We start from the raw sequence: 47,190 nt of genomic DNA, 5'->3' as shown, positions 1-47,190 counted from the left end.
GCTATTCTATCTATTGCTAGGTTGCCCAAGTTGTAATGACCTACTATCAGATTTCGCCCGTAGAGGACTTTCACCTCCTAGATCAACGCCATGCTCGGCGCACAACAAAAGCCCCGAGCAGCTAGGCTACTCGGGGCTTTCTTACTTATTCTAAAACGTATGGCTTGTTAGCTAGAAGCTAGTCAGCTGGCAATTAAGCCTTAGCTGGACGTGCTGCACGCTTACGTTCGTTTTCAGTAAGAAGCTTCTTACGGATACGAATGCTTACTGGCGTTACTTCTACTAGTTCGTCTTCGTCGATGAACTCAAGAGCTTGCTCTAGAGTGTGACGGATAGGTGGCGAAAGAACCTGTGCTTCATCAGTACCAGATGCACGAACGTTCGTTAGCTGCTTACCTTTCAGACAGTTTACTGTTAGGTCGTTTGAACGGTTGTGAATACCGATAATTTGACCTTCGTATACTTCATCCGCGTGCTCAGCAAATAGACGACCACGTTCTTGTAGGTTGAATAGTGCGTAAGTCAGAGCTTTACCAGTTGCGTTCGAGATTAGAACACCGTTGTTACGTTGACCGATTACGCCGCCTTTGTGAGGACCGTAGTGATCAAATGAGTGGTAAAGAAGACCAGAACCAGACGTTAGAGTTAGGAACTCAGTTTGGAAACCGATAAGACCACGAGAAGGCATCATGAAGTCCATGCGAACACGGCCTTTGCCATCTGGAGACATATCAGTTAGCTCACCTTTACGTAGACCGATGTTTTCCATGATGCCACCTTGGTGCTCTTCAAGCACGTCGATAGTCACAGTTTCAAACGGTTCAGTTAGGTTGCCATCTTCGTCTTTTTTGATGATAACTTCTGGACGAGATACAGCTAGCTCGAAACCTTCACGACGCATGTTTTCGATCAGGATAGATAGGTGAAGTTCACCACGACCTGAAACACGGAAACGATCTGGGTTATCAGTTTCTTCAACACGTAGTGCAACGTTGTGTACTAGTTCTTTCTCTAGACGCTCAAGGATGTTACGTGAAGTAACGAACTTACCTTCTTTACCCGCGAACGGAGAAGTGTTTACTTGGAACGTCATTGTTACTGTTGGTTCATCAACAGAAAGCGGAGTCATTGCTTCAACATTGTTTACGTCACAGATAGTGTCTGAAATTTTCAGCTCACCAAGACCAGTGATTGCAATGATGTCGCCAGCGTTAGCTTGCTCAACTTCGTGACGGTCAAGACCTAGGTAACCAAGAACTGTACCTACTTTACCGTTACGTTTTTTGCCTTCTGCATTCACGATAGTTACTTGTTGGTTTGGTTTAACTGAACCACGAGTAACACGAGCAACACCGATAACACCTACGTAAGAGCTGTAATCAAGTTGCGAAATTTGCATTTGTAGTGGACCGTCAAGGTCAACAGAAGGAGCATCTACTGTATCAACAACAGCTTGGAACAATGGTTCCATGTTCTCGCCAGTTTCGCCTTCAGTCATTGTTGCCCAACCGTTTAGAGCTGAAGCGTAAACAACTGTGAAGTCTAGTTGCTCATCAGTAGCACCTAGGTTGTCGAAAAGGTCGAATACTTGATCCATAACCCAATCAGGACGAGCGCCTGGGCGGTCAATCTTGTTGATTACAACGATTGGCTTAAGACCGTGTGCGAATGCTTTTTGCGTTACGAAACGAGTTTGAGGCATTGGGCCATCAACTGCGTCAACGATAAGCAGAACAGAGTCAACCATAGACATGATACGCTCAACTTCACCACCGAAGTCCGCGTGTCCCGGAGTATCTACGATGTTGATGCGGTAATCATTCCAGTTGATTGCTGTGTTCTTAGCAAGAATGGTAATGCCACGCTCTTTTTCGATGTCATTCGAATCCATGACACGCTCTTCAGCTTCACCACGAGACTCAAGAGTGCCTGACTGTTGTAGCAGTTTATCAACCAAAGTCGTTTTACCGTGGTCAACGTGCGCGATGATCGCGATATTTCTTAACTTATCAATCTGTGGAGTAGACATGGATTCTCGATTCACTCATAAAAGTAGCCGTCACTTATCTCAAAAGTTTGGATAATAACCGCTAGCTTGATTTAAAAAACGGTCAATAATATACCAGATTCTAGACAAAAACCCAGAAATATGTGATCTGAACCGGGGCTTTTTTCTTTATTAGCGATTCATATCCGCTTAACTTTGATTCAGTACAGTGTTGAACAGCCCAATTCGTAGGACTCTAAAAAAGTATCACCTGCGAGTGGCGAACCAAATCTCCCGCAAAATAACAAAAGTGGATTGACAACTTAGGCAATTCATTGCTGAATGGTGCTCGCTTATGTCTCATATTGGTGCACAGACAAACAATTGCACCAATAAGGTGCGCACGGAGATCATTTTGGTGCAAAAACCAAATTAAGCAAAACCGAAAAACAAGTAAATCATTGAAATTAATGGAATAATTTTTTTGGCACGTTTTTGGCTATAGATAAATCAGCATCGATTAATGCACTTATAGACATTAATCAATGCTAGTTTCAACCGAATCGAGCTAATACCGAATTAATAACACTGGAGGTTATCCAAGATGTCAGTAGAAAATGTACTATCCCTGATCCAAGAGAACGAAGTTAAATTTATCGACTTACGTTTTACTGATACAAAAGGTAAAGAGCAGCATATCTCTATCCCTTCTCACCAAGTTGATGCAGACTTCTTCGAAGAAGGCAAAATGTTTGACGGCTCTTCAGTAGCTGGTTGGAAAGGCATTAACGAATCTGACATGGTAATGATGCCAGACGCAGCATCTGCTGTACTGGACCCATTCACAGAAGACGCAACACTAAACATCCGTTGTGACATCCTTGAGCCTGCAACAATGCAAGGCTACGACCGTGACCCACGCTCTATCGCTAAACGTTCTGAAGAGTACCTACGTTCTACAGGTATCGCAGACACAGTTCTAGTTGGTCCAGAGCCAGAATTCTTCCTATTTGACGACGTTAAGTTCTCAAACGACATGTCTGGTTCTTTCTTCAAGATCGATGACGTAGAAGCAGCTTGGAACACAGGTTCTGACTTCGAAGGCGGTAACAAAGGTCACCGTCCTGGCGTTAAAGGCGGTTACTTCCCAGTAGCTCCAGTAGATTCATCTCAAGACATCCGTTCAGCAATGTGTCTAGTAATGGAAGAGATGGGCCTAGTTGTTGAAGCTCACCACCATGAAGTAGCAACTGCGGGTCAAAACGAAATCGCTACTCGCTTCAACACGCTAACAGCGAAAGCTGATGAAACTCAAATCTACAAGTACGTTGTACACAACGTTGCTCACGCATTTGGTAAAACAGCGACATTCATGCCTAAGCCACTAGTTGGTGACAACGGTTCTGGTATGCACGTTCACCAATCTCTAGCAAAAGACGGCGTTAACCTGTTTGCTGGTGATAAGTACGGCGGCCTATCTGAAATGGCTCTTTACTACATCGGTGGTGTAATCAAGCACGCTCGTGCAATCAACGCGTTTGCTAACCCATCAACTAACTCGTACAAGCGTCTTGTACCTGGTTTCGAAGCACCTGTAATGCTTGCTTACTCAGCACGTAACCGTTCTGCTTCTATCCGTATCCCAGTAGTACCAAGCCCTAAAGCACGTCGTATCGAGCTACGTTTTGGTGACCCAGCAGCTAACCCATACCTATGCTACTCAGCAATGCTTATGGCTGGCCTTGACGGCATCAAGAACAAGATTCACCCAGGCGAAGCTATGGATAAAGATCTATACGACCTTCCTGCAGAAGAAGCAGCTGAAATCCCAACAGTTGCAGAATCTCTACAAGAAGCTCTAGCAGCGCTTAGCGAAGACCGTGAGTTCCTAACAGCTGGCGGCGTATTCTCTGACGATTTCATCGATTCTTACATCACTCTGAAATCTGACGACGTACAACGCGTGAACATGGCTACACACCCACTTGAGTTTGAACTGTACTACTCAGTTTAATCTCCTGTAGAGATAAGCCATTTCTTACTGCAACCTTGTAAGAATCGCTGACTAAATATTAGGCTCGCCTCGCAGGCGGGCCTTTTTTATATTCTCCCTCCCCCCGCTTCCTCGTACCATACCTTAGACAAAAGCCCTCAGAGGCTGTCGCGCTAAATACAATAAAACCAACGCCAAACGTGAAATCACCTAGCGGTGAAAAGAGGCTAAAGATATGAAAAACATACTGTTCCTAATCGGGTTAACAGTCGCGCTCTCGTGCTCTGCTCAAACGGTGTATACCTGGATAGATGAAGATGGCGTGCTCCACTTTAGTGATAACCCTAGCGCTCAAGATGCCGAGGCTCTTCGCCTGCCAGATGTGCAAGCTTCAGCACCCGCCCCTAAATTTGAGGCCTCAACTCCGGTTGACGCTGCTGCTTCCTCTACAACTAAAACGGCAACGCCAGCCAAAACTCAGGCAGAAACCGAAACCACAAAGCGCGAGGTTCCTACTCAATTAGCCCTCACCATGTTGACTCCAGTTCATGATCAAACCATTCGTAGTAATCGCGGCTTAATCCCGATTCAGATAGAACTCAACCGAAAGCTTGGTATAGGTGAGCAATTACAATTGATGCTCGATGGCCGTCGATATGGCGCCCCACAGACCCAACCTATTTGGGAATTAAAAGGTATCGATCGAGGTACTCACACCATTGCAATTCAAGCACATAGAAGCGGCAAGCTTATTGCATCTACTAGTCCAGTCACCGTGTATTTACATCGAGCGACGCTCAAGTAGGCCAATGTGTTAAAAGAGGCCAAATAACCTCTACTTTTCACCTAATCGAAGCAGCTTTCAGCGACTCTAATGAATTATCTTTAGCTTCTGGTTGATATGCGCCATACTTGAACTTAGCTACGCACCAATTTGGTGCAGTGAGAAAAACACCAGTTCAAGGACGAAATAGTGAATCGATCAGCCAAAAGCGACAGCATAGATACACACCATCTTTCCAGCGCCATTCTCGACAATATGGTGACTTCGACATTAATGCTCGATGAGCAATTGTATGTCCGATACGCAAATCCGGCGGCTGAGCAGCTCTTTTCACAGAGCGCACGACGCATCGTTGATCATCCACTGAGCCAACTTATCCAACACGCTTCACTTGATTTGGCGCTTCTGACGCAACCGCTACAAAGTGGCCAGAGCATTACCGACAGTGACGTTACCTTCGTTGTTGATAACCGCCCACTGATGCTTGAAGTCACGGTTAGCCCAATATCTTGGCAGCGAGAGACGCTGTTATTGGTTGAGATGCGCAAGATAGACCAGCAAAGACGCCTTAGCCAAGAGCTCAACCAACATGCACAACAACAAGCGGCTAAGTTGCTGGTACGCGGGTTAGCACATGAGATCAAAAATCCACTCGGTGGCTTAAGAGGTGCGGCGCAGTTACTTGGGAAAATGCTTCCTGATCAGTCTCTTAATGAATATACGCAGATCATTATTGAGCAAGCCGACCGCTTAAGAGCATTAGTCGACCGCCTGCTTGGCCCTCAGAAACCGGGGACGAAGTCAGAAGAGAACCTACACCAGATACTTGAGAAAGTCAGACAGCTCGTGGAACTCGAGTCGGGTTCAACGCTCGCCATCGAACGAGATTACGACCCGAGCTTACCGGACATTCTGATGGACTCAGCACAAGTTGAACAAGCGATGCTCAATATCGTGAGTAACGCGGCACAGATTTTAAAGGCCCAAGAATCAGGGAAAATCACCATTCGCACCAGAACGGTGCATCAAGCCAATATTCATGGGCAGCGACACAAACTCGCAGCGCGCATTGAGATCAGCGATAACGGCCCCGGCATCCCCGATGATTTAAAAGATACGCTGTTTTACCCAATGGTCAGCGGACGAGAGGGTGGCACAGGGCTGGGGCTATCGATTTCTCAAAACCTGATCGATCAACACAATGGGAAAATTGATGTTGAAAGCTGGCCAGGCAACACCACATTCACGATTTATCTACCGATTTAGGTCATAAGAACCTCGCTATTGGACAGCGAGATGAAAGGCTTAGCTCGGTAACACAAAGATTAAGACATCATAAAAACAACAATGATTATCACAATAGATTTGGCTGCAAAGGAATTGAATTATGAGTAAGGGATACGTTTGGGTCGTCGATGACGACAGCTCTATCCGCTGGGTAGTAGAGAAAACACTTTCATCTGCGGATATTAAGTGTGAAACATTTGCTGATGCTGAGAGCGTGTTGCTTGCGCTTGAGCGCGAGACACCGGACGTATTGGTGTCTGACATTCGCATGCCCGGCATTGACGGGATTGAGCTGTTGCATCAGGTTCATCAACGCTCTCCCGACCTGCCCGTGATCATTATGACCGCGCACTCAGACCTTGATGCGGCGGTGAATGCTTATCAAAAAGGCGCCTTTGAATATCTTCCAAAGCCGTTCGATATTGATGAAACACTGACTCTAGTCGAACGAGCGATCGCGCACAGCCAAGAGCAGAAACGCGAACAAGCCAGTGAGGTCGCTGAAGACACCAACGCGCCAGAAATCATCGGTGAAGCACCGGCAATGCAGGAGGTTTTCCGAGCGATTGGCCGTTTGTCTCGCTCATCCATATCCGTGCTGATCAATGGTGAATCGGGTACCGGTAAAGAATTGGTCGCTCACGCTCTGCATCGTCACAGCCCAAGAGCTAAGAAGCCCTTCATTGCCTTGAACATGGCAGCAATCCCCAAAGATCTGATCGAGTCTGAACTGTTTGGCCACGAAAAAGGTGCCTTTACCGGTGCTAACAGCGTTCGCCAAGGACGCTTTGAACAAGCCAACGGCGGCACCCTATTTCTGGATGAGATCGGTGACATGCCACTCGATATCCAAACTCGCTTGTTGCGTGTACTTTCTGATGGTCAGTTCTATCGTGTCGGCGGTCACTCTGCAGTTAAGGTAGACGTTCGTATCGTTGCCGCAACCCACCAAGATCTTGAGCGCTTAGTGCATGAAGGCGACTTCCGTGAAGACCTTTTCCACCGACTCAACGTTATCCGAATCCATATCCCGGCACTTCGCGAACGTAAACAAGACATTGAAAAGCTGACTCATCACTTCCTAGCATCCGCCGCCGAAGAGCTCGGTGTTGAAGTGAAGACACTGCATCCTGAGACCATTTTGAAGCTCAACCAGCTCAATTGGCCTGGTAACGTACGTCAGCTTGAGAATATTTGTCGTTGGTTAACGGTGATGGCTAGCGGCAGCGAAATTCTTCCTTCAGACCTGCCACCAGAGCTGCTAGAAGAAAAAGTGGTGACCACCTCAGGAACTGGAGATAACTGGCAACAACTGCTCGCTAATTGGGCAAAGTGTGCGCTTGATTCAGGAGAAAAAGAGCTGCTAACTTATGCTCTGCCAGAATTTGAACGTATACTGCTAGAAGCTGCACTCCACCACACTAATGGTCATAAACAGGATGCAGCTAAGGTTTTGGGATGGGGAAGAAACACCCTAACTCGTAAACTCAAAGAACTGTACTAGACCTTATATGATTCTCGATGCAGCTACTTTTTAACCAAAAAAGTGTCGCTTGGTTTGAATAGTGTCGGTACAATTACAGTACACTATTCACCAAAGTTGTAGCTAAAGATGTCTTTGAAAACACAAATTACTTTGAGAACCGCAGTGGTTCTGCCATTCGTGATGATTTTTCTGTTCACTATGGGTGTAATGGTTTTCACTCAAAAGCTAAGCTACAAAGAGATGGTGAGTGATGTTAGTGCACGCCAGCTGACATCACTGACTGACAATGTTCATCAAAGCCTGTCTAATTTTTTAGAAAAGCCATTTCACGCCAACCTCTCGCTCAGCCATAACATCGGCTACCACCATCTTTATCAAGCAGGCAATCTTAGTAAGGTCCAAGACTATATTTTTTATACGTTTTCAGACCATTACACTGCTGTACCTCAACTCGATGCGATCGGCTTTGGTTCTGAAGATGGTAACTACGTCGGTTTCCGCAAAGAAGCCAACAAAGGCTACACCTTGATGGTGCAAGACGAACGCACCAATGATCAGCTGGTCATTTACCGTGGCAGCAAAATTAGTGAAGACATTCGATCGGTGATTTCAGGTTACGATCCTAGAATCCGTCCTTGGTACACACCCATTGCGACACAGAAAAAACCGTTATGGTCACCAATTTATGCCAATGCTGACGAACGTCAAGAAATCACCTTATCTGCTCTAGCGCCTATCTATGATGATAATGAATTCAAAGCCGTCGTAGTCAGCGACATCAAAATCAATACCTTCAATGCGTTTCTCAGAAAGCTCAAAGATAGAACGGATGCCTCTGTTTACATCATCGATAAGCAGCAACGCTTGGTCGCGCACTCAGGCGGAGGCAGTGTCGTTTCATGGGGCACAGGACAAACCAACAAAGGGCAACGCAAACTAGCAACAGAAAGTGCTAATCCAGTCATACGTGAGAGTGCTAGCTACGTAGAGCAATTCCACCTAATCGAGAATTTGGGTGAGCAGCGCTTTAGTTTTAGCCTAGACAACGAACGCTACTTCAACCAAATCACCCCATACGAAGATGAGCACGGGCTCACGTGGTTTATTGGGGTGTCGATCCCTGAAAGCAATCTGCTCGGTGAATTGCCAGAAAATCAAAGAAACAGTTGGTTGCTTGGGCTAGCACTGAGCTGCATTGGGGTCATTGCAGGATTAATTGCCTTTAATCGCGCAACCCAACCCATCACCTCGACAGCGGATGCGGCAAAACGCCTTGCTAAGGGCGATTGGGACGCGAGCATGCCAAAAACAGGGCATATATATGAAACCAGCATGTTGGTCGAGTCATTCAATGAAATGACCAACAACTTAAAGGCTTCGTTTCATGCATTACAGTCTCAACTTACCTATGACTCATTAACCAAGCTATACAGCCGTGAAGGCTTTATTGACGCTGCCAAGAAACACCCCGACAACGAAAAAGGCACACTGTATTTGATTGGTATTGATCGCTTCCGAGACATCAATGACAGCCTAGGTCATTACAATGGCGACCAGCTACTTATCATTGCGGCCGCTCGTTTAAGAGGCACACTGCCATCCGAATACCTACTAGCTCGCACTGGTGGTGATGAGTTTGCCATCTACGCGCCAAACGTAACGCAAAGCGATGATGTTCAGCTACTGACTAACCGCTTACTTCAAACCTTCGCTTCCCCATTTTCAATGGAATCGGAAAGCGTGGTGATTAAGGTATCGATGGGGATAGTGAATGTCTCGAATCTTCACGACATTACACTCCTGCTACGCAGCAGCAGCATTGCATTGAGCAATGCGAAACAAGACAAAACCAGTGTCTGTATTTATAGCCTTGAAATGGGCAAAGCATCGAGACATCGCACCAAGATGTTAGCGCGGATGAACCGAGCGATTGAGCTTCAACAGTTCGAACCGTTTTATCAGCCTATTATTGATCTGGAATCTGGCTCGACCATAGGAGCAGAAGCTTTAGCTCGCTGGATAACGGATGAAGGGGTGATCTCGCCACTCGAGTTCATTCCTCTCGCGGAAGAGAGCGGGCTCATTGACGATATCGGAAAACAAATTCTGCATAAGTCGTGTCGAGATACAGCCATCGCGATTGAGTCAGGAAAATGGAGCAAGGACTTCTCGATTCACGTCAACCTGTCGGTCGTTCAGCTAAGCGAAAGTGGCTTTGTGGAACAAGTAAAAGGCACGTTGCGAGACACAAATCTGCCAGCAAGCAACCTGACACTAGAGATCACCGAATCACGCATCGTCGACAACGACCCGACCATCATCGATAACATGCTGACTCTAAAAGCACTAGGGATATCAATTGCGATTGATGACTTTGGTACCGGCTATTCGTCACTGGCTTATTTACACAAACTGCCATTTGATTGCTTAAAGATCGATCGCAGCTTTGTCAGCAAACTTGATAAAGAGAACCTAGATAGCTCCATCGTCGCGGCCATCGTTAACATCACTAAGGGCTTCAAAGTAAGCTTGGTGGCAGAGGGCGTTGAAACACAGCAACAGGCTGAACTTCTCAAGCAGCTGCAGTGCCCGCTTGCTCAAGGCTTCTTATACAGTCGCCCAGTTCCGTTTGACCAATGGCCTACCGACCTCATCAACTCCAAGCAAAGTGCCAAGGTCAAACAAAATACCACTGAGAGTCTCACCTAAACCAGGCAGAAATCGAATGAGTCAGATACAAAAATGCCAGCATGATGCTGGCATTTTTTATTGTTCTATTCTCTATCGAGCGATTAGATAACGCGAGAGAATTGCTGCTGGCGAGCCTTTGCACGTAAGTATTTATCAAAACACATACAGATGTTACGGATCAGCAAGCGGCCACGCAGAGTAACGCGGATTTCTTTGTCATCGACTTCAACCAAATCATCGTTGATGAAGGTTTGTAGAAGCTCTAAATCTTCTTTGAAGTAGCGATTAAAGTTAACCGAGAACTCAGATTCGATCATTGTTTTATCAAGCTTGAAGTTACAAATCAGCTGCTTGATCACTTCACGACGTAGAAGGTCGTCACTGTCTAGAGCAACACCTTTCCAAAGTGCATGACGCAGGTCATTCACCTGAGCGTAGTACTTCTTCAGCTCTTTCTGATTTTGTGCGTAAGCATCACCAACCATAGAAATCGCAGAAACACCGAAACCAATTAAGTCAGCTTCACCTTGGGTGGTGTAGCCTTGGAAGTTACGATGCAGAATACCTTCACGCTGTGCTACGGCTAGCTCATCTTCAGGTAGTGCGAAGTGATCCATACCAATGAACTGGTAACCCGCTCCCGTTAGCGTCTCGATGGTATCTTGCAAGATAGCCATTTTCTCTTTCGCTTCAGGTAGATCTTCGTCTTTAATCTTACGCTGCGCCGCAAACAGCTGAGGCATGTGTGCGTAGTTAAATACCGATAAACGGCCCGGCTTCATTTCTAACACTTGCTTCAATGTTTCAGCGAACAAAGCTTGAGTCTGCTTTGGTAGGCCGTAGATCAAATCAAGGTTGGTTGAACGGAAGCCTAGCTCTTTCGCACGTTTAACCATCGCAATGATGAACTCTTCATCTTGCTCACGGTTAACCAGTTTCTGCACTTCTTTATTGAAGTCTTGCACACCAATGCTCAGGCGGTTGAAGCCTTCGTTACGCAGGTGGTCAAGTACGTCTAGCTCAATCTCACGCGGGTCAACTTCAATACTGATTTCAGCGTCAGCAGTGAAATTAAATTCCTCACGCAGAATCATCATCAAGCGAGTAATTTGTGTTTTGGTCAAGAACGTTGGCGTACCACCACCGAAGTGCAATTGCGTCACTTCACGGCCATTCAACAAAGAGGCGCGCTGGCGGATTTCATGTTCAATCACATCTAAGTACTCATCCGCTTTATGCGAGTGACGAGTAATGACTTTATTACAACCACAGTAGTAACAAAGCTTATGACAGAACGGGATATGCACGTAAAGAGAGAGTGGACGCTCAGGATATTGAGTACACGCCATGTCGTAATCAGCGACGGTAAACGCTTCATGAAACTCCAACGCTGTTGGATATGAAGTGTAACGAGGTCCCGAATAGTTGTACTTGTTTAAGATCTCTTGATCCCAAACGATTTGCTGATTCGTTGTTACTGGCTTGCTCGACATAGCGGTAATTCCAATTTAGATCCGCGAGAACCTAAGGTCTCTCAAATCATTTTACATACATTAAAATATAGACGGGTTATTTTGCCACACGACCAGTAAGGTCGTTCCAAGACAAAATCAATTTTTCAGACAAAAACTCAGAACTGCTAGCTTGATCACTAACAAAGCGTCGGGATTAACGAGACGCAAAAGGTAAGAAGGCTCATTTAACATTGTCTATTAAAAGATAAGGCGACTTAAAAACAAGATGCATTTAAGATGAAAAGTCTTAAATGCATAGGTATTAAAAGCAGCGCGTCTAAAAACGGAATGTTAAACAAGCCTCTATATTTAAAAGTCTTAGTGACTAGATCATCTGAATGTTGATTTGGTTGTTGAGAGGCTTAACCTTCTCATGCAACCTTTTCAAATCTTCAATGACCGCATCATTCAAGCGAGTCTCTGCCTTATGGCGCGTGAGATTCTGCTGCATGCGCTCTTTCTTCGTCAGTTCCTGTCTTGCCTCTCCGCGAGCCATATCTTTTACGATATGGTACAGCTCAGAAAGAGCAGGATACTCAGAATCAAAATCGACACGCTCATCACCCTGAACATTATCCATAATGATACACACTCGGATACTGATCTCAGGTAAGTCACATTGCCCTTGAATGCCCGCTAAGCACAAAGTATTTACGTTTTCGTAAATCGTCGCGTTGCGTTTTTCAATGGCTAGTGCTTGATGCTGCTTTTGCAACTCCGTCTGCTTCTTCACTTGAAGTAGAAGGTAACCTGCGTAAGAGCCCAAGCCGAGAATGATAATTCCACCAGCAATTGCTAATAAGGTTACGTTCACTGGCTATTAACCTTTAAAGCTGTCTAAATCGAAATCTTCGAATTGAGATAGCAAGTCTTCGTCAGAGCTCGCTTTCTTCTTAGAGGCAACCGGTGCTTCTTCGAAGATCTCTTCTTCATCGTCTTCTGGCTCTAGTAGACCTAAGCGGCCCATTAGGTGTTCGATACGATCAAGTTTCTCATCAACAAACTTCTGTAGACCAGCACCTAGGTTTTCACCATTTTCGATACGATCTAGGAGTGTGTTCAGTTGAGCGTCATTCTCAAGCATCTCTAACTCTTGTTCGTTAGATAGCTTGCGCTCTTGTTTAGTCGGCTTCTTCGCTGGTTCAACGATCAGCGGAATTTTTTTCTTGCTGCCTAAACGTGGATCACGAGCTTGTGCAGCTTTACGCTGTTTTGCTTCGCTACCATCTGAGTGACGGCTGCCAGACTTAAGGCCTTTACGCTTTTTAACACGCTTACGTTCACGACCTTCAACATCAGATTCACTACGGTTACGAGTAACCATAGGCTCCGGAGCGCCAAGTGCTCCCGGCTTTCTTGATTTCTTACTACGACCCATTACTGCACTTTCCTCAGTAAAATTACATCATTTCCAAAAAATTCTAGTTCGAGCTTATCCCGCTCTGCCAAAAACTGGAATGTTTGACGACTAAAGAAGACGACATGTGTCGGGTCATTCTTGTAGTGCCAACCAGCAAACGCGTCTACGTCTATTACTAGTTTAGTCATAAGACCAATCCAGCCCTTGGGTTTAACTAAATTCAACCATTGCTGCCACACTTTGTCTGGGTGATAAAGATGCTCTATCACCTCCGTGGCAGTCATAAAGTCATACGTTTTTTCCAACACAGAGGGTTCTGGGTGGTAATAGATATCGTACAACTCCATGGTGTGTCCGGCTTCTTCTAACATAATAGATAGCGTAGGGCCTGGGCCACAACCAAAATCCAACCCGTGTGAGTTAGATGAAATTTTGTCTGTTAGTGGATCCGCGATGCGAGATAAAAAGCGGCGATAGCCTGCATCACTAGGATCGTTCTCATGGAGATCATAGTGTGCTTTTTCTTCTTTTGCTTCTAACCTTTGTTCAGGTTTAACAAATACCAGTTCACATTGCTGACACTGCAGATAGGCTCTGCGTTTGTCTTCAAAATAGTGATTCACGCCTTGGTGATGGCATAAGGGACAAGTATACATAGCACATCCTTAAACAGGGATGCGAAACATACCAGAAACTGAGTTTATAGTGGAGAGGTATTGGGTGTTTTTTCATCAAATCAATAAAAAAAGCGATAGGAAAACCTATCGCTCTCTAAATCTGCCTATATCGGCCAAAATTTGCATACTCAACTTGGTACACAAATCTCCATTTGTTATTGGTGCTTTCCATGCCAAATTTGTTTGTTGTCCATCGTCCTGATGAGTTTTGGCTATCCTTTTCTAACACCTTGTTACTGGGCTGTCCTAGCCTGATCCATTTCTGTCTATACCGTTAGACTAGATGATCATCCATATCTAAGTCAGCTCCTAGCTGATGGCGGTTACTTTACCGTGTTACAAAAAGACTACAAGAGTGCGACTTCACACTTTTGTACACAAATCGATCACGCATTGATAAATCAGACATAAACACAAAACGCATTAATAAAACCAATACAAAAGAAAACGCCCCGACCATTACTGATCGGGGCGTCTCTTCAATCTCGCTCGAACGTACATTCCTTTACTCTGGCTAAGAGCAAGAAACCGACAAATTAGTGTAAACCACCAACGTACTTCGATAAGGTATCAATATCAGCGTCTGTTAACTTTTTAGCTACATCACGCATCATCGCATTCATGTCGTTATTACGGTCACCATCGCGGAATTTTTCAAGTTGAGCCTTGATGTAATCTGCGTGCTGACCTGAAATCTTAGGGAAACCAGAAAGTTCGGTACCATTACCACGAGGGCCATGACAAGCAATACACGCCGTTACGCCGCGTTCTGCGTTACCCGCTGTGTAAAGAACCTTACCTTCATCTACTACATTTTCAGGAGTAGAGTTACTAGAGATAGGTAGAGAGGCGTAGTATGCCGCTAGGTCAGCCATATCTTCTTCAGATAAAGGCATCGCCATTGCACCCATTACAGGTTCGTAACGACCTTGCTTACCACCACTTGTCATACCTAGCTTAAGCTCTTTTAACTGCTTCTCTAGATACTTCTCATGTTGACCAGCCAGCTTAGGGTACTGAGTGATCAGGCTGTTGCCGTCAGCACCGTGGCAGGCAACACATGTTTGTGATTTGGCTTTACCAGCTTCAATACTACCTTGAGCCCATACTGAGCAGCTGGCTAAAAGACTCAAAATTAGCGCTAATTTCTTCATGACATTCCATTATAATTATCAAGCTTCCAGTACCACTCTATGTTGCCACTCATGGTACAATAGGCGACCTTATGCCGAGCACGGTTATTTTACACAAATTCACAAAAAAGTAATCAATCGACTACACAAAGTCGAGATGGAGTTAACAGTGAGCGTAAAAATTCATTATCAAAACACGCATTTCATTACCAGTGCACCTGATATTCGTCATTTACCAGAAGACGAAGGGATCGAAATTGCGTTTGCAGGACGCTCCAATGCTGGTAAATCTAGCGCGCTAAATCGCGTTACAAACCAAAAAAGCTTGGCGAAAACCAGTAAAACACCCGGTCGAACTCAGCTAATCAACCTATTTAAGGTAACGGACGGTTGTCATATCGTCGATTTACCTGGATATGGCTTTGCTCAAGTACCACTTGAGATGAAGAAAAAATGGCAGAAGTCGCTAGGTGAATACCTACAACGACGTGAAAGCCTGAAAGGTTTAGTGGTATTGATGGATATCCGTCACCCAATGAAAGACCTTGACCAACAAATGATCTACTGGGCTATCGATAGCCGCATCCCAGTACAGGTTTTGTTAACAAAAGCAGACAAACTGAAAAGTGGTGCGCGTAAAGCACAGCTACTGAAAATCCGTAACGATGCAAAATCTTTCGGTGGTGATGTTGCGGTTGATGTCTTCTCTTCAATGAAGGGCATCGGCGTTGACCAACTGCGTGCCAAGATGGATGAGTGGTTTGCGCCTGCGCTTGCTGATCAAATCATTGATGAGTTAGCAGACGAAGAGCACAACGACTCAGAGTAGTTCCTCTACTTATCGCTATAGGTTAGAGCACTTACAACACGTGATTTAGCCTTATCAATGCCCCTCCTTATATAGGTGGGGTATTTTTTTGCCCAAAAATGAGTGAGTTAAGCCTAAGTTTTTAGTGTTAAAAATCGGATTTAGCCACTAAAACCAATAGAAGTGAACCATACTAAAAGACACATCTAAATAATCAGAACAATGAGAAAGGAATACTCATGTGGAAAATACCATTGGCCATCATTGCACTTATGTTGGTCTCACTGACAGGGTTTGCCTCTGAAGCAGAACAAGAACAAGCCCCACTGATCAATGTCGATATGACCTTAGACCTCGATGGCATGGAAAAGTACGCCCAAGACGCGAGTGAGTCTCTTGAGGTGATATCGCAATCTTTGCAAGCGATAGTCAACAACCCCAACCTAAGCGACGACCAGCAACAAGCCCTCAATCAAACCGTTGAAAGCATCAATAAGCTTGCGAGCTCCACCAAGACATCACTCAATCAACTACCACAAGCCTTAGACCAATCTCGACTCGCCTTTAAACAAACCAGTCAAATACTGTTGGATGATGTTCAGACCAAGATCATCATTGCGTTAGCGGCCGTTATCGCCGTCATTATTATCGCTTTGACCGCTATCTATCTGCTTATCCTGAAACCCATGCAGCAAACCTTGGTAAAAGCGACCAACAATATCTCTTCGATGGCACAATCCATCCAGATCACCGCCGAAGCACTGAAATACAGCACCGAGAAGCAACAGAAAATCATGGATTACATTGAGCATTCACCGACTCAATACACTGATAAATAAGGCGTGAGCCATCAATCCTTTATCGATAACTTGTAAAATAAAAGTTATTTCAAGTGATAAAACAATCGACTTAGAGACGGATTTAAATTACCAAAAGCTGATCGAATTCCAGATCTAAGGCAAATCAGGGGCTTATCACTGTGCTTGAGAAAGTGTAATAAAAGGCACTAAAAATGAGAGGTTTTACGGGGGAATGGTAGGTTGGAAATATTTTTCTTTCGCACAAGAAAAAACGCCCCAGTCAAATACTGACTGGGGCGGCTGAATCAGCCTAATCCAATAACGTGAAACAAAAGGTCTGAAAGATAGAACATCTTACCTCTGTACCCTACAAGATTTAATGTACAACAATTGCTCAGAAATGAAAACAATTTTTGTAGTTTTTTTTCATGAATGTTTTATTAAAACATCTAAGTTCTTTTCACAGCTTATCTTTATTCGAGACAAAAAAAAGCCAGTGTTTGTGCACTGGCTCATACTAATTTGCTTAATAAGGTCAAAAACTGATTAGTGGGCTTGATCCCAGTTATCACCGTGGCCAGCTTCCGCCACAAGCGGCACTTCTAGTTCTGCCGCGGATTCCATCAATTGTTGTACTTTACTTTCAATTTCGGCTAAAGCTGACTCTTCCACTTCAAACACCAATTCATCGTGTACTTGCATCAATAGCTTCACACGACCATCGCCTTCGGCTTGAATCCACTCATCGACTAACAACATCGCTTTCTTGATGATATCTGCCGCTGTACCTTGCATTGGCGCGTTGATCGCTGCGCGTTCAGCCGCTTTACGACGCATACCATTACGAGATTGAATTTCAGGAAGGTGCAAACGACGGCCGTAAATGGTTTCAACGAAGCCTTGCTCTGAAGCCGCGCTGCGTGTGTCTTCCATGTACTGCATTACGCCAGGGTAACGTTCAAAGTAAGTGTCCATGTAGTGCTGTGCTTCCCCACGAGGAATACCCAGTTGCTTAGCCAAACCAAAAGCACTCATACCGTAGATAAGACCGAAGTTAACGGCTTTAGCACGACGACGCTGCTCAGTCGTTACCTGCTCAATATCAACACCAATGATCTCAGCAGCCGTTGCCGCGTGAATATCTTTGCCTTGTTGGAATGCTTCCAGAAGCGCTTTATCACCCGACAGGTGCGCCATGATACGCAATTCAATTTGAGAGTAATCGACCGCTAGAATCTTCCAGCCATGTTGTGCAACGAATGCTTGGCGGATACGACGACCTTCTTCATTACGAATTGGGATGTTCTGTAGGTTTGGATCTGTTGAAGACAAACGACCCGTTGCTGTCACCGCTTGGTGATAAGACGTATGAACACGACCCGTTTCAGCGTTGATCATCTTCGGCAGTTTATCTGTGTAGGTCGACTTTAGTTTCGCAAGACCACGATACTCAATGATCAGCTTAGGTAGCGGGTAATCAAGAGCCAGTTCTTGCAGCACTTCTTCGTTGGTTGAAGGTGCACCTGATGGCGTTTTCTTAATAACTGGCAAACCCATTTTCTCAAACAAGATCGCTTGCAGCTGTTTTGGCGAGTTCATGTTGAACTCTTGCTCTGCAATCTCATAGGCTTTCTGTTCTAACTCATCCAGACGAACCGCAATCTCTTGCGATTGAGCGCCCAGCAGCATGTCATCGATGAATACACCAGTACGCTCAATGCGAGACATAACAGGGATCAGGGGTACTTCGATTTCTTCATAGATGGCTTTTAGCTTTTCATCTTGCTCAATATTTTCCATCAAACGGTTATGAAGACGTAAAGTCACGTCAGCATCTTCTGCCGCGTATGGAGACGCCTCACCCAGCTCAATCTGGTTGAAAGTAAGCTGCTTCTTACCTTTACCTGCGATTTGCTCAAATGAGATGCAGCTGTGCTGAAGGAAACGCAGCGCTAGGCTGTCCATATCATGCTTGCCACCTACGCTATTGAAAACGTAAGACGCCAACATGGTGTCGTGTTTGATGCCTTTCATCTCGATACCGTAGCGCGCTAGCACACTCATATCGAACTTAAGGTTCTGACCTACTTTCGCTTGTGCATCATCTTCAAGAATCGGCTTAAGCTGTTCAAGTACCCAATCGCGATCCAGCTGCTGAGGTGCATCTAGGTAATCATGGGCAACCGGCACGTACGCGGCAACGCCTTCTTCAGTCGCGAATGACAGGCCAACGAGGTTCGCCACCATGTAATCTAGGCTGTCGGTTTCAGTATCGAAAGCAAATACTTCAGCCGCTTTCAGTTTCTCTAGCCAAACATTGAATGACGCTTCATCGAGGATGGTTTCGTAGTTGCTGCGATCAATGGTCACGGCAGAGGTGTTCATTTCTACGGTAGAAGTGGTTGATGCCTCGCTGCTGCGCACTGCACCCGACTTCTCATCCGCCTCAACCACACCGCTGCCGCCTTCAAGTAGCTCGTTCAACCAAGATTTGAAGACCAGTTGACCGTATAGCTTAATCAGCTCATCCGTATTTGGTTGTGCTTTTACAAGCGACTCAGGTGTCTCTTCTAACTCGACGTCCAGTTTGATCGTTGCAAGCTGGTAAGACATCTCAGCGTTGTCTTTATTATCAATCAGCTTCTTAGCCATGGTTTTTGAACCACGGAAGCCAAGAGCGGCAATATCATCCAGGTTTTGATACAGCTTTTCGATGCTACCAATGCCTTGTAGTAGAGCAGTTGCTGTTTTGTCACCAACACCTGGAACGCCAGGAATGTTATCCACTTTATCGCCCATCAGTGCAAGGTAGTCGATAATCAGCTCAGGTGGGATGCCAAACTTCTCTATCACGCCTTCGCGATCCATAACCACGTTGGTCATGGTGTTGATCAAAGTAACGTTGTCATCAACCAGCTGCGCCATATCTTTATCGCCAGTACTGATCAAAACCGGCATGCCCGCTTTAGATGCTTGAGAAGCTAGCGTACCAATCACATCATCCGCTTCAACTCCGGGAATAGAGATAAGTGGCAAACCCATTGCACGAATCACATTGTGCAAAGGCTCAATCTGGCAACGAAGATCATCAGGCATAGGTGGACGATTTGCCTTGTACTCTGGGTACATGTCATCACGGAACGTCTTTCCTTTCGCATCAAAAATTACCGCAATACGATCAGAAGCAAATTGACGCATCATGCTGCGCAGCATGTTAACTACACCGTAAACCGCGTTAGTCGGGATATCACCATTGCTCATGGTGCCAGGGTAAGCATGAAACGCGCGATATAGGTAAGAAGAGCCATCGATCAGAATCAATGGATTATCAGGAATACGAGCCATAATGTTTGTGTATCCAGTAAGTACAGAAATTATCTGTTAAGAATGCCACGTCTGTTGGTTGGATTCCACGTTGTCGATCTGTATCCGTTCACTCGGTTGTGTTCGTTATAATCGATTTGTTGTTATTTTTTGTTCTTAGACGCAAGCGTTCTGTGGATAACTCTGTTTATATTATTTATCCACCCTGTTGAGAACTACGGTGAACAACTCAAAAAACACCAATAAACAACTGAAAATAAAGAATAATTTTACAGATCGAACAGATGATCAACGATCTTTTCTCGATCTTACGTTGTGGAAAAGAATGCTGATGGCGTTTTATTCATAAAAATACGTGCCACTAAATATGCATCTTGTTGAAATGGTAGGTATAAAAAAAAGCGACACCCGAAGATGTCGCCTAGCAAAAACCGGTAAAGCCATTCAAATTGAATACCACAGCTTTACCTAAAAGCTATAAATTACACTGGAAGCAATGTGAGCAATGTCGTGTCAAAAAGAACTTAGTACAAGTTCGCGAGAATTCTGTTGGGTAACCAAGTAGATACTTGAGTACTTAACATCCTTGTGAACATTTCCTCATTCCCTAAGACGAAGTTAATAATAATGATTCTCATTTAATAGTCAACAATTAAATGATAATAAATCTCATTTGATTTATAAACCGTTAACAGCAGTGCTTAAATTTGCTTCAAAAAATGGATTCTATGGTCATTAATGTCTTCTTTTTCTTCAAATCTTTCGATTAGGTAACCGTTTCTCAATAACAGGCGCAACATTGCAGGGAACTGGTTACGAGACTTAACCTTTAACTGTCTGTAGCCCTGCTCTTTCGCCCACTGTTCCTGAACGTCTAATTGCGCCTGTGCAACGCCTTTGTTCCTCGCGAGCGGTGACACGCCACCAAACCAGCTGTAAAAAGTATCTTGATCCAATTCATAGCCGATCTTAAAGCCAAGCAACACGCCAGCTTCTTCAGCCACTAAGATAAGGCTCTTTTTCCCTGCCAGCCGCTCTGACAGAGAAGCGACACTCTCTTTTTTAGCGAACTCAGAGATCTGCTCGACCACAGACACCACTTCTTCTAAAGAACCTTCACGTACGACAACTGACATCTTATTCATCCTTATAAACGAAAGGGCTGGCACAATGGCCAACCCTTTACTGATCACTTAAGTGAGATCTACACGATTACTTTTCTTTTAAATGCTCAGCAGCTTGTGCGTTATCTTCAGCAAGCCACTCTGCGACATCTTTAGCGAAGTAAGTAAGAATGCCATCAGCGCCAGCACGCTTAAAGCACAACAGTGATTCCATGACGGTTTCGCGCTCTTTCAGCCAGCCGTTTTGAATCGCCGCTTTGTGCATCGCGTATTCACCAGATACTTGGTAAGCAAACGTAGGCGCTTGCAGTTCGTGCTTAACACGACGAACAATATCAAGGTAAGGCATGCCTGGTTTCACCATCACCATGTCCGCACCTTCATTAAGATCCATCGCGACTTCATAAATCGCTTCATCGCTGTTGGCTGGATCCATCTGGTAGTTCTTCTTGTTACCACCTTTCAGGTTCGAAGCACTGCCAACTGCATCACGGAATGGGCCGTAGTAGCACGATGCATATTTTGCAGAGTACGCCATAATCTGAGTATGAATATGGCCCGCTTCTTCTAACGCTTCACGGATCTTACCAATGCGACCATCCATCATATCCGATGGGGCAACTACGTCAGCACCCGCTTCAGCGTGTGATAATGCTTGCTTGATCAAGACTTCAGTCGTCTCGTCATTCATCACGTAACCATCTTCATCGATGATGCCGTCTTGGCCGTGAGTGGTGAACGGGTCTAGTGCTACGTCAGTAATAACGCCAATGTTTGGCACATGCTCTTTTAGTAAACGTACAGCGCGCTGCACCAAACCTTCTGAGTTATGAGCTTCAGCTGCGCATAAACTTTTAGCATCTTGGTTCACGACTGGAAATAGAGCAATCGCAGGAACACCCAGCTTTGACAGGTAATCTGCTTCCTCAAGCATGTAGTCGATCGACAAGCGTTCAACACCTGGCATTGACTCGACAGGCTCGCGGCGGTCTTTACCCATCAGGATAAACATTGGGTAGATTAGATCATCCACAGACAATTGATTTTCTGCCATTAGGCGACGGCTAAAGTCGTGCTTACGCATACGGCGCATACGGCGACCTGGGAATTGACCTTGAATTGAAACAGACACTAGATTCTCCTTGCCTAGTCTAAGCACCGAAATACTTAGATATGAAAAGTGCTAAATACAGGCAAAAGCATATCACTGATGGCTCAGGACGCTAGCAGTAAAATATGAAACCCAATCAAAAATAGGGATAAATGGCAAAAAATGACCTTCTCCTCACACTGCCGTATACTCATGACAACTCAGTAAAGACCGCTTTCAGGACAAAACAATGATCGACACCCATGCTCATATTTACGCTAGTGAATTCGATGAAGACCGCGAACAAGTTGTGCAGCGCGCACTGGCTCAAGGGATTGATACCATTCTATTGCCGAACATCGATTTAGAATCTATCGAACCAATGTTAGCAACGGAAGCGCAGTTTCCTGATGTGTGCCGTTCAATGATGGGCTTACACCCTTGTTATGTGGATGCGAATATCGAGCAAACCCTCAAAACCATTCGAGCTTGGTTTGATAAGCATGACTTTATCGCCGTGGGTGAGATTGGTATCGACTTGTACTGGGATAAAACCTTTAAAGCCGAACAAGAGATGGCCTTCGTGACTCAACTGCAGTGGGCAAAAGAGCTTGATCTACCTGTGGTGATCCATACTCGTGATTCCATTGAAGAGACACTTGCCCTACTTCGTAAAGAACAAGATGGCAGCTTACGCGGGGTATTCCACTGTTTTGGCAGTAGCTTAGAGGAAGCTCAAGCGATCAACGAGCTAGGCTTTCATTTAGGTTTAGGCGGCGTATCGACCTTTAAGAACTCGGGGATGGATAAGGTGATTCCACATCTTGATATGAATTACGTCATCCTAGAGACAGATTGCCCATACTTAGCACCAACACCGAATCGCGGTAAACGCAATGAACCAGCCTACACAGAATTAGTAGCAAAACGCATCGCTGAATTGCGCGGCAAAAGCATCGAAGAGGTGAATGCAATCACCACAAAAAATGCAATCAGCTTATTCAACTTGTAAAAACCTATACAATTCAACAAAAAATGTAAGTTTTGTATATTTTGTTGAATGAACTATTAAACTAGTACAACATAAGCCGCCTGAATATCTCGACGGTAATTTATGTGTAAGCACCCCCACTTAAGGCGTAAACATCGAACTCTATGGCACAAAGTAATTGGCATCAAAGAGCTGTATAATTGCACTCAATGTGGATACCAATTGAAAGTAAGATAGATACGCAAAATCAAAGCGGCTAGCGTCGCTTTTTTGTTTGTTCAGTGGAAAGTTAGAATTTACAGTTTAGTTTGAGTTACTATCTCATTCAATATATAATCAACCGCCTGCATATGGAGGTAGTTGATTATGTGTGACCATTCACAACACTTACAACGTCAACATCGAACCCTATGGCATAAAATTTTGGGCATCAAAGAGCTCTATATATGTCAGAACTGTGGCTATCAGTTAAAGATTCGATAAACAGACATAATAAAAAAGCGGCTCTAGGCCGCTTTTTTATTATGTGATTTTTACTGAAGCATTCCGAATCAAGATTCAGCTTCTTCCTCTTCATCCGCATCTGGCTTACGCGTATAAAAACGTGCGAAGAACAGACCAATCTCAAACAGAATACACATTGGAATCGCCAACAGTGTTTGCGAGATCATATCTGGTGGTGTCAGCATCATACCGATGATGAAAGCACCCACAACAATGTAAGGACGCTTTTCAGATAGAGATTGAGGCGTTGTTGCACCTGTCCAACACAACAAGATAATCGCAACTGGCACTTCAAAGGCAATACCAAAAGCAAAGAACAGCGCGAGTACAAAATCAAGATAGCTTGAGATGTCGGTTGCGAACTCTACTCCCCCTAATGATATGGCCGTAAAAAAGCCAAATACTAACGGGAATACAATGAAGTAAGCGAACGCCACACCACAGTAAAACAGCAATGAACTTGAAGCCAATAGCGGCATGATCAAGCGTTTTTCATGCTTGTATAAACCCGGAGCAACAAAAGCCCACACCTGATACAAAATAAACGGAACCGCGAGGAATATAGACGCGATCAAGGTTAATTTCAGCGGTGTGAAAAATGGCGATGCAACATCGGTTGCGATCATCGTCGCCCCTTCCGGTAGACGATCTACCAAAGGTGCTGATACGAATTCATAAATATCATTAGCAAAATAAATTAGCCCGACAAATATCACTAGCACCGCGACAATCGCACGTAGTAGGCGATTACGTAGTTCTAGAAGGTGGCTAATTAAAGGCTGTGTCTGCTCAGTCGAAGACATGTCAAACCTCTTAAACAGGAAGATCGAAAAGGAGTCGCGCGTGTATCTATCCAGTTGGATTGGTATCCACTTGAATAGTTATTTACTTGAATAGCTATCTATTAAAACATCTAGCGACTCAAGTATCCGGCGACTCCTCCTTGCGAGACTATTCGGCTTTCTTATCTGACGGTGCTGAAGCTTCGCTGTTGACCTGAATGGTTTCAGATTCCACAGTTTCCGTGACACTAGGTTTAGTCTCACTTGGCTTATCAGACTCAGGCTTAGCATACGGACGTTGAACCTCAGCAGCGGCCTGCTTGAGTTCATCGACTGACGCTTTAAGGTCTGGAGATAAATCTTCCATACCCATTTTTTCCGCCTTGCGTAGGTTTTCTTGCAGCTCTTGCACCTTAAGCTCATGAGAAAGTTCATCTTTCACACTGTTTGCCATGCTTTTCGCTTGTCCAACAAACTTGGAAATACTGCGAATCGCCACGGGCAAACGCTCAGGCCCTAAAACCACTAACCCAACGACAGATATTAATACCAGTTCCCAAAAACCGATATCAAACACGATTTACGCCTGCTCTTTGTCTTTCTTTGTTTCAGCAGTTGTTTCAGCGTGAGCTTCTGTCTTCTGCTGTTCAATATTCTTTGGTTCGAAGTCTGCATCTTTCTTATCTGCAGGCTTGTCTTCATCGCTCATCGCTTTTTTGAAGCCTTTAACCGCTGAACCTAAGTCACCACCCATACCGCGCAGTTTCTTTGTTCCGAATAGCAAAATTACAATTACAGCAATGATTAGAAGTTGCCAAATACTGATACCACCCATTGTCATTGTCCTCGGGTCTGTCTACACATAAAAATATTAAGAGAGTCTACTGTCTAACGACGGTAAGCTCGCCAACTAAGCAACCAAAATGTGACACCTGCGATGCCACAGCCCATAGATAGCTGCTCATAAGGGCTTGAAACTAATATTGCGGAGCATACGACTAAAGTGGCTCCAACGCCAAACAAAAACTTTCCAGTTGCTTGCTGACGCTTACTATCTCGGTAACCTTGATAAAGCTGATCCATTCTGTGGTTCATCGCTTTACCTTGGCGCAAGCTGTCATAAAGTAGCTCTGGCAGCTCTGGCAGTTTTTCTGCCCAGAATGGCGCACGCTCTTTTACTGCGTTGATCACAGCTTGCGGCCCCACCTGATTCATCATCCAGGTTTCAAGGAAAGGCTTCGCCGTTGCCCACAAATCAAGTTGCGGATACAGCTGACGGCCTAGGCCTTCGACATACAACAAGGTCTTTTGCAGAAGCACCAACTGAGGTTGAACCTCCATGTTGAAACGTCTTGCTGTATTAAATAAGTTTAGCAACACATGGCCAAATGAGATCTCGCCAAGTGGTTTTGCAAAGATTGGCTCACACACCATACGGATCGCGAACTCAAAATCATTGACGTTAGTGTCGTGTGGCACCCACCCCGAATCAACGTGTAGCTCAGCAACTTTACGGTAATCTCGATTGAAGAAAGCCAACAAGTTCTCTGCTAAATAGCGCTTATCTTCGCTATTGAGCGTACCAACAATGCCACAATCCAAACCAATCCACTGAGGGTTATCTGGATTCTCTGGGTTAACAAATACGTTGCCCGGGTGCATGTCTGCATGGAAAAAGCTATCTCGGAATACTTGGGTGAAGAATACCGTCACACCGCGTTCCGCGAGCAATTTCATGTTGGTGCCGTTGGCTTCTAGCGTCTCAATATCGGAGACTTGAATACCATAGATTCGCTCTGACACCATCAGGGTTTCGCTGCTTAGATCAGGGATAACCTCTGGAACATACAGCTCTTCACTGCCTTCAAAATTACGTCGCAGTTGAATGGCATTGGCCGCCTCACGGCGCAGGTCGAGTTCATCAAGTAACGTTTTCTCGTACTCGTGAACCACTTCAACCGGTTTCAAACGACGTGCTTCAGGAAGCGACTTAGCGACTATACGCGCCATTCGGTGCATCAGTTTTAGATCTGCGTCAATCACCGGGCGAATATCAGGTCGAATTACCTTCAGAACAATCTCACGACCGCTCTCTTTAAGCTTTGCGGTATGCACCTGAGCGATAGAAGCAGAAGCCAGTGGCTCGATATCAAAGTCGGTAAACCAGTTGTCTAAACTGCCACCCAACGCCTTTTCCATATCTTGCTTCGCCAGTTGACCATCAAACGGCGCAACTTGGTCTTGCAACAACGCCAACTGATCGGCGATATGAGGAGGGAACAGATCACGACGTGTCGACATCATCTGTCCAAACTTGATCCACACTGGACCAAGTTCTTGCAGCGCAAGGCGCAAGCGATGACCCAACTCTTTATCTTGATGCTTGTTCTTAAGCCAAAACAGTGACTTTCGCGCCAACAAAGGAGCTTTAGTCAGTTGGTGTTCCGGCATCAACTCATCAAGGCCATATTCCAACTGTACCTTGATAATATGATAAAGACGTTTCAGTTCTGTTGGGGTCATATTTTCTCCAACAGAGCGTTCAACTTAGCTTCAAGGCGAGCTACCGAGCTTTTTACGTCATCAACTTGGTCGCAAAAATGCGCGACTTCTAACGGTGCTGGTGCGATCTTCCACTCTTCAGTCAGAACTTGAGCAACATGGTTTTGATGCTTAGTCGCCTGTTTTGCTACAAAGCCACCGACGTTTTTAACGCCTTGCACCAAGGTATGCGCAACCACATCACCCGTCACACGCGATAACCACTCTTCCAAATCAGGCTTGCAGTCTGTCATCAGTTGAGCAAATTTCTGAGCCAGTTGAATATCACCCTCTAAGATCAGCTTATCTTGCTTGATCAGCTTGGTGATGTTCGATTGCTCACGCAATTCCGGTAATACCGATAGGTTCAAAGATAGGTAGCAATCAGGCTGCCCTTCATATTCCGACAACACATCAATTTGTTGGCTGAAAACGAAAGTGAGTGTTTTATTCAACTCTTTCAAATTAACTTGAATGATCTGCCCCTTTAAACGAGACAAACGACGAACCAAGGCTGGATCATCGTTCACGAAAGTATTTAAAGAGGTTTCAATAACCGCGGTGACCAATGGATCAAATGGCATGACTGTCCTTACCTTTGAAAACGGATAAGCCTTAACCTATCCGTTCTGTCTTTATTCTTATTGTTTAGCACGCCCTAAGAGCCTACTACCAAGTTCGACTAGAACTTGTAACCGCGGTGCAGCGCAACAATGCCGCCCGTTAGGTTGAAGTATTTAGTATTCTCGAAACCCGCGTCTTGCATCATGCCTTCCAAGGTTTCTTGGTTAGGGTGCATGCGGATTGATTCTGCAAGGTAACGATAGCTGTCTGCGTCGTTGGCAATCAGCTCACCCATTTTTGGCAACAGGTGGAAAGAGTAGGCATCGTAAACCTTTGATAGTGGCTCAAGCACTGGCTTAGAAAACTCAAGAACCAACAGACGGCCACCCGGCTTAAGTACGCGGTACATAGAACGCAGCGCTTGGTCTTTATCGGTTACGTTACGCAGACAGAAGCTGATCGTAATGCAATCGAAGTAGTTATCTGGGAATGGCAACTCTTCAGCGTTCGCTTGTACGTAGTGTACGTTGCCAACAATGCCGCTATCACGCAGCTTATCACGGCCAACATTCAGCATTGAGTTGTTGATATCAGCAAGAACCACGTGGCCTTTTTCACCAACGATACGCGAGAATTTCGCAGTAAGGTCGCCAGTACCACCACCAAGATCTAGGATACGCTGACCAGGGCGAACGCCACTGCAATCAATCGTGAATCGCTTCCACAAGCGGTGAACACCACCCGACATTAAGTCATTCATGATGTCGTATTTAGCGGCTACAGAGTGAAATACCTCTGCTACTTTCGCGACTTTTTCGTCTTTCGCGACTGTTTCGAAACCAAAGTGTGTGGTTTCTGACTCTACTGCTGAATTTGTCTGCACGCTTGTGTCCATAATGCTGTTATCTACCATGGTAAGTTCTCATCGACAGCACACTCTCTATTTAGAGGCGCTGCGGCCGATTAGTTTACTTTATCCTCAGTAGGTTGTCTTTCTACTAAAGAGACATTTTCTGAAAAAGCCTCATTTTGAGCCATTTCAGCCAAGCCTACCGAAATCGGTTTCTTCACCTCAACACCGAGTTGCTTGAAGCTTTCCGCCTGACGGATCACATTGCCTCGCCCAGTCACTAGCTTATTCATCGCTCCTTGGTAGCTTTGGTTGGCTCTATCTAATGAGCTTCCAAGACCTTCCATATCATCAACGAACAGACGTAATTTGTCGTAAAGCTTGCTCGCACGTTCCGCGATAACTTGCGCGTTCTGATTCTGTCTATCGTTGCGCCACAAGTTATCAATGGTACGCAGTGCCACCAGCAAGGTGGTTGGGCTAACCAAGATGATATTTTGCTCCATCGCGTCTTTCACCAAGCTAGGATCCGCCTGAATCGCCACTTGGAATGCTGGTTCAACCGGGATAAACATCAACACGTAATCCAGACTCTGTATGCCTTTGAGCTGATGATAATCTTTCTGGCTCAAGCCTTTGATGTGCGCTCGCAGTGACACCAAGTGATCGCGCAATGCAGCATCGCGTTGCTGATCGGTTTCGGCATTGAAATAGCGTTCAAATGCCACCAGCGCCATTTTTGAATCGACCACCACTTGCTTGTCTTGTGGCAGATGCACAATCACATCCGGTTGATAACGCTTGCCCGCATCGTTTTGCAGGTTCACTTGCGTTTGGTATTCGTGGCCTTCGCGCAGTCCTGATTCAGCAAGCACGCGAGCCAGCACCACCTCGCCCCAGTTACCTTGTTGTTTGTTGTCACCCTTTAGCGCTTGAGTCAGGTTCACCGCTTCACGCGTCATACTCTCATTAAGACGCTGCAGGTTTTTAAGCTCATGCACCAAAGTATGACGCTCTTTGGCTTCTTGGCTGAAGCTGTCGTTCACTTGTTTCTTAAAGCCTTCCAACTGCTCTCTTAGTGGAGACAACAAACCTTCTAGGCTCTGCTTATTCTGCTGATCGACCTTGGCGGTTTTGGTTTCAAACAGTTGGTTCGCTAACAATTCAAACTGCTGCTTAAGTCGTGATTCAGCTTGCTCTAGCAACTGCAGCTTTTCGCTATTGGCGAGGTTTTCTTGGTCATGCCTTGCTTCTTGCTCGCGCAGCTCGGCTTCTAATTCAGACTTATGATCTTTAAGCACATTGATCTCATCAGCGTACTGCTGGCGCTCTTGCTTCACAGCCTCAAAGTAGCGCAGCTTTTCCATCGCAGCCATCACCTTACCGTGCGCCTGCTTGAGCTCGAATGCCGCTTTGTCTCGGTCATCATCTAACTCATCGAGCTCTTGTTGCGCCTCTGCGAGTGATGCTTTGAGCTGAGCTTGCTGAGATTCATGCAACAAACGATCGGACTCTAGCTGCTGCTCGAGCAATCGCTGCTGAAAAGAGAGCTTCTGTTTAATCCACCAACCCACCACACCGCCGCTGACGAGCGCGCCAGAAATTGCAGCAATAAGCGTTGCCTGATGTTCGATAATCCATTGCATGATAATGATTTAGCCTAATTGGAAATAACTCATTAAATGGTATTTTGATACTGGATAAATGTCCAGTTTGCCGTATTAAAATTCGACAGATAGACTAAGCGCTCCGTATTCTGTCCCATCAAATTAGAATGAGTTGCCATGAACGAACGTCGTGCCTTGGGCTTTGGCCTTTCCGCAGTACTGCTGTGGTCAACGGTCGCTACTGCTTTTAAGCTGACCCTTGCTGAGTTTTCACCTATTCAAATGCTGACTATCGCTAGCATTGTGTCGTCGATTGCACTGATCGCAGTCTGCGCTTTTCAAGGCAAGCTTTCTCAACTGAGTACTACGTTTCTTTCAAACCCTTGGTATTACCTGCTGCTCGGCTTGGTTAACCCATTGGCCTATTACCTGATTCTATTCAAAGCCTACGACCTGCTGCCCGCTTCTCAAGCTCAAGCCATCAACTACAGCTGGGCTATCACGCTAACCTTAATGGCGGCGGTTTTTCTGGGGCAAAAGATTCGTAAGCAAGATTGGATTGCTTGTACCTTCAGTTATGCGGGTGTGGTGGTCATTGCCACCAAAGGCGATGTGCTAGGAATGCAGTTCGATAGTCCACTTGGTGTGGCTCTGGCGCTACTTTCAACCTTGCTTTGGGCGGGATACTGGATTCTAAACACCAAAAACAAGGCTGACCCTGTGATTGGCGTATTGCTTGGTTTCTTAGTGGCATTGCCCTTCGCGATCGGTTTAACCATTTACGAAGGCGAGAGCTTTAGCCAAATCACAGCAAAAGGTTGGATGGCTGTGACTTACGTAGGCCTGTTTGAGATGGGCATTACCTTTGTCTTATGGCTATCAGCACTGAAGCTGACCAACAACACAGCGCGTATCAGCAATCTGATTTTTGCGTCACCGTTTATCTCGTTGATGCTACTTTCCACTATTATCGGCGAAGAGATTCACCCAGCGACCCTGTTTGGCTTGGTACTGATCATTGCTGGCTTAGTGATTCAACAGATCAAGTTTTCAAAAAACAAACCGGCGTAAATAAGAGCTAAAAGATTCAATTGAGCACGAAAAGCTATCGATAAAGTCGAATCTAGAGCTAGAGCACAATGTTAGATACAAAAATGGCGAGTCGTATGACTCGCCATTTTTATATAATTTAAAATCTAGTGAGTAAGCTAAAAGCTTAAACCCACTGACCCGCTGCAAAGCCAGAACTCCAACACCATTGGAAGTTATAGCCACCAAGCCAGCCCGTTACATCCATCACTTCACCAACGAAATAGAGGCCAGAAACGCTCTTACATTCCATGGTTTTTGAAGATAGGTGATTGGTGTCTACGCCGCCTAGAGTTACTTCGGCCGTTCGGTAGCCTTCGGTGCCGTTTGGCGCGATTTTCCAGTTTTCTAGATGCTCTACGATGTCATTCAGCTGTTTTTCATTGAACTGCTTGAGCGGCTTGTCTTCCAGCTCTTTGCGGTCAATCAACACTTCAACAAAACGCTTCGGCAGTGCTTTCGCCAAGGTGTTTTTCAGGCTCTGATTTGGGTGCTTCTCGCGAGAGTTAGCCAGCAGTTCAGCCACATCGACTTCAGGTACTAGATTAATCGAAACCGACTGACCCGCTTTCCAGAAAGAAGAAATTTGCAGAACTGAAGGACCCGATAGGCCACGGTGAGTAAACAGCAACGCTTCTTTGAACAAGGTTCCGTCTTGCGCGGTGATCTCAGCAGGAATCGCGATTCCTGAAAGCTCAGCGAAATCTTCTTTATCTTCTTTATGCAGAGTAAATGGTACTAAGCCTGCGGTAGTTGGCATCACAGACAAACCAAATTGCTCGGCAATCTTGTAGCCAAATGGCGTTGCGCCCAGCTTAGGCATCGACAAACCACCTGTCGCCACAACCAGTGAGTCACACTCAACTTCGTCGGTATTGAGGTGCATCTTGAAGCCAGCGTCTGTTTTTTCGATGGAGTGAACATCACAACGGTAGCGTTGTTCGACTTTCGCCTGCTTACACTCGTCAAGCAGCATGCTCACGATATCTTTTGCTGTGTGGTCATTCACACAGAACAACTGGCCGTGATCACGCTCTTCGAACTCAATACCGTACTTGCTCACCATCGAGATAAAATCCCAGTTGGTGTATTGAGATAAAGCTGACTTCACGAAGTGAGGGTTGTTACACAGGAAGTTGTTGGCTGAAACATCATAGTTAGTGAAGTTACAACGACCGCCACCTGAGATTAAAATTTTTCTGCCTGGTTTCTTTGCATGATCAACCACCAGCACTCGTCGGCCACGTTTACCCGCTTCCGCAGCACACATTAAGCCCGCGGCGCCCGCACCAATTACGATTACATCAAACTTTTCACTCATTGGGGTTCTGCTTTCTTCACTTTTGCAGCCCGAGTACACCCTGTTCTCGAAATGCCATCAATAAAAAAGGATGTGCATAAACAGCACATCCTTACTAATTGCTCGCTATTCTAGCGGCAAATTTAAACTTTGCAATTGATGTTCAATTGTACAATTTGCAGACAGCAGCAAAACCACTACTTGGCTTAGCGAACCAACAACCAAAGCTTCACACCAGAACCTAAGCTCTACTTCACACGTACTAAAAACTTAGACGATGAAAGAAGACAGCAAGGTTACACCTAGCAGAGCGGAAGAGAGTATGAATAACTGTCTTACACGATCGCACTTCGAAGTAAAAACTTCGTCATGATGATGGTGATATTCTTTACTTTTGATGTAACTGAACAGGCGAACCTGTTTGGTCATATTGCCATGGGTTGTGAAAAAACCGCCTCCGTCTACTTGTTGATAAAGTAGAGGATGCGCTTCTCGCATAATATAAATGAGCGTTCTTAGCGCAGTAAAATAACGCGCCCAGTTCACGCAAGTCACAACCATTAGTGCAAATAGAATAGTGTCGCCGCTGATCATCCTTTCCTCCCTACATCTTCATAAGAAAACTCAAAAGAAAAAGATAATCAGTGTCTTTTTCGTACTACCTAAACGGCAGGAGCTTCCATAATTGAAGATGAACCATCTTTTGCCAATTGCGCTAGGTCTTTATCAATAAAGAACAGTGCTTTACCGTCTTCACCAACAAGTTCTAGCTTATCCAATACACCTTTAAACAACTTCTCTTCTTCGTGTTGCTCTGCAACGTACCATTGCAGGAAGTTAAAGGTTGAGTAGTCTTGTGTGCTGAAAGCAACGTGAGCCAGTTTGTTTATCTTTTGAGTAATCATCTGCTCATGTTCATAAGTTTCACGGAACACTGCACCAAGGCTATCAAATTCATGTTTTGGCGCTTCAATCGCACCTAGAATTGGCATTGCACCTGTTTCACTTACGTAAGTGAAAAGACGCTGCATATGTTCCATTTCTTCTACTGCATGAACACGCAGAAACTCTGCTGCACCTTCAAATCCTTTGTCTTCACACCAAGCACTCATTTGTAAGTATAGATTGGATGAGAAAAATTCTAGGTTAATTTGATCATTCAGTTGCTCAACCATAGTTTTTGACAGCATTTAAGACTCCTAATTACATCCTCAATTTTCTCTACTATATCACTATTTAATGAATATCTCGCAGGCCATTAGTTAACCAATATTTCGAGCTGTCATTACGCAAGACAGTGGATATGAGATCACTTCAGCAAAAAAAGCCATCGCATAGTGCTAATCTTAAATCAGACAATGAATAAAGGAGGTAGCGATATGAGTTACAAACATATTTTGGTCGCGGTCGATTTATCAGAAGACAGCAAATTAATTGTGGATAAAGCGGTAGCATTGGCTAAGCCATTGGAAGCCAAAGTCTCTTTTATCCATATCGATATTAACTACGCAGAGCTGTATACCGGCCTGATTGATATCAACATGGCCGAAACCCAGCACAACGCGATGGAAGCGTCTCGTATTCAGCTGCAAAATTTTGCGGAGCACGCCCAATACCCGATCACCCATACCCTAGTAGGCAGTGGTGATTTGAGTCATGAGCTGTGTGACACCATCAACGAGTTCAATGTTGATCTCGTGGTTTGCGGTCACCATCAAGACTTTTGGAGCAAGCTGCTCTCTTCAACACGCCAACTGATCAACGCCTCTCCGGTTGATATGCTGGTCGTGCCTCTAAGAGATTCAGAAGACTAATGATTTAAGGTTAGGTAACATACAGCTCATATCTTATTAACGAAGTTTTACTATGAGCTATTTAGCTGGTGTTACCCTCCTATGGGCCTTCTCCTTTAGCCTGATCGGCGTTTACCTTGCGGGTCAGGTTGATTCTTGGTTCTCTGTTTTAATGCGTGTTGCCCTTGCTGGCGTCGTATTTCTTCCTTTCCTAAAGTTTCGCGGCGTATCGCGTAAGCTGATCGCTAAATTGATGGCAATTGGTGGTATCCAGCTTGGCCTGATGTACTGCTTCTACTATCAGTCTTTCTTACTGCTATCCGTTCCTGAAGTCCTTTTGTTTACTGTCTTTACCCCAATTTACGTCACGCTTATTTATGACTTTCTCAAAGGGCAATTCTCTCCGTGGTACCTAGTGACAGCGGCAATTGCGGTATTGGGCGCGGTATTCATTAAGTTCGCAGGTATTAACGAAAACTTTTTAGTCGGCTTCCTCGTCGTGCAAGGCGCGAACCTGTGCTTTGCTATTGGTCAGGTGGGCTACAAGGTGGTGATGGAGAAGGAATCGACCGAGTTGCCTCAGCGAACCGTATTTGGTTACTTCTACTTAGGGGCGCTATGTGTCGCGTCAGTGGCTTTCATGCTACTAGGCAACCCAGAGAAACTGCCCACCACCACACTTCAATGGGGAATCCTGATCTACCTTGGCTTGATTGCGTCGGGGCTGGGTTACTTTATGTGGAATAAAGGCGCGTGCATGGTGAATGCTGGCGCGCTGGCAGTGATGAACAATGCCTTGGTTCCTGCTGGTCTGGTGGTGAATATCCTGATTTGGAACAGAGATGTCGATTTGGTTCGCTTGTCTATTGGTGGCGCCGTTATCTTATTCTCTTTATTCGTCAATGAGACGTGGGTGAAGAAGCGCGTAGCAAGATCCGCAAGCAACGCTTAGCTGATTTGAACGAGCTACATGAGTCAGCTCGGATAACCCCAAAAAGCAAAAGAGCGACCTAAGGTCGCTCTTTTTAAATCATCGCTGTAGCAATAAACCATTCAAATCAACTTCAGTGAATTTGATTGTGGCTCACTACCTGAGTCTTGGTTTCAGTGAAGGCAACATCATCAAGTTGTAGGTTGATTCGTTCCAATTCACTTTCCAGCTTCTGACTTTTCTTAAACAGCTTTTGCTGCTTCTTAATCATCTTCGCCAGTTTCTTATTGTACTTCTCTTGTTTCTTAGCCGCTTTCTTCGCTTGTTTGAGTTCAGCTTTCTCATCACCGCTCGCCTTCGCCATCAGTTTTTTCAGCTTGGCTTTTTTCTGTGCGGCTTCTTTTTTGGCAAGCTCAGGGGCCATATCAGCGGCGGCTGGATCGAACATTTGTACGCTCGGTTCAATTGCCTCGTTGATTTCCGCAAGCGACAGTTCTGGTGCAGGTAATGTTTCCGCTAGCAGGCCGCATGCGACTTTCTCTTCAACGGGTTTGTTTTGACAACCAAGAGGTGGAATTGCGGTGGGTTTGCATAGATTCGCTTGATCCGCCGAAGAACGCGCGCAAGAACGACACACGAACTTAGGTTCAGTCACCAAGCTGTGGATCTCGCCCAAGTGTTCGGTGATATCTCGACGGTTTAACTTACAAAAGCGTTTAGCCATGCTTCAACTCCAGCTAAGAATAATAATGATTCTTAGTTAGATATACATCTGTAACGCGACTATCGCAAGTGTTAAATGGCAATTTATCGTATTTATGACGGGAAATTTTCTTAGCGTGTATCTAAGTTATTGATGCTTCAATTAAGTCATTGATGCTTTCACATAGACGTCAAAACGGTTCTTTTTGGTTTCGATCGCCATGCTCGGTTTTTGCTCGTCTAACCAAGCTGCGTAATCCGGTCTTTTAACCACAACTCGCTTCGATGCCAACTTCATCGCTGGCTCAAATAGGCCATCAGCATCCAGATCGGCACCCACCAAAGATTGGAATACGCGCATCTCTTTTTTGACCAGAGCCGATTTCTTTTTGTTCTCTGGGTGTGGGTACATAGGGTCGAGGTACACCACATCAGGTTGTTCAAAGTCAGGATCGTTACTGAGCTTGTCTAAAGCATCGTGACTGGATGCGTGAATCAACTTCATGCGTTCAGTTACCCAACCACCGATATCTGGGTCTTGTTGCGCTCGCTGCAAGCCATCATCAAGCAGTGCGGCCACAACGGGGTGACGCTCGACCATTTGCACCTTACAACCTAGAGAAGCCAACACAAACGCATCGCGCCCTAAGCCTGCAGTACCATCAAGAATAGTTGGCGTTGCGCCTTTGTTTAAACCAGCTGCTTTGGCAATCGCCTGACCTTTACCACCGCCAAACTTACGTCGGTGACCAACTGCGCCTCCCACTAAATCAACAAAGATAGCGCCAAGCTTGGGCTCATCGACTTTACGTAGCTCAAGTCGCTCACTAGTCAGTACCAAAGCAAAATCGCTGCTTTCATCATGAGATAAGTTCCAGCGGGTCGCTAAGTCATTCAAATGATCGATTTGGGTAGCATCTTCGCAAATCAGTTGTAGTTGCAAGGTCGTCTCCAACAGACAGTAGTATTCAAAACAAAAGAGGCAACCAGTTTACCTGATTGCCTCAACAATACATATTAGCGGTGAAAAGTATTCCCAGCTAAAGTCGGCTTACCTAAACCAATGGCTCTGTCTCTCGCTCTTGTCTTAACTCTTCAACAAGCTCTGCGAGTGGCTTAGGTCGCCCTATGATGTAGCCCTGCGCGCAGTTCACACCCAGTTCGATAAGCTTGTCGATAATCTGGGTATTTTCAACGAACTCAGCCACGGTGTGCTTGCCCATCTGCTTGGCAAGATCATTGATCGAGCGAACCATCACATGGTCCATCTCATTCACATCAATATCACGTACAAACAAGCCATCGATCTTCACAATATCGACAGGCAGCTTTTTCAGATAGCCAAATGACGATAGCCCTGAGCCAAAATCATCCAATGCAATCATGCAGCCAAGCTCTTTGATTCGAGTGAAGAACTTGATCGCCTGCTTCATGTTACTCATGGCCGCTGTTTCGGTGATCTCTAAACAAATCTTATGACACGGTATCGATGAATCGCTCAGGCTATCTATCAAAAATTCGACAAACTCACGGTTACCCATCGAGTGACCGGAAAGATTGATTGAACACATCCCCAGTTCCTCAATAACCTCAGGGCGTTGCTCCAACCAACCCAAGGTTTGACTGACGACTTGGCGGTCAATCAAATGCGCGATGTTATAACGCTCTGAGGCTGGCATGAAGATCCCCGGGGAGATGTATTCCCCTTGGATGTTCTTGATGCGGACCAAGATTTCAAAGTGCATTTTATCGCTGTCTTCATCTAGGCCAAGAATTCGCTGCGCAAACAACTCTAAGCGATCGTTAGCCAAGGCCTCATGCACTAGGTTAACGCACTCCATCTCAAGATGGCGACGACGCAGGTCTTCATCATCTTGATGGTAAAGATGATAGCGATTGCGACCTTCTTCTTTAGCGGCATGACAAGCTGCATCCGCCTGAGCGTGCACCATCTGTGGTGAAGCTGCTGTATGGTCGATCAATCGAATACCGATAGAGCACGTCAGGTTGAGTCGAATATCATCCCACAAGAATGGATTCTCACTCATCATCGAGATAATACTGCGACACACATTCACCGCATCTCGTTCAGTACAGTCTTTCATCAGCACAGCAAACTCATCACCACCCATTCGCGCTAACACCGCATTGTAAGGCAGTACGTCTTCTAGCAGTTTGGCGCTAAACAAGATCGCAGCATCACCCGCTTCATGTCCTGCGGTATCGTTCAGCACTTTCAGCTGATCCAAATCTAGGAACAACATTGCGTGAGTTCGCATGTGGCTCTCAACCTCTTTCAGCGCCTTTTGCAGCTCTTGCTCAAAGTGGTTGCGGTTAAAGGTGTCAGTCAGTAGGTCATAGCGAGCCTGATACTCTAGCTTTTCAGAAAGCTCGTGCGTTTCGGTGATGTCTTCACCCACAATCAACAGCTGATCAGACTCCACCAACGGGCGGATATTTTCACGAATCCAGCTCTTGCTGCCGTCGGCATGGCGATATTCGATATCACGACGCCACACACCACGAATCTTATGCTGAGGTTGCAGCAAGATATGGCGAGGAATCATCGCGTTCTCATCAACATAGAATTCTCTAGGGCGATGGCCCAACAACTGATCGAGAGGGTATCCCAAAAGCTCTTCGGCAAACTGGTTCACTTGTTGAATGCGATTATTGCCATCGAGCGTAATCATCATCACCGGCTGTTTGTCGTAATACAACTTCAAGTTTGCTTCACGTTGGAACAGCTTATTCTCAGCAAGCTTACGTGAGGTCACGTCGCGCGCCTCAAAGAGAAACTGAATGTCTTCGTCTTCACTGTCCGGCATCGGCTTCAATGAAATATCCAACACCATCGCACCGCGATCTCGACACCACACCTCGGCTTCAAATCGTAAGGCTGGGTGCTCACTTTTTGCGATGAAATATTCGGCTAGCACTTCTCGCGCAGAACTTTCCCAATGTTGGTGTTGTTGCAGCGGCGTTCCCAGTTTATAGCCTTGATTATAAAGCAGCTCATGTAACTTGCTGTTACTCGACAGCAGCACGCCACCCTTATCAATGATGCCCATAAATTGCAGGCTCTGATCAAATATCGACTCCAACAGTCGTTGGCTTTGGCGACTTGCACGTTCGCTCTTCTTCAGACGGTTAAGGTAATACACCAACACCGCGATAACACACGACATGCTCAAGAACATTAAACCGATGGTGCGAATTTCATCGCGATAGCGCATTAAGAATGACTTCGGCTTATTGAGGAAGGTTACTGAGGCTTCATTCTCTGCACCCAAATCCCAACGTGAGATCTGTTGGTAATCGAGTTTGATTTCTGGCGCGCCAGCAACCACCAATGGCAATGGAGCCTTAGGATTGTTCAGCACGCTCAACAGCACGCGCCCCGTGTCTCGACCTTGCGTTTCTCCACTGTGGATCACGCCACCAATCGCACCAAACCCAAGTCCTAAATCATGCACAATATACAATGGCATCTGAGTTTTTTTGTTGAGCTGACGCCAGTCTTCTTTGCTGCTGACCCGACCATTGATGTCGCGGTAGTAGGCCCAGAACAACAAGCTTTTAGTTAGATCAGCGCGTTGCGCGAACGTCATCAGTTCTTGATAAGAATCAGGCGTATATTGCTCCACCATCCCAGAAAACTCAGGGCGTTTTTGTAGAAATAAATCCACTTGAGCGCGAATAGCTTCACCCGTTACCGAGTGATCGGTAACCACGTAAACTTTTTTAACCGTCGATTGAAGTCGATTGATCAGCTCAATATTGCTCGCCATATCAATATCTTCAGTGATACCGGTTGCGTGCAAGCCTTCAATCATTTGCGGAGAAAAATTGTTGATGCCACCAAAAATAACGGGCGTGCCATTGAGTTCGGGCGCTAAGCGTTTCATCAGATTGAGGGCGTTATTATCACTGACGACTACAGCGGCAAACTCTTCATGCGACAGCTTAGTGCGGTATAGCTGATAAATTCGCTCTAAGTATTCAGCGTTTTGAGTTCGCTTGGTATCGAGATAAACAACCCGGTAAGATAACCCATCGCGATCGAGCTCATCAGATAGTCCTTTATGGAAATCATCTGTCCAGAAAAAGCCTTGATGATAAGAGTGAATAACCAACACATCTTTTGCCTGAGCTGAAGCAAAAACACTCCAACACATCACAATAAAAAATAACGAAAATCGCACTGAATTCACCCTAACCCTATAGTTACTGCTAATATTATCACCCTTGGCTATGATGTGTACTCAAGCCGGTATGTTTTTCATTCAACCTAAGGATTATGCATGTCCACAACCACAGCTCGTCTAGATGATCTAGACCGTGCCATTCTCAAAACCTTGATGGAAGATGCACGAACTCCTTACGCTGAAATGGCAAAGCAGTTCGATGTCAGCCCTGCGACGATTCACGTTCGCATCGAAAAGATGAGATCGGCAGACATTATCGAGCGAACGGAAGTTGTGGTAAACACCAAAAAACTGGGTTACGACGTGTGTTGCTTTATTGGCATCAACCTTAATGCTGCCAAAGATTACCACTCGGCGATCGCTAAGCTGAATGCCTTAGACGAAGTGGTTGAGGCGTACTACACCACTGGTGCTTACAATATCTTTGTAAAGCTGATGTGTAAGTCGATAGAAGAGCTGCAGTTTGTATTGATCGATAAGCTGCAAGCGATCGATGAAGTTCAGTCGACAGAGACACTGATTTCATTGCAGAACCCTATCAACCGCAATGTGAATCCATAACATTGATTCGCCTTGCTTGGCATAACGCACAGACAAAAAAAGAGCCTCTAACTAGAGGCTCTTTTCGCAATAAACTAGATAGTTACCGTGATTATGCGTTGATTCCCGCGTGGCGCAGCATTGCGTCGATTTGTGGCTCACGACCACGGAAGCGTTTGAACAGCTCCATTGGCTCTTCACTGCCACCCATTTCAAGGATGTTGTTCAGGAAGCGATTACCCGTTTCAGTGTTGAAGATACCCTCTTCTTCAAATGCTGAGAACGCATCTGCCGATAGCACTTCTGCCCACAGGTAGCTGTAGTAGCCCGCGCTGTAACCACCAGCAAAGATGTGACCAAAGCTGTGTGAGAAACGGTTCCAATCTAGGCTTGGCAGTACCGACACCTTAGACTTAACATCCGCTAGCGTTTCTAGTACGCGAGCACCCACTTCAGGGTCGTATTCTGTGTGTAGCGTGAAATCGAACAAACCAAGCTCTAGCTGACGCAGGATAAACATCGCAGATTGGAAGTTCTTCGCCGCTAGCATCTTCTCTAGCATCTCTTTTGGTAGCGCTTCACCCGTTTCGAAGTGACCAGAGATGAACGACAGCGCTTCTTCTTCCCAACACCAGTTTTCTAGGAACTGACTTGGTAGCTCAACCGCATCCCAAGGCACACCATTGATACCCGCAACTGCGCCCGCTTCTACTTGCGTCAGCATGTGGTGGATACCGTGACCGAATTCGTGGAACAAGGTCACCACTTCATCGTGAGTAAACAGTGCTGGCTTATCACCAACTGGCTTATTGAAGTTACACGTTAGGTAAGCAACCGGGGTCTGTAGCTCGCCAGATTCGGTAATGCGACGACCACGACAGTCATCCATCCAAGCGCCACCACGTTTGTGTTCACGTGCGTATAGATCTAGGTAGAAGCTACCACGCAGTGTTCCAGTCGCATCAAAGATATCAAAGAAACGAACTGACTCATGCCAAGTGTCTACGCCTTGACGCTCTGTTACCGACATACCAAACACGCGGTTCAGTACCTCAAACAGACCTGAAACCACATTAGATTCTGGGAAGTAAGGACGAAGCTCTTCATCAGAGATCTCGAACAGTTTCTGTTTTTGTTTCTCACTGTAGTAAGCGATGTCCCACAGGTTTAGCTCAGAGACACCAAATTCTTTCTCAGCAAACTGGCGTAGCTCTTCAACTTCTCGCTCACCTTGCGGTTTGGCTTTTACTGCTAGGTCGTTTAGGAAGCCAAGCACTTGGTCTGGCGTTTCTGCCATCTTAGTCGACAGTGATTTTTCGCTGTAAGTACTGAAACCAAGCATGCGCGCGATCTCGTGGCGCAGCTTAAGTTGCTCGGTGATGATCTCAGTGTTGTCCCACTTACCTGCGTTTGGACCGCGATCTGAAGCGCGCGTTACGTACGCTTCATAAAGCTCTTTACGCAGTTCTTGGTTATCACAGTAGGTCATCACAGGTAGGTATGATGGGATATCTAAAGTCAGTAGGTAGCCTTCTTGCTCTTTAGACTCAGCCGCCGCTTGAGCTGCCGCCAGTGCTGATTCAGGCATACCTGCCAGCTCAGCTACGTCTGTGATCTGCTTGCTCCAACCCATGGTTGCATCAAGCACGTTATTTGAGAATTGAGAGCCTAACTCAGACTGGCGCTTGCTGATCTCGCCGTAACGATGCTGTTCATCTGCAGGTAAGCCAATGCCCGACAATTCAAAGTCGCGCAGTGCGTCGGTAATAGTTTTTTGTTGAGCTCGGTTCAGTGCAGAGAATGCTTCACTCGCCTTGATCGCTTTATACGCTTCGAACAAGCCTTTGTGTTGGCCAACCCAAGTGCCGTATTCAGATAGCACAGGTAAGCAGCTCTCATACGCTTCACGCAGTTCGTCACTGTTCACGACAGAGTTCATATGGCTTACAGGTGACCAAATGCGACCTAAACGATCATCCACTTCTTCAATTGGAGCAACTAGGTTGTCCCAGCTTGGTGAAGTATTACCTTCAAGTACTTGTTCTATCTTGTTGCGACACGCTTCAATCACTTGCTCAACTGCAGGCTTTACGTGCTCTGGCTTGATCTGTGAAAACGGAGGTAAGTCCGTGAAGGTTAATAGCGGATTAGACATATAAACATTCCTTTGGCTTTAGAGACTTTCGTCTTTTTTGTAATGAGGTCGTCTTACAGTCATCAGGCTAAAGTTCGCCCTAAAAAATCACCTGCGAATAGTTATTAAATAGTGCCCAACAAGGCAAATTTCAATAGTAGAACCAATAACTAACTGCATATTGCTAGCGACTGTTCCTGAATTGTTCGAGAATTTATGGTCCATTGAGGGTTATAATAGTCTGATTAACCCCACCTACACTAACCACACTCTAATTCGAGAGTGTTACGAGAGTTTAATTTGTTAAGTTATCGCCACAGCTTCCACGCAGGTAACCATGCCGACGTAGTAAAGCATATCGTACAGAGCCTTATTCTTAATTCTTTGAAACAAAAGGATAAGCCTTTTGTTTATCATGACACTCACTCTGGTGTAGGTCGTTACGACTTAACGCATGAATGGTCTGAAAAAACCGGTGAATACAAGCAAGGTATTGCTCGTGTGTGGGAGCAAACAGACCTTCCTGAAGACATTCAAAGCTACCTTGAGTCTATCTCAGCACTCAACAATGGCGAAAAACTGCGTTTCTACCCGGGCTCTCCACGTGTTGCACGCGCGCACCTGCGCGATCAAGACCGCATGGTACTGACCGAGCTTCACCCAGCCGATCACCCGCTGCTTGAGCAAGAGTTCCACCGTGATCGTCAGGTATCTATCTACAAAGAAGATGGTTTTAAGCGCTTAAAGGGCAGCCTGCCACCAAAAGAACGTCGTGGTTTAGTACTGATCGACCCGCCTTACGAGCTGGCAAAAGAGTACCGTGATGTCGTGACTGCAATCGCTCAAAGCCACAAGCGCTGGGCAACCGGTATCTACGCAATTTGGTACCCGGTAGTAAATCGCTGCGATATCGAAGATATGATCGAAGGTCTCGAAGGCTTAGGCATCAACAAGATTCTACAAATCGAACTTGGCGTATCACCAGACACCAACGAGCGCGGCATGACAGCATCAGGCATGATTGTGATCAACCCGCCTTGGAAGCTAGAAAGCCAAATGAAAGAGATTCTTCCATTCTTGAAGGAAGCAATTGCGCCGGCGACCGGTCACTTCAAAGTAGAGTGGATCGTACCCGAGTAATCTCGAACTTAACGTCATGCTCTGACAAATATTAAGCAGATTGTGACGTACACGAATAAATTTTAAACAGGGAGATTGAGTTCAACCGATCTGCCCTCAATATAATAATTATACAATTTAAGAATCTATAGGACGTAGGTGTTCAGTGCGCTCACTGTACCCACAGCCTTCAATAAATGGAGAAAGTAATGGCGACTCATTTTGATTACATCTGTATCGGCGGCGGTTCAGGCGGCATCGCATCAGCAAACCGCGCAGCAATGCACGGTGCAAAGGTTGCACTTATCGAAGCTCAAGACCTTGGTGGTACTTGTGTAAACGTTGGTTGTGTTCCTAAAAAGGTAATGTGGCACGGCGCTCAAGTTGCTGAAGCGATCAACCTATACTCTGAAGATTACGGCTTCGACGTTGAAGTAAAAAGCTTTAACTGGAGCAAGCTGATTGAAAACCGCCAAGCGTACATTGGTCGTATCCACCAATCTTACGACCGCGTACTAGGTAACAACAAAGTAAACGTAATCAAAGGCTTTGCTAAGTTCGTTGATGAAAAGACAGTTGAAGTGAACGGTGAACACTACACAGCAGATCACATCCTGATCGCGGTAGGTGGTCGTCCAACAATTCCAAACATCCCAGGTGCAGAATACGGCATCGACTCAAATGGCTTCTTCGACCTAATGGAGCAACCAAAACGCGTTGCGGTTATCGGTGCTGGCTACATCGCAGTTGAGATCGCAGGTGTACTAAGCGCACTAGGCACAGAAACACACTTGTTCTGTCGTAAAGAATCTCCACTACGTAGCTTCGATCCAATGATCATCGAAACGCTAGTAGAAGTAATGGAAGCAGAAGGTCCAACACTTCACACGCACTCAGTGCCTAAAGAAGTTGTGAAAGAAGCGGATGGCACACTGACTCTACACCTAGAGAACGGCAACACTCAAAACGTTGACCACCTAATCTGGGCTATCGGTCGCCATCCAGCAACTGACGCTATCAACCTAGCATCAACTGGCGTTGAGACGAACGATCGTGGCTACATCAAGGTAGACGAGTTCCAAGCGACTAACGTTCCTGGCATCTACTGTGTTGGCGACATCATGGAAGGCGGTATCGAGCTAACTCCTGTAGCGGTTAAAGCAGGTCGTCAGCTTTCTGAGCGTCTATTCAACGGTCAAACTAACGCGAAAATGGACTACAAGCTAGTGCCTACTGTCGTATTCAGCCACCCACCTATCGGCACGATTGGTCTAACGACTCAAGAAGCTGAAGAGAAGTACGGCAAAGACAACATCAAGGTTTACACATCTGGCTTCACGGCTATGTACACAGCAGTAACCAAGCACCGTCAACCTTGTAAGATGAAGCTAGTATGTGCTGGCGAAGAAGAGACTGTCGTTGGCCTACACGGCATCGGTTTCACGGTTGATGAGATGATTCAAGGCTTCGGCGTTGCAATGAAGATGGGCGCAACCAAAGCAGACTTCGACTCTGTTGTGGCGATTCACCCAACGGGCAGCGAAGAGTTTGTTACCATGAGATAATCAACGTCTTAGTTGAGCACTCTTTAGAAGCAGGCCTTGTGCCTGCTTTTTTTATGTCCGCTTTGAACCCTGGTTCTCGATTCGACGTAACACAAATATCCACCTATCTAGAACAGCAATGGAGTTTGTTATGAATCTATTAATTGAATCATTTGAAGGCGGGATTTACTTGGCTTACCAAATCGTTGGCGAGCAAAAGCAGTTAATTAAGGACGACCATCAGCACCCAATGAAGTTTTTGAGTGTTAATCAAGCACGCGACCACTTCAGTGATCAAGGCGTAGCCTCGGCTACCCTCATCCATAACAGTGCTTATGACGAAATGTGTGGTGAACACTGTGGTAGCACACAGCCTTTCGAGATTGATTTGAAGTGGAGTTAAATCAACCTCAAATCAATCGCGATAAAAATTGAAAGGCTTGCATCAATGCAAGCCTTTCTTATGGGAGTCACTTTCACTTTTAATCACCTAGATTAGCGCGATGTCCGTTTAAGTCTTCGTTTAATGTTCTGCTCTTTCACTACAAAGTCGAATAGCGGAGCGAACAGGTTGGCAAACAAGATAGCGAGCATAATGCCCTCTGGATAAGCAGGATTGAGCACTCGGATGCCGACCGTCATCACGCCGATCAAAATCCCATAGGCCCATTTACTCTGATTGGTAAACGCGGCAGATACTGGGTCTGTCGCCATGAAGAAGGTACCAAACGCTACACCACCCAACACAAAGTGCCAGTAAAACGGCATCGAAAACATCGAGTTAGTATCCGACCCTATCCAGTTCAGTAAACTCGAGGTCGCCACAAGCCCAACAATCACACCGGCGACAATGCGCCAAGACGCTATCTTCATCACAATCAAAATCAACCCCGTCAGCATGATAAGCAGTGACGACACCTCACCCATCGAACCTGGAATATTACCGATAAAGGCATCCATCCAGGTGATCGCCTCGCCAGTCATATTATTGATTAGTGACGGGCTGCCGCCTTCATACCATTGACTCAGCGGTGTCGCGCCTGAATAGCCGTCAGCGGCAACCCACACAAGCCCACCCGACATGTTGGCTGGATAGGCGAAATAGAGAAACGCGCGGCCTGCAAGGGCTGGGTTCAAGAAGTTTCGTCCTGTACCACCGAACAGCTCTTTGGCGACAACGATACCAAAGGTGATACCTAAAGCGGCTTGCCAAAGCGGGATGGTTGGCGGAAGAATGAGTGCGAATAGTACCGAGCTAACAAAGAAACCTTCATTCACCTCATGTTTTCGTACAACGGCAAATAAAACCTCCCAGAAGCCACCTACCACAAACACCGTGGCATAAACGGGTAGGAAATAGAGTGCACCAAGCAACATCTGACTTTCCCAGCCACTTGCCACCAATGACTGCGCATCACCAAATGCCCACGACAGACGCCAGCTGCTTTCAATAACCGAGGCAAGTTCGTTAAGTTGATAGCTGGAGGTTAATGCGAGGACGCTTTGGTGTCCGACGTTATACATCCCCCAGAACATTGCCGGGAAAGTCGCCAGCCATACCAGAATCATGATGCGCTTTAGGTCAATGCTGTCACGAACATGGGTTATACCGCGGTTTACGTTTCCGGGTGTATAGAATATTGTCGCGAAAGCTTCATACACTGGGTAGAGCTTTTCGTACTTCCCTCCGGCTTCAAAGCGTGGAGCCACGTCTTCTAATCGTTTCTTTAAACTCATAATCTCAATCACCTTATTACTTGAGTTATGGTTTTCTACGCATCAGCCGCGCTATTTGAACAATTTTTAACGATTTTTAATCAAATTCGTCTTGAAGAACGAGTGTCTAAAAGTCGAACCGATGTTGAAAAAGAGAGGCGTATAATCGAGTAGGAGGAGGCCTCACGGCCTCCGTCCTCTCACACCACCGTACAAG

39 protein-coding genes are annotated in these 47,190 nt (G+C 45.7%); 15 read left to right on the top strand and 24 right to left on the bottom strand.

The genetic code is table 11. The features are described from left to right. Window positions 1-193: 193 nt before the first annotated feature. Window positions 194-2,029 (bottom strand): translational GTPase TypA, encoded by a 1,836-nt coding sequence (typA, locus tag AB6F11_RS15600; RefSeq protein ID WP_102394310.1) that lies wholly within the window; start codon window positions 2,027-2,029, stop codon window positions 194-196. Between the two features lie 562 nt (window positions 2,030-2,591). On the opposite strand from typA, the gene glnA reads away from it, so the two are divergent. The 5 genes from glnA to AB6F11_RS15575 all read left to right on the top strand — a co-directional run bounded on the left by glnA (window position 2,592) and on the right by AB6F11_RS15575 (window position 10,246). Next, window positions 2,592-4,001 carry a glutamate--ammonia ligase gene (gene glnA / locus AB6F11_RS15595; protein WP_017059221.1) on the top strand — a complete coding sequence of 470 codons (1,410 nt, stop codon included), beginning with the start codon at window positions 2,592-2,594 and terminating at the stop codon, window positions 3,999-4,001. A 214-nt stretch (window positions 4,002-4,215) separates the two neighbouring features. Then, a complete protein-coding gene (locus AB6F11_RS15590) occupies window positions 4,216-4,785 on the top strand; it encodes a DUF4124 domain-containing protein (RefSeq protein ID WP_017059222.1) in 570 nt (189 codons plus the stop codon). A gap of 168 nt (window positions 4,786-4,953) precedes the next feature. Further along, on the top strand, window positions 4,954-6,030 hold the full coding sequence (glnL, locus tag AB6F11_RS15585; protein ID WP_017079339.1) for a nitrogen regulation protein NR(II): 1,077 nt from the start codon (window positions 4,954-4,956) through the stop codon (window positions 6,028-6,030). Window positions 6,031-6,151: 121 nt separating this feature from the next. Continuing rightward, a complete protein-coding gene (gene glnG / locus AB6F11_RS15580) occupies window positions 6,152-7,555 on the top strand; it encodes a nitrogen regulation protein NR(I) (protein WP_017059224.1) in 1,404 nt (467 codons plus the stop codon). A gap of 108 nt (window positions 7,556-7,663) precedes the next feature. Further along, window positions 7,664-10,246, top strand: coding sequence for a GGDEF and EAL domain-containing protein (locus tag AB6F11_RS15575; RefSeq protein ID WP_017059225.1), 2,583 nt, complete (start codon window positions 7,664-7,666; stop codon window positions 10,244-10,246). Between the two features lie 83 nt (window positions 10,247-10,329). Here the strand turns inward: AB6F11_RS15575 and hemN are convergent, their stop codons facing one another. The 5 genes from hemN to AB6F11_RS15550 all read right to left on the bottom strand — a co-directional run bounded on the left by hemN (window position 10,330) and on the right by AB6F11_RS15550 (window position 14,933). Beyond that, entirely contained in the window at window positions 10,330-11,721 is a 1,392-nt protein-coding gene (hemN, locus tag AB6F11_RS15570; protein WP_102332593.1) for an oxygen-independent coproporphyrinogen III oxidase, read from the bottom strand. Between the two features lie 346 nt (window positions 11,722-12,067). After that, entirely contained in the window at window positions 12,068-12,556 is a 489-nt protein-coding gene (locus AB6F11_RS15565; protein ID WP_104216337.1) for a DUF2489 domain-containing protein, read from the bottom strand. Between the two features lie 6 nt (window positions 12,557-12,562). Continuing rightward, window positions 12,563-13,120, bottom strand: a complete 558-nt coding sequence (gene yihI, locus AB6F11_RS15560) for a Der GTPase-activating protein YihI (RefSeq protein ID WP_017060163.1) — start codon at window positions 13,118-13,120, stop codon at window positions 12,563-12,565. Further along, complete coding sequence (locus tag AB6F11_RS15555; RefSeq protein WP_010433503.1) at window positions 13,120-13,758, bottom strand: class I SAM-dependent methyltransferase; 639 nt, start codon at window positions 13,756-13,758, stop codon at window positions 13,120-13,122. Before AB6F11_RS15555 ends, yihI begins: the two co-directional genes overlap by 1 nt. Before the next feature lie 557 nt (window positions 13,759-14,315). Continuing rightward, the gene (locus AB6F11_RS15550) at window positions 14,316-14,933 is read right to left on the bottom strand and encodes a cytochrome c (protein ID WP_012602993.1); all 618 of its coding nucleotides are present in this window, start codon (window positions 14,931-14,933) and stop codon (window positions 14,316-14,318) included. A 148-nt stretch (window positions 14,934-15,081) separates the two neighbouring features. Here AB6F11_RS15550 and yihA point away from each other — a divergent pair, with 148 nt between their 5' ends. Next, window positions 15,082-15,741, top strand: a complete 660-nt coding sequence (gene yihA, locus AB6F11_RS15545) for a ribosome biogenesis GTP-binding protein YihA/YsxC (protein ID WP_017060162.1) — start codon at window positions 15,082-15,084, stop codon at window positions 15,739-15,741. A 218-nt stretch (window positions 15,742-15,959) separates the two neighbouring features. Next, window positions 15,960-16,559: a GTP-binding protein gene (locus AB6F11_RS15540; RefSeq protein WP_102394315.1), complete on the top strand. Its 600-nt coding sequence runs from the start codon at window positions 15,960-15,962 to the stop codon at window positions 16,557-16,559. A gap of 507 nt (window positions 16,560-17,066) precedes the next feature. Here AB6F11_RS15540 and polA read toward each other — a convergent pair. The 3 genes from polA to hemB form a co-directional block, all read right to left on the bottom strand. After that, window positions 17,067-19,865, bottom strand: a complete 2,799-nt coding sequence (polA, locus tag AB6F11_RS15535) for a DNA polymerase I (protein WP_102394316.1) — start codon at window positions 19,863-19,865, stop codon at window positions 17,067-17,069. A gap of 680 nt (window positions 19,866-20,545) precedes the next feature. After that, on the bottom strand, window positions 20,546-20,980 hold the full coding sequence (locus AB6F11_RS15530; protein ID WP_017063054.1) for a GNAT family N-acetyltransferase: 435 nt from the start codon (window positions 20,978-20,980) through the stop codon (window positions 20,546-20,548). Window positions 20,981-21,056: 76 nt separating this feature from the next. Continuing rightward, entirely contained in the window at window positions 21,057-22,100 is a 1,044-nt protein-coding gene (gene hemB, locus AB6F11_RS15525) for a porphobilinogen synthase (protein ID WP_104216338.1), read from the bottom strand. 208 nt (window positions 22,101-22,308) lie between these two features. Between hemB and AB6F11_RS15520 the strand changes: the two genes are divergently transcribed. Then, entirely contained in the window at window positions 22,309-23,070 is a 762-nt protein-coding gene (locus AB6F11_RS15520) for a TatD family hydrolase (RefSeq protein ID WP_104216339.1), read from the top strand. Between the two features lie 530 nt (window positions 23,071-23,600). On the opposite strand, the gene tatC is transcribed toward AB6F11_RS15520, so the two are convergent. The 7 genes from tatC to rmuC form a co-directional block, all read right to left on the bottom strand. Continuing rightward, entirely contained in the window at window positions 23,601-24,356 is a 756-nt protein-coding gene (gene tatC / locus AB6F11_RS15515; RefSeq protein ID WP_017060156.1) for a twin-arginine translocase subunit TatC, read from the bottom strand. A gap of 148 nt (window positions 24,357-24,504) precedes the next feature. Next, window positions 24,505-24,912, bottom strand: coding sequence for a Sec-independent protein translocase protein TatB (gene tatB / locus AB6F11_RS15510; protein WP_048612432.1), 408 nt, complete (start codon window positions 24,910-24,912; stop codon window positions 24,505-24,507). A 3-nt stretch (window positions 24,913-24,915) separates the two neighbouring features. Continuing rightward, window positions 24,916-25,170, bottom strand: a complete 255-nt coding sequence (tatA, locus tag AB6F11_RS15505; RefSeq protein WP_017060154.1) for a Sec-independent protein translocase subunit TatA — start codon at window positions 25,168-25,170, stop codon at window positions 24,916-24,918. A 53-nt stretch (window positions 25,171-25,223) separates the two neighbouring features. Further along, complete coding sequence (ubiB, locus tag AB6F11_RS15500; RefSeq protein WP_052880270.1) at window positions 25,224-26,858, bottom strand: ubiquinone biosynthesis regulatory protein kinase UbiB; 1,635 nt, start codon at window positions 26,856-26,858, stop codon at window positions 25,224-25,226. After that, complete coding sequence (locus tag AB6F11_RS15495; protein WP_102394318.1) at window positions 26,855-27,460, bottom strand: SCP2 domain-containing protein; 606 nt, start codon at window positions 27,458-27,460, stop codon at window positions 26,855-26,857. The genes ubiB and AB6F11_RS15495 overlap by 4 nt, the downstream gene beginning before the upstream one ends. 98 nt (window positions 27,461-27,558) lie before the next feature. Further along, entirely contained in the window at window positions 27,559-28,338 is a 780-nt protein-coding gene (ubiE, locus tag AB6F11_RS15490) for a bifunctional demethylmenaquinone methyltransferase/2-methoxy-6-polyprenyl-1,4-benzoquinol methylase UbiE (RefSeq protein WP_029235100.1), read from the bottom strand. Between the two features lie 65 nt (window positions 28,339-28,403). Beyond that, window positions 28,404-29,936 (bottom strand): DNA recombination protein RmuC, encoded by a 1,533-nt coding sequence (rmuC, locus tag AB6F11_RS15485; protein ID WP_104216340.1) that lies wholly within the window; start codon window positions 29,934-29,936, stop codon window positions 28,404-28,406. 138 nt (window positions 29,937-30,074) lie between these two features. Here rmuC and AB6F11_RS15480 point away from each other — a divergent pair, with 138 nt between their 5' ends. Then, a complete protein-coding gene (locus AB6F11_RS15480) occupies window positions 30,075-30,968 on the top strand; it encodes a DMT family transporter (protein ID WP_104216341.1) in 894 nt (297 codons plus the stop codon). Window positions 30,969-31,113: 145 nt separating this feature from the next. Here AB6F11_RS15480 and AB6F11_RS15475 read toward each other — a convergent pair whose 3' ends face one another. The 3 genes from AB6F11_RS15475 to ftnA all read right to left on the bottom strand — a co-directional run bounded on the left by AB6F11_RS15475 (window position 31,114) and on the right by ftnA (window position 33,476). Beyond that, window positions 31,114-32,307, bottom strand: a complete 1,194-nt coding sequence (locus tag AB6F11_RS15475) for an NAD(P)/FAD-dependent oxidoreductase (RefSeq protein WP_104216352.1) — start codon at window positions 32,305-32,307, stop codon at window positions 31,114-31,116. Window positions 32,308-32,556: 249 nt separating this feature from the next. Continuing rightward, complete coding sequence (gene uspB / locus AB6F11_RS15470; RefSeq protein ID WP_009848060.1) at window positions 32,557-32,880, bottom strand: universal stress protein UspB; 324 nt, start codon at window positions 32,878-32,880, stop codon at window positions 32,557-32,559. A 68-nt stretch (window positions 32,881-32,948) separates the two neighbouring features. Then, the gene (gene ftnA / locus AB6F11_RS15465) at window positions 32,949-33,476 is read right to left on the bottom strand and encodes a non-heme ferritin (RefSeq protein ID WP_004735556.1); all 528 of its coding nucleotides are present in this window, start codon (window positions 33,474-33,476) and stop codon (window positions 32,949-32,951) included. A 189-nt stretch (window positions 33,477-33,665) separates the two neighbouring features. Here ftnA and uspA point away from each other — a divergent pair, with 189 nt between their 5' ends. Next, complete coding sequence (gene uspA / locus AB6F11_RS15460) at window positions 33,666-34,100, top strand: universal stress protein UspA (RefSeq protein WP_017060149.1); 435 nt, start codon at window positions 33,666-33,668, stop codon at window positions 34,098-34,100. A gap of 52 nt (window positions 34,101-34,152) precedes the next feature. Continuing rightward, window positions 34,153-35,031 carry a carboxylate/amino acid/amine transporter gene (locus AB6F11_RS15455; protein WP_017060148.1) on the top strand — a complete coding sequence of 293 codons (879 nt, stop codon included), beginning with the start codon at window positions 34,153-34,155 and terminating at the stop codon, window positions 35,029-35,031. Window positions 35,032-35,143: 112 nt separating this feature from the next. Here AB6F11_RS15455 and AB6F11_RS15450 read toward each other — a convergent pair whose 3' ends face one another. From AB6F11_RS15450 to AB6F11_RS15440, 3 genes are all read right to left on the bottom strand, one after another. Then, a complete protein-coding gene (locus AB6F11_RS15450; RefSeq protein WP_017060147.1) occupies window positions 35,144-35,734 on the bottom strand; it encodes a hypothetical protein in 591 nt (196 codons plus the stop codon). A 141-nt stretch (window positions 35,735-35,875) separates the two neighbouring features. Then, the gene (locus tag AB6F11_RS15445; protein WP_017063046.1) at window positions 35,876-36,655 is read right to left on the bottom strand and encodes a class I SAM-dependent methyltransferase; all 780 of its coding nucleotides are present in this window, start codon (window positions 36,653-36,655) and stop codon (window positions 35,876-35,878) included. A 112-nt stretch (window positions 36,656-36,767) separates the two neighbouring features. After that, window positions 36,768-39,890: an EAL domain-containing protein gene (locus AB6F11_RS15440; protein WP_104216353.1), complete on the bottom strand. Its 3,123-nt coding sequence runs from the start codon at window positions 39,888-39,890 to the stop codon at window positions 36,768-36,770. A gap of 126 nt (window positions 39,891-40,016) precedes the next feature. On the opposite strand from AB6F11_RS15440, the gene asnC reads away from it, so the two are divergent. Then, window positions 40,017-40,481, top strand: a complete 465-nt coding sequence (gene asnC, locus AB6F11_RS15435) for a transcriptional regulator AsnC (RefSeq protein ID WP_008218581.1) — start codon at window positions 40,017-40,019, stop codon at window positions 40,479-40,481. Between the two features lie 91 nt (window positions 40,482-40,572). On the opposite strand, the gene prlC is transcribed toward asnC, so the two are convergent. After that, on the bottom strand, window positions 40,573-42,615 hold the full coding sequence (gene prlC / locus AB6F11_RS15430) for an oligopeptidase A (protein ID WP_017071475.1): 2,043 nt from the start codon (window positions 42,613-42,615) through the stop codon (window positions 40,573-40,575). A gap of 279 nt (window positions 42,616-42,894) precedes the next feature. On the opposite strand from prlC, the gene AB6F11_RS15425 reads away from it, so the two are divergent. The 3 genes from AB6F11_RS15425 to AB6F11_RS15415 all read left to right on the top strand — a co-directional run bounded on the left by AB6F11_RS15425 (window position 42,895) and on the right by AB6F11_RS15415 (window position 45,660). Continuing rightward, window positions 42,895-43,734 carry a 23S rRNA (adenine(2030)-N(6))-methyltransferase RlmJ gene (locus AB6F11_RS15425; RefSeq protein ID WP_104216354.1) on the top strand — a complete coding sequence of 280 codons (840 nt, stop codon included), beginning with the start codon at window positions 42,895-42,897 and terminating at the stop codon, window positions 43,732-43,734. A gap of 188 nt (window positions 43,735-43,922) precedes the next feature. Then, window positions 43,923-45,278: a glutathione-disulfide reductase gene (gene gorA / locus AB6F11_RS15420; RefSeq protein ID WP_104216355.1), complete on the top strand. Its 1,356-nt coding sequence runs from the start codon at window positions 43,923-43,925 to the stop codon at window positions 45,276-45,278. A gap of 130 nt (window positions 45,279-45,408) precedes the next feature. Then, window positions 45,409-45,660, top strand: coding sequence for a DUF6482 family protein (locus AB6F11_RS15415; protein ID WP_017631990.1), 252 nt, complete (start codon window positions 45,409-45,411; stop codon window positions 45,658-45,660). A 92-nt stretch (window positions 45,661-45,752) separates the two neighbouring features. Here AB6F11_RS15415 and AB6F11_RS15410 read toward each other — a convergent pair whose 3' ends face one another. Further along, window positions 45,753-46,994 carry an NADH:ubiquinone reductase (Na(+)-transporting) subunit B gene (locus AB6F11_RS15410; RefSeq protein WP_104216356.1) on the bottom strand — a complete coding sequence of 414 codons (1,242 nt, stop codon included), beginning with the start codon at window positions 46,992-46,994 and terminating at the stop codon, window positions 45,753-45,755. Window positions 46,995-47,190: the final 196 nt, after the last annotated feature.

It is taken from the genome of Vibrio sp. 10N.247.311.14 (assembly GCF_041467715.1).
Taxonomy (GTDB): Bacteria; Pseudomonadota; Gammaproteobacteria; order Enterobacterales; family Vibrionaceae; genus Vibrio; species Vibrio crassostreae_C.
This window is presented reverse-complemented; position numbering and strand designations above follow the sequence as displayed.

What these genes read in the sequence shown, in the direction of transcription:
- typA (WP_102394310.1), bottom strand. Translation starts at nt 2,029, where the DNA reads ATGTCTACTCCACAGATTGATAAGTTAAGAAATATCGCGATCATCGCG.
- glnA (WP_017059221.1), top strand. Translation starts at nt 2,592, where the DNA reads ATGTCAGTAGAAAATGTACTATCCCTGATCCAAGAGAACGAAGTTAAA.
- AB6F11_RS15590 (WP_017059222.1), top strand. Translation starts at nt 4,216, where the DNA reads ATGAAAAACATACTGTTCCTAATCGGGTTAACAGTCGCGCTCTCGTGC.
- glnG (WP_017059224.1), top strand. Translation starts at nt 6,152, where the DNA reads ATGAGTAAGGGATACGTTTGGGTCGTCGATGACGACAGCTCTATCCGC.
- AB6F11_RS15575 (WP_017059225.1), top strand. Translation starts at nt 7,664, where the DNA reads ATGTCTTTGAAAACACAAATTACTTTGAGAACCGCAGTGGTTCTGCCA.
- hemN (WP_102332593.1), bottom strand. Translation starts at nt 11,721, where the DNA reads ATGTCGAGCAAGCCAGTAACAACGAATCAGCAAATCGTTTGGGATCAA.
- yihI (WP_017060163.1), bottom strand. Translation starts at nt 13,120, where the DNA reads ATGGGTCGTAGTAAGAAATCAAGAAAGCCGGGAGCACTTGGCGCTCCG.
- AB6F11_RS15555 (WP_010433503.1), bottom strand. Translation starts at nt 13,758, where the DNA reads ATGTATACTTGTCCCTTATGCCATCACCAAGGCGTGAATCACTATTTT.
- AB6F11_RS15550 (WP_012602993.1), bottom strand. Translation starts at nt 14,933, where the DNA reads ATGAAGAAATTAGCGCTAATTTTGAGTCTTTTAGCCAGCTGCTCAGTA.
- AB6F11_RS15540 (WP_102394315.1), top strand. Translation starts at nt 15,960, where the DNA reads ATGTGGAAAATACCATTGGCCATCATTGCACTTATGTTGGTCTCACTG.
- polA (WP_102394316.1), bottom strand. Translation starts at nt 19,865, where the DNA reads ATGGCTCGTATTCCTGATAATCCATTGATTCTGATCGATGGCTCTTCT.
- AB6F11_RS15530 (WP_017063054.1), bottom strand. Translation starts at nt 20,980, where the DNA reads ATGTCAGTTGTCGTACGTGAAGGTTCTTTAGAAGAAGTGGTGTCTGTG.
- AB6F11_RS15520 (WP_104216339.1), top strand. Translation starts at nt 22,309, where the DNA reads ATGATCGACACCCATGCTCATATTTACGCTAGTGAATTCGATGAAGAC.
- tatC (WP_017060156.1), bottom strand. Translation starts at nt 24,356, where the DNA reads ATGTCTTCGACTGAGCAGACACAGCCTTTAATTAGCCACCTTCTAGAA.
- tatA (WP_017060154.1), bottom strand. Translation starts at nt 25,170, where the DNA reads ATGGGTGGTATCAGTATTTGGCAACTTCTAATCATTGCTGTAATTGTA.
- ubiB (WP_052880270.1), bottom strand. Translation starts at nt 26,858, where the DNA reads ATGACCCCAACAGAACTGAAACGTCTTTATCATATTATCAAGGTACAG.
- AB6F11_RS15495 (WP_102394318.1), bottom strand. Translation starts at nt 27,460, where the DNA reads ATGCCATTTGATCCATTGGTCACCGCGGTTATTGAAACCTCTTTAAAT.
- rmuC (WP_104216340.1), bottom strand. Translation starts at nt 29,936, where the DNA reads ATGCAATGGATTATCGAACATCAGGCAACGCTTATTGCTGCAATTTCT.
- AB6F11_RS15480 (WP_104216341.1), top strand. Translation starts at nt 30,075, where the DNA reads ATGAACGAACGTCGTGCCTTGGGCTTTGGCCTTTCCGCAGTACTGCTG.
- AB6F11_RS15475 (WP_104216352.1), bottom strand. Translation starts at nt 32,307, where the DNA reads ATGAGTGAAAAGTTTGATGTAATCGTAATTGGTGCGGGCGCCGCGGGC.
- uspB (WP_009848060.1), bottom strand. Translation starts at nt 32,880, where the DNA reads ATGATCAGCGGCGACACTATTCTATTTGCACTAATGGTTGTGACTTGC.
- ftnA (WP_004735556.1), bottom strand. Translation starts at nt 33,476, where the DNA reads ATGCTGTCAAAAACTATGGTTGAGCAACTGAATGATCAAATTAACCTA.
- uspA (WP_017060149.1), top strand. Translation starts at nt 33,666, where the DNA reads ATGAGTTACAAACATATTTTGGTCGCGGTCGATTTATCAGAAGACAGC.
- AB6F11_RS15455 (WP_017060148.1), top strand. Translation starts at nt 34,153, where the DNA reads ATGAGCTATTTAGCTGGTGTTACCCTCCTATGGGCCTTCTCCTTTAGC.
- AB6F11_RS15450 (WP_017060147.1), bottom strand. Translation starts at nt 35,734, where the DNA reads ATGGCTAAACGCTTTTGTAAGTTAAACCGTCGAGATATCACCGAACAC.
- AB6F11_RS15440 (WP_104216353.1), bottom strand. Translation starts at nt 39,890, where the DNA reads ATGTGTTGGAGTGTTTTTGCTTCAGCTCAGGCAAAAGATGTGTTGGTT.
- asnC (WP_008218581.1), top strand. Translation starts at nt 40,017, where the DNA reads ATGTCCACAACCACAGCTCGTCTAGATGATCTAGACCGTGCCATTCTC.
- prlC (WP_017071475.1), bottom strand. Translation starts at nt 42,615, where the DNA reads ATGTCTAATCCGCTATTAACCTTCACGGACTTACCTCCGTTTTCACAG.
- gorA (WP_104216355.1), top strand. Translation starts at nt 43,923, where the DNA reads ATGGCGACTCATTTTGATTACATCTGTATCGGCGGCGGTTCAGGCGGC.
- AB6F11_RS15415 (WP_017631990.1), top strand. Translation starts at nt 45,409, where the DNA reads ATGAATCTATTAATTGAATCATTTGAAGGCGGGATTTACTTGGCTTAC.
- AB6F11_RS15410 (WP_104216356.1), bottom strand. Translation starts at nt 46,994, where the DNA reads ATGAGTTTAAAGAAACGATTAGAAGACGTGGCTCCACGCTTTGAAGCC.